This window comes from Pedobacter changchengzhani (assembly GCF_004354365.1).
GTDB classification, from domain to species: domain Bacteria; phylum Bacteroidota; class Bacteroidia; order Sphingobacteriales; family Sphingobacteriaceae; genus Pedobacter; species Pedobacter changchengzhani.
Genome location: NZ_SJCY01000007.1, coordinates 115343 through 173013, shown reverse-complemented (window position 1 = coordinate 173013; position 57671 = coordinate 115343). Strand labels below are relative to the sequence as shown.

The window sequence follows — 57671 nt, the reverse complement described above, 5'->3', positions numbered from 1 at the left end:
TGAATTGGTTAATATTTTTTTAGCAACCGATGTTGCTGATATTATGAAGAATTTTGGCAAAAGCACTAAACAGGAAGATCCAGTAGTGCATTTTTACGAAACTTTTTTGGCAAGCTATAATCCCGCTTTGCGGAAAGCCAGAGGGGTTTGGTACACACCGCAACCCGTAGTAAATTTTATTGTGCGTGCGGTTGATGATATACTTAAAACGGAGTTTAATTTACCACAAGGTTTAGCCGATACCAGTAAAATAAAGGTTAAAACTAAAACCGTTACAAAAGCCACAACCGACCAACGCAGTAAGCTTAAAGAAGTTGAAGTAGAACACGAAGTGCATAAAGTGCAAATTTTGGATCCTGCAACCGGAACAGGTACATTTTTGGCAGAAGTGGTAAAACATATTCATAAAAAATTTGAAGGCCAACAAGGCATTTGGAGCAATTATGTAAACCAACATTTAATACCACGTTTAAATGGTTTCGAATTGTTAATGGCGAGTTATGCCATGGCACATTTAAAAATGGATATGCTGTTAACCGAAACGGGATATAAAGCAACAAGCGACCAACGTTTTCGGATATTTTTAACCAACTCGTTAGAAGAAGCGCACCCCGATACAGGTACACTTTTTAGTACTTGGTTAAGTGACGAAGCCGACCAAGCGAACGCCATTAAACGTGAAACACCGGTGATGGTTATAATGGGTAATCCGCCTTACAGCGTAAGTAGTTCAAATAAAAGTGAATGGATTGAAAGATTAACAGCTGATTATAAAAAAGATTTAAATGAAAAAAATATTCAGCCACTCTCTGATGATTATATAAAATTTATAAGGTTTGGACAGCATTTTATTGATAAAAATGGAGAAGGAATTTTAGCTTATATTTCAAATAATTCATTCATCGATGGATTAATACATCGCCAAATGAGAAAACACTTATTAGAAAGTTTTGATAAAATCTATATTTTGGATTTGCATGGCAATGCAAAGAAAAAAGAAGTTGCGCCGAGTGGAGGAAAAGATGAAAATGTTTTCGATATCATGCAAGGGGTAAGCATCCAGTTTTTGATAAAAAAGAGCTCGAAAGTAAAAGGGAAGTTTGGCGAGGTTTTCCATTACGATATGTTTGGCAAACGAAAGTATAAATATGAAGAACTACATTCTAAAACCATCAGCTCATTGAATTGGGGAGTTTTGAAAAAAAATTCGCCCAATTACTTTTTTATACCAAAAGATTTCTCAGAGCAAAGCTCTTATAATGAAGGTTTCAAAATCTCGGAATTATTTAAAATTTCTGCTTGTGGTATTGTGACTGCTAGAGACTTTTTAACAGTTCATCGTACGAAAAAGGAATTACTAAATCTAATGTCCGATTTCTCATCTTTGCCAGAAAATGATTTTAGAACAAAATACAGCGAGAAAGTAGACAGTAGAGATTGGACTTATGAGCGTGCAAAATCAGATTTAGCTAAAAAACAGGGACGTTACATTAAAATTCACTATAGACCTTTTGACTTTAGATTTAGCTACTACACAGGAAACACAAAGGGTTTCATGTCTTATCCGAGGAAGGAAATAACAAATAATTTGATTGGCGGAGATAACGTGGCGCTTATTGCACCGAGGCAACTCCAGGATGATTTCCATCACACTTTCGTTTCAAACTTAGCTTGTGATGGAAACATTACTTCAAGCGCTAGACTATTTGGAGCGGGCTACGTTTTTCCTCTCTATCTCTACCGCGAAACCAACGCGCAATTAAACATCGGCGAAACCCAAACCCGTGTTCCAAACCTCAACATGGAAATCGTTAACAAAATTGCAGAAGGTTTGGGTTTAAAATTTACCGCAGAAAAGGCTATAGAAAGTCAGGCTCCCTCTCCTTCGGAGAGGGCGGGGGGGTGAGGCTTTTAGTCCCCTAGATTTATTAGATTACATCTATGCTGTTTTACACAGTCCATCTTACAGAGAAAAATACAAAGAGTTTTTAAAAATAGATTTCCCACGTGTGCCTTATCCAAAACACGCAAAAGAATTTTATGATTTGGTAGCTTTAGGTAGTCAATTACGCAAACTTCATTTATTAGAAAGCGAAGAAACAGAAAATTACATTACGCAATACCCAATAGATGGAGATAATTTGGTTGTTAAACCCGTATTCGTTCCTGCCGTCATTTCGAACGAGGAACAGCCTGTTCCGATACATCGGGAAGGAGAAATCTCTCTCGAGGAGCAGATTGCCACGCCTGCTGAAAAACAGGCTCGCAATGACGAGAACGTAATGGGCAAAGTTTATATTAACGAAACGCAATATTTTGATCATGTGCCACAAGTTGCTTGGAACTTTTACATAGGCGGTTATCAACCTGCCCAAAAATGGCTAAAAGATCGTAAAGGCAGAACGTTAGAATTTGATGATATTCTGCATTATCAAAAAATAATTAAGGCTTTAAGTAGGACAGGGGAGATAATGGCAGAGATTGATAAGGTGATGGAGGTATAAGTAGATGGTATTCGAAATATAGAAAAAAATTGAACTAAATGGAAATATTGAGTGATTTAACTAAAATTAATATTATTACTTGGACAAGAGAACTTTGGATATTTATCATATCGCCGAAAAAATTCATAAATTTAGTCGTTAGAAAATCAAACAGAGAGATTTTTAGTCAATATTTATTTTATCTAATCGTTTTTACATTTTCTTATTTAATAAATTCGAGGACCGCAGATTTCAAAGAATTAGTTAAGCCCTCTCTATCCGACATTTCGTTGTTTTTACCAATATCGATCTTATTAACATTCTTTTTGTGGATTGCGACTGGCAAAAATTTGGTTAAAAAGGTAATACTTTTTACTTTAACTATTTATATAATATATTGTCCTGTAAGCTTGTTTCTTTACTTTTCCTACTATGAAACCAACAATTTTATTTACTTTTTTTTTGCTGCTGTCCTTAAGGTATCATTAGCCATATACCTTTTTTATGGAGTTTCGTTTGTCGTTTTGGATGGGGTTTTTACGAAAATTTGGGGGATGACCGTTATCGTTTGTTCAATCGGTTTGGTATATCATGGCATGAGCAAAATAGTAGAAAAATTTAATGTTGAAGATATATCAATTAGCATAAACAATCCTGTATTTGATGAATATGCAATTTTATCAAGAAAATTTAAACACTATCAATTAATGCCTTTCCAAGTTGTTAGTTATAAAAAAAATACCATTCTCGATACAGTTGATATAATTCAGATTGAAGAAGGAAAAGAAAATAGAATCATGTTGTCAAAAGATAGTTTGATGAAATACAAAGATATAATCGATGAAAATACCGGCATTTTAGAGGCTGAAGCGACAAAGATAAATTTCCCCGTTAATAAAAATATTACTGATGCATACCTTTCATATTATCAACTTATTCAAAAAAAGGTAAATGAAAGTTCATTTGCAGGGAATGAAGAAATAAATATCCGTCTTTATAACTTACATTTATCTGATCCAAGTACTAGAGGTAATATATTATTAGATCCAGGAATAATCTCAAGTCTTTTATATGTAAAAAATGGTAATAATCAGATTATCAAAATCGAGAAGATTAAGAATAGTATCGAAAATTTTGGAAATGCGTCAATTTTTATTTTTGGCAGACTGTTATCTTATTGGTTCGAAAACGATAAAACTATTATCCCAAATGAGAAATTTCTCGATATCAATTCTGCCAACGAGTGAGGAATGTATGCTAAGGAAAAATTTTTTACGGAAGCTGACAGTAATGTTGAAAGTAAACGAAATTGAATATTTCGTTGCATTTAAGAATAATTACATTGAATATATAACCACTCACAATGAAAAAAAGAAATTGTTGGTTTAATTTAGCCCATTTTAAACTACCACAATCACTCAAATAAAATTTAAAAATACAATACAATTTACATGATTAAATTTTTAGACGGCGATGCGATAAGCGCTAAAATAATACAAACCATAAGAGAAGCCGATGATTATTTGTTGTTAATCTCTCCTTTTATAAAACTGAATGACAAAATAAAAAAAGAACTTAAATATTTAGTTGGTCAAAAGCCAGACGTAGAAATTGAAGTGGTATTCGGTAAAAATGATAGGAACCCTGTAAAAAGTTTGAGCGAAGAAGATTTAGAATTTTTAAAAACCTTACCAAATATTAGGATTGGCTACGTTAAAGAGTTACATGCTAAAATTTATTGTTCGGAAGATAGGTTAATGTTATCATCGATGAACTTGCACGAATTTTCGCAGGCGTATAATTATGAAGCTGCATTTGTAATAGAAGGTAGGAAAACTTTAATTGGTTCTTTTGTGCCGATAAGTGGCGATAATGCATGGGAGAAAGCATTAGAATTTGTTAATCAAATTATTGAGCATTCGGATACGATTTTTAAAAGGGGCAAAGTGTATAAATCTACCTGGCTTGGCTTTTCAACAGAGGTTGTTGAGTTGATAAATGAAGATAACTCGACAGCATTTTTCAAAAAACCTGAGGTTAAAAAGATTGTTACGCCAATTTATGCCACAAAGGTGGGTTATTGCATAAGAACAGGTGTTGAGATTCCTTTTAACTTAGAAAAACCATTTTCTTTACCGGCATTCAAATCTTGGGAAACTTTTAAAAATCTTGATTATAAAGAAAAATATTGCCATTTCTCTGGTGAAAAAAGCGATGGACAAACATCTTTTAAAGCGCCAATATTGCGAAAAAACTGGAAAAACGCGAAAATTAAATTCGGGTTTTGATTCCATCACTTTTACGGTGTAGTTTTTTAAAAGTTTGATTGCCTCAATTCGGGTAATTTACAATGGCAAAAGAAACTGCAACTTTTAAGCTGGTTTTAAATCTTTATTATCTGTTTCTAAAGTACGACTAATTTGTTCTTTGTGTGTTAGCGTGAAGGCGAGCGCTTTTTTAACAAACTCGTTTAGGGTTATATCATAGAATGCAGCAAATAACGAAGCTTCTTTATGGAGGTTAGACGAAACCCGAACATTGAATGTGCCTTTGTAGGTTTTGTCAGGAACTTTCCCTATCGCCTCACAGGTTTGCAAATAATCGTCTACTGCTTCTTCAAAAGCCACTTTTAGCTCTTTCACTGAATAGCCTTCAAAGCTGATCAAATCATTAACAGCTAAAAGCTTTCCGTAGAAAATCTCATCAACTGCGCTAAAATGTACAGTTGCATAATAATTTTTGTATTGTAGGATGTCATTCATCTTTTATGTGCCCGTGGGTCTTTAAGTATTCAATCACATCGCGGATCGCATAGCCTTTCATTACATTTGAAGGATGTGGCTCGTGAAGCGAGATGATATTCTTTTTCGCATCAGCAAATTTTCTCCTAGAACCGCCTGTTTTACCGCTTTTAATTTTTTTGTAATCGTAATAAGCCAAAAGGCTTATGAGTTCGTCCCAAGTAAAATCTTTGGGCACAGATAATAGTCTGCTGAGTAATTTTTCGTTACGTGACATAAGCGTCTTTTGTTTGTTTTTTCCGATCTCATAATATATTCCCCTGTTAATTCTCTTATAACGATTAATTCTTCTGTTGGGCCGAACTAGTAGCAATTGCTACTGAATAACATAAAGGTAAAGCTAATATTTTTATTTTGCAACTAAATTTTAGTTGCTTTTTTAAATCTTTGTTGATGGTTATAAAAAAAGTTTCCTTTCTAATCCCGCTAAGCTTTACGGATGAAGGATGAGTATCTTACTTCTCATTTCCTCAAGAGGCTCCTATGGAGAAGGTTTTTTTGCTGCGCAAAAAAAAGAGGTTGTTTCAAAACAACAAATTGAGAACGCATAATGGAATTAAATTTGGCGTTATCGTGATTGCTCAGCTTGTTCCGATAGCTATCCGAAGGGCATCCTAATACTTCAGCAGGAAGCTATTTCGTAGCCTTTCCATAGCATTGCAATTCCCGTTTCCACCTGCTTGCAGCAGGCAAGCGGGAATGACGGTTTCTCAAAATATTATTCTGCGAATGAGATTCCAAAATTGATTATGAGACAGCCTCTTTATGATCACTTTGTGATCCCGCTGGGATTTTTCGCTCGCGTTATACATAATACGAACCCGCTCAAGACAAAAGTACGAATACAGGTTCGAATCCCTGTTAAACGCCAAAAGCCCCACATTTCCGTGAGGCTTTTCGTGATCCCGCTGGGATTCGAACCCAGGACCACTACATTAAAAGTGTAATGCTCTACCAGCTGAGCTACGGAATCATTCCTGTTTAAGGAGGTGCAAATATAGAAATTTATGTTTATTTATCAATATTTTATTTAAAAATCTTTATCACCTTTATACAACGGTATGATTTTCATGTATTTAATTTTTAATTTACTCAAAATGAATTCGTATTTTATCCTTCGATTTTAATTAATTGTCGGTAAAATCACTGCATTTTATTTATTGTGATCTTAAATTTGAAAATTTACCAAAGCATTGCGCATTCCTCAAGAAGTAAATGTTTTAAAAGAAGAATCTCCATGTTATCAATAACTAAATTGTAATCCGTTTTACACCAAAATATCGTTGCGATAACATATTTTAACACTTAAAAAATGTAACATTTGTGTTTGATTGCGTATTTTTTTTTTGATGTGTTTACGTGCACATTAGGGTTAATTACGAAATTGATAATGCCAAAATTAAGTTGCATTAATGTGCTTTAAACTAATTAATTAGCGTTTTTTCATTTTGGCTGTTTGATTTGTATTTCTCTAGGCTTGCATCAATTCGTACACACCGCTCCTATAATATCAGTGTAAAGAGGATTGTATTTTCGCTTTATTTTCGTAATTTTCTAAATTCAAAAAAACACACATAACCAAATATTACACAAATGGATCGTAGAACGTTTATTAAAAATGGATCAATTGCAGCGGCAGGAATTACAATTTTACCTACCGGTACATTATTCGCATCAACCGATGGTAAAGTTAGATTGGCTTTTATCGGCGTTGGTGCCCGTGGGATGAACCACATAGCAGAAGCATTATTGAGAGATGATGTGGTAATTGTTGGCGTTTGTGATACGCAGGAAAGATCGTTGGCCATTTGCCGAAAAGCAATTGCCAGCAAAAATAGGCCTTCGGCGGTTGAATACACCGGAGGTAAAGAGGCTTATAAAAAGCTTTTAGACCGTAATGATATTGATGGCGTAATTATTTCCACACCGTGGGAATTTCACAAAGACCAAGCAATTTACGCAATGAAAGCCGGCAAATATGTGGGTTGTGAGGTAATTGCTGGTTTAACCGTTAAAGATCATTGGGATATTGTAGAAACATCCGAAAAAACTGGCATGCCTTACATGACTTTAGAAAATGTTTGCTACCGTAGAGATGTAATGGCTGCGTTAAACATGGTTAGGCAAGGTGTTTTTGGAGAGCTTTTACATTTAGAAGGTGGCTACCAACATGATTTACGTGCTGTTTTATTTAACGACGGTAAACAAGAATATGGTGGTGGTGTGGAGTATGGCCCAAACGCTTTGAGCGAAGCACAATGGCGCACACAGTATAATATTGATGTAGATGGCGATATTTATCCAACCCATGGTGCTGGTCCGATTATGCAATATACCAATATTAATAGAGGTAACCGTTTTACAAATTTGGTTTCTTTCAGTTCTAAGGCTAAAGGTTTAGCTGCTTATGTAGAAGATTTGTCGCCAGGCCATCCAAATGCAAAACTGAATTATAAAAATGGCGATGTAACTACCACAATGATCAATTGTGCCAATGGCGAAACGGTACTTTTATCTCACGATACGCATTTACCTCGCCCATATTCTTTAGGTTTTAGAGTGCAGGGAACCAACGGGATTTGGATGGATGTGAATAAATCTGTTTATATAGAAAAGAAATCTAAAAATTACGATGCTTGGGATCCAGCATCCGAATGGTTTAAAAAATACGATCATCCACTTTGGAAAAAATACGAAGCCGATGCAGAAGGAGCTGGGCACGGCGGTATGGATTGGTTTGTTTTTAATGGCTTTGTGCAAGCGGTTAAACAGAAAAAACAAACACCTATCGATGTTTATGATTCGGTAACGATGAGTGTAATTACGCCATTATCAACCAAATCGCTTAAAGAGGGGAACGCACCGCAAGCTTTCCCTGATTTTACGAAAGGAAAATGGAAAGATCGCAAAAATACGTTTGCACTTGATGATAGCGGATTTTAAAATATGGTGAATCAATAGTGATTTGTAGGTGTGTTTATCCTACATTTAATATGGATTGATAAATAAAAAATTCCCTTCATTAATTTGGAGGGATTTTTTTTTGTTTTTTTTTCTTCAAAACACAAACGAAAGTTTTTTTTCGTCCGTTTAGCATTAACTGTACAATAGTAGTTGTCCGACTTCTTTTCGACAATTATTTATTTTTTAAATTGAAAAAATAGTGTACTGATGTTGAATTAGTTAGCCCTATGTAGCAAAATAATCACTTTTTTTAGACAAAAAATAGCTGTAATAATTTTACTTACTAAATATTTTAGTATAGATTTGTGCTACGCCTCCCTTAAATGGGTAGCGTAAAACACAAATTGAATAGATTAATTTAGATAAACTTTATAAAATGACAGTAACCGTTTTGCCGATATACGAAACCGATTTTCGACCTGAAGCTTCTTTGGCAAAAGTGATGAATGAGCGTTTGCGTAAGTTGGCAGAGGAGCTACAGAACGAACACCTCAGGGCATTAACCATGGCTGGCGAACCTGCTGACGATGTAGTGGTTTATCTGAGTTACAATCCAAAATATACCGTTCGTTGGCGCATTGTAAACGATGTACCCGCGCAGGTAGATGAATACGTATCTATGAAATGTGCTAAAATGGGCTTTATTAAATGGAAAACCGTTGTGGTAAATATTTTTAAAGGCAACGAATAGTATTTTTAATTAAATATTATCCAGTCGTATTATTCATATTTTCTTTAGAATAGGTTTTTAAATGCTTTTTAAGCATTTCCCTTGCCATGTGGATACGGGTTTTTACTGTACCGATCGGCATATTCTATCTTCGGCAATTTCGTGGTATTTTTAACCCTCAAAAATAGCGCACAAATGGACCTCTGTAATGCGCGGGCAATTGCTTCAACGCGTTGTTAATGTCGGTTAAAATAAACCACCAACGGCTTGATTTACGGTTGTAGTGAAAGTTAAATTCTCTGATGAAATTTCTTCTCTCTTAATAAATTTTTAAAGGGTAAATTTTACGATTAAATATTATCCCGTCGTATTATTCATATTTTCTTTAGAATAGGTTTTTAAATGCTTTTTTAGCATTTCCCTTGCCATGTGGATACGGGTTTTTACTGTGCCAATCGGCATATTCTATCTTCGGCAATTTCGTGGTATTTGTAACCATCAAAATAGCGCACAAATAGATCTCTGTAATGCTCCGGCAATTGCTTCAACGCGTTCTTAATGTCGGTTAAAATAAACGCACCAACGGCTTGATTTACAGTTGCACTGAAAGTTAAATTTTTAGATGGAACGAGTAATTTTTTGACTAATTTTTATCCATTTATATTATTCATATTTTCTTTAGAATAGGTTTTTAAATGCTTTTTAAGCATTTCCCTTGCCATGTGGATACGGGTTTTTACCGTACCGATTGGCATATTCTATCTTCGGCAATTTCGTGGTATTTGTAACCCTCAAAATAGCGCACAAATAGATCTCTGTAATGCTCCGGCAATTGCTTCAACGCGTTCTTAATGTCGGTTAAAATAAACCCACCAACGGCTTGATTTACAGTTGCACTGAAAGTTAAATTTTTAGATGGAACGATTAATTTTCTGACTAATTTCTATCCATTTATATTATTCATATTTTCTTTAGAATAGGTTTTTAAATGCTTTTTAAGCATTTCCCTTGCCATGTGGATACGGGTTTTTACTGTACCGATTGGCATATTCTATCTTCGGCAATTTCGTGGTATTTGTAACCCTCAAAATAGCGCACAAATGGATCTCTGTAATGCGCGGGCAATTGCTTCAACGCGTTGTTAATGTCGGTTAAAATAAACCACCAACGGCTTGATTTACGGTTGTAGTGAAAGTTAAATTCTCTGATGAAATTTCTTCTCTCTTAATAAATTTTTAAAGGGTAAATTTTACGATTAAATATTTTATCCAGTCGTATTGGTCATATTTTCTTTAGAATAGGTTTTTAAATGCTTTTTAAGCATTTCCCTTGTCATGTGGATACGGGTTTTTACCGTACCGATTGGCATATTCTATCTTCGGCAATTTCGTGGTATTTGTAACCCTCAAAATTGCGCACAAATAGATCTCTGTAATGCTCGGGCAATTGCTTCAACGCGTTGTTAATGTCGGTTAAAATAAACCCACCAACGGCTTGATTCAATGTTGCACTGAAAGTTAAATTCTCTGATGAAATTTCTTCTCCCTTAATAAATTTTTAAAGGGTAAATTTTACGATTAAATATTATCTCCAGTCGTATTGTTCATATTTTCTTTAGAATAGGTTTTTAAATGCTTTTTAAGCATTTCCCTTGCCATGTGGATACGGGTTTTTACCGTACCGATTGGCATATTCTATCTTCGGCAATTTCATGGTATTTGTAGCCTTCAAAATAGCGCACAAATGGATCTCTGTAATGCTCCGGCAATTGCTTCAACGCGTTGTTAATGTCGGCTAAAATAAACCCGCCAACGGCTTGATTTACAGTTGCACTGAAAGTTAAATTTTTAGATGGAACGATTAGTTTTTTGACTAATTTCTATCCATTTATATTATTCATATTTTCTTTAGAATAGGTTTTTAAATGCTTTTTTAGCATTTCCCTTGCCATGTGGATACGGGTTTTTACTGTACCAATCGGCATTTCTAAATCTTCGGCAATTTCATGGTATTTATAGCCTTCAAAATAGCGCACAAATGGATCTCTGTAATGCTCGGGCAATTGCTTCAACGCGTTGTTAATGTCGGTTAAAATAAACCCGCCAACGGCTTGATTTACAGTTGCACTGAAAGTTAAATTCTCTGATGAAATTTCTTCTCTCTTGATAATTAAGGTATTTGTTTTTGTATTGTGGCGATAATTATTAATAAAAGTGTTGCGCATGATGGTAAAAAGCCAACCTTTCAAATTCGTGCCATCTTGGTATTTTTCTCTATACCTAATGGCTTTAAATAATGTATCCTGAACAAGATCATTCGCATCCTCTACATCGTTTGTAAATTTCATCGCATGTCTTTTTAACTCACCCGAGTGACTTTTTACCATCTCGTTAAATTCAATTTCAGTCATTATTATCGCTCTTTTAAATTAAGAATGTGGTTTAATAACGAATAGCTAACAGAAATGTTTAACAAATTGTGAAAAATATATTTATGTTTTACTTAAGTTCTTCTTTGTGTCGAAAAGTACAGGCCCAAGAGCAGTAAATAGTCCATTTAACCTAGCGAAACGATTAATTGGCTATCCGTTTCATAAAATCAATATTTAAGTGATCTTTCAAGTCGGAGTAAGGAATAAAAACTACAATTTGGCCTTGTGCGTAACTTGCAACCTCGTAAGGATTGTATAAAAAAGTAATTCCGTTCTCGTTGAAATAGAAATTTTTGTTTGCCTTTAAATAATTTTCGAACAATACTGTGGTAAGTTTTTCGGTCGGTTTTATATTGTAGCTTTTTCGAAGATTTTTTTCTAGAATCTTTTGCAGTAAATTTGAATCGATTTTTAATAGGTCGTTAAGTTCCAATTTCTTTTGATTTTTTACATCGAAGCGATAAAAACTGCTGTTGTAATTTCCATGTGCACCACCGCTATAATTATCATTAAAGTTGCTTATAATTACGAAGCCTTTATCGTTAAATTGAATGTTTTGATTGTTGTAGTCGGTATAATTCATCCAGTTCATTTCATTATCTGCGGTAGCGTTAGCGTCTTTTATTTCTTCTCGATAACCGTTTAGGTAGGTTTTAGCCTGTTTCTGCAAAGCCTTCAATACATCTTCATCAGGCTTTATTTCATTAATTTTTCTGAGTTGATTATTTAACCATTTTGCACTTTCGTTTGTTTGATTAGCCAACAGGTAGTAGAAACTAATCTCTGCGGTGGGCGATTTTGCTTTTGCAGGATACGCTTTGATCGAATCTTTATAATTGTTAAATGTAAACGGATAACTGCCTTCGGGGTATTTATTTTCTAATTTTACCGTCAAGGTTTTATCTTTTTTTCCACTGATCCATTCGCCAGTAAAACCACTGCCAAATCGTTTTAAATGCAATCGTGGCTGTTGTAAATCTTTGTCAAAATAGTAATCCGGACTATTATTAATAAATAAGATAAATTCATTCTCGTTCAGTATTGTATCTGTTAATAATTCGTACGAAGAACCATCTGCATAATAACTTCCATTGTAATCATTTCCATTTTTATGCAATTGAACCACTACGCTTTTGTCGCCAATTGTTCCTTGTAAGCGTTTGTAAAATAAGCCACTAACATTTGTGGTGTCTTGCGTAACCGAATCTGTTACTGGAGTTTTAACATTGATTTTTTTATTTTTTTGGGTACATGCCGAAAAAGTAATCAACATGCATAAAAGCAGATAAATGATAGATTTCATATAGAGCGGAGTTTTGTTCATTGGAACTGAAAATGTTATTTTTTCGGTTTGTTAAAGCTTTTGTTTATGCTGTAATATAAGTTTTTTGCAGAATACCTACCGGGATCGATAATCCGCCTGATGGTGTAAAGTGGGTAATCTTCATCTTGTTTGGTAGAAAGAATAAACGCCGCTTTAAAGCCGTGTTCTTTAAGTTTATGTAATGATGATTTTTTGAAAACGCCATAAGGAAAAGCAAAATATTCAACTTTTTTACCGGTAATGTTTTCTAGTTTTTTTGTGGGTTCATCAATTTGGGTTTTCCAATCTTCTTCTTTAAACTGAGCGAAGTTTTTATGGTCGTAAGTATGGCTGGCAATTGTATTTCCATCATCCGATAACTGCTTAATCTGCGCTGCGGTCATATAATTAATCCGCCCTTTTTTGCCAATAGCAACCGTCATGATAAAATAAACACCTTTAAAACCATACTTCTTCAACGTTGTTGCACCAACCGTAAATTGATCTTGATCGGTATCGTCAAAAGTAATCATTATCGGCTTTTTGGGTAATTTGGCACCATAAACCAAGTAATTATAGAGTTGATCGGGCAATATGGACTTATAACCACTATCTGCTAGCATTTTGATGTGTTCGCGAAATTTATCTGGCGGAATAATATCGTCATGCGCCCGCTTGCTATCGCTAGCAATATTGTTTCTAATTTGATGATAGCAAAGTACAGGGACTTCAACTTTGGCTAAAATAGTTTTGCTATCAGCAGGTTTAACTTGCACAGTATCTTGCTGAACGTTCTCCTCAGGTTTTTGTACAATATTTGGTTTGCCCTTTGCAGGTGCAGAATTACAGGATGAAAAAATTAGGGGGATGATAACGGCTAAATGCAGCAATCGTTTCATTAGGATTAAAAAGGGCTAGGTTAATGTTAGATTTGGTTATTTGTGAAAAAAAGCTTGTCGAGAAACTTAATTTTAAAAATCCTCGACAAGCTAAATGTACTGTATTTATACTTAAAAACTATTTTTAATGCTATTACTTAAAGTTTTTGGCGACCAATAACCGCTTGCAATAATTCTACGAATGGTGTAAAGTGGATCTTTTTGGTCGCGTTTATCGGCCAATGAAAATGCCATTCTGAAATTACGTTTTTTCAATTCAGGGAAACCTTCAGCATTCCACAAACCAAAAGGATATGCAAATTCGGTCATTTTTTTGCCCGTAATATCTTCTAATCTCTTTGTTGGCTTGTCCAATTGTTCTTCCCAATCTTTACCAGTATATTTTTTAAAGTTTTTATGGTCATAAGTATGGCTTCCGATTACGTTTCCTTCATCAGAAAGTTGTTTAATATTGTCAGACGACATATAATCCACAAACTTTCCTTTTCTACCGATAGAAACGGTCATTACAAAATAAACAGCTTTGTAGCCAAGTTTTTTAAGGGTTGGGTTTACTACTGTAAATTGATCTAAATCTGTATCATCAAAAGTTAGCATAATTGGCTTGCTTGGCAACTTTGCACCGGTATTCAAATACGCATAAAGTTGATCGGGCAAAATGGTGTGGTAACCACTATCTGCCAACATTTTCATTTGGTCTTTAAAATTCTGAATTTCCACAATGTAATCCTTACCAACTTTTCCATCTGTAGGTTTCCAATTGCGAACTTGGTGGTAACATAGAATTGGCACTTGTTTACGCGCCAAAATAGTCGCTGCATCGGCAACTTTTATTTTAGATACATCAACAGGTGTACCTGTATTTTCATCTGCCTTTACTTTACCCGAAACAGTATCTTTCGATCCAGTTGATTTTTCAGTTTGCGATTTAGATTGGCAACCAGCAAAAAGCAATATTCCTGCTGTTAATACCGTTAAAAAATTTAATTTCATTATATAATATATTTACACAAAACTATACAATACATTAATCATTTAGCTATAAAATTTTCTGCTGTTGATAAATATTTTTTACGCCTGTTTTCGGCAATCCTATCAATTTTATTACGTGTTAAATAATCTTTATTTAATACTTTAGCACACTAACTTTTAGTCATGAATATTATTACTAAACTCACCATTTGCATCCAATTTTTTACCGTAACTGCATTGGCTCAGAATAAAACATTTACAATTACCGAAAATGTTGTCGATCAGCAAAAAGCAAACTATCAATTGGCATCGCGTTTTTCGCCAAATAAACTTAAAAAAATGGTGTACTCCATTTCTGTAGATCCACATTGGCTAAAATTGAGCAATCGTTTTTGGTACACCTTCGAAACGCCGAAAGGTAAATTCTGGTATCTTGTAGATCCTGCAGCAAAAAGCAAGAAACTACTTTTTGATAACGCAAAAGTTGCTGCAGATGTTACCTTAATTGTGCGCGATGCTTTTGATGCCGAACATTTACCTTTGGAAAACCTAAAATTTGCCAGTGATGAAAAGAGTATCACATTCGAATTGAAAAGTTCTATTGATGAACTAAAGCTCGACAGAAAAGATAAAAAGACTGCAGATTCAATGCAAAAGAAAATATTTTCTTTTAAGTATGAGCTTGCCTCTGCAAAACTGACTCAAATTCCGAAATTTAGCAAACCTAAAGCCAAACCAACTTGGGGTTCAGTTGCACCAGATTCATCGGCAATTATATTTTCTCGTAATTATAATTTGTATTGGATGGACAAAGAAAATTACAAGAAAGCAGTAAAAAATGATGAGGATAGCACGATTGTGGAGCATCAACTAACTAAAGATGGTGTTAAATTTTATTCGTACGGCAGTGATGGTGATGGAGAAAATAACGTCGAAAACGAAAAAAATAATAAAAAGCGGAGAGGTGCTTACGTACTTTGGTCGCCAAATGCGCGCTATTTTACTTTAGAGCGAACAGATTCGAGAAAAGTTAAAGATTTATGGGTAATTAATAGTGTTACCGCCGGCAGGCCAACTTTAGAAACTTACAAATATCAAATGCCCGGAGAGGCCGAGGCACCAATTGATGAAGTTTTATTATTCGATTTTCCTGCTAAAACCTACAAAAAAATAAATGTTGCGGCTTTTAAAGATCAGAGCGTTTCATTATGGAGTAAGCCAGAATTGGTAAAAGACCGTGACAATGAATTTAGACCTTCAATTTGGTTGGGTAACAATGCTAGATTTTATTTTTCTCGCAGCAGTAGAGATTTAAAGCGCATTGATGTTTGCACGGTTGATATCACAAGTGATGTGGTAACGCCATTAATTGATGAGCGTTTTAACACATATATAGAGGTGAACAGACCGGGATTAGTAAATGATGGTAAAGAATTAATTCATTGGAGCGAGCGCGATGGTTGGGCGCATTTTTACTTGTACGATGGCACCGGCAGACTAAAAAACCAAATTACCAAAGGTGCTTTCCACTGCGAAAGTATCGTCAACATCGACGAAAAAAATAGGGTGCTTTATTTTACCGCCAATGGTAAACAAAATAGCGAAGATCCTTATTATTTGCATTTATACAGCATTAATTTCGATGGTTCGAATATGAAACTGTTAAATGTAGGCAATTTTGATCATGCATCAAGCATGAATGATAATTCGACATATTTTGTAGACAATTATTCGAAAGTGAACACCGTTCCTAAATCTGCATTGTACAATAATAAGGGACTAAAAGTGATGGATTTAGAAACCACAGATTTATCGCTTTTGATGAATGCCGGCTATAAATTCCCTGAGCCTTTTATGGTTAAAGCTGATGATGGCATTACCGATTTATACGGTGTAATGTATAAACCGTTTGATTTTGATCCAAATAAGAAATACCCCATTATTGAATATGTGTATCCTGGCCCACAAACGGAGGTTGTAAATAAATCATTCAACAAAAGTATGGATCGTGTAGATCGTTTAGCGCAGTTCGGTTATATTGTAATAACAGTTGGTAACCGAGGCGGAAATCCGTCGCGCTCTAAATGGTACCATACTTTTGGTTACGGTAACTTACGCGATTATGGTTTGGCAGATAAAAAAGCAGCAGTGGAGCAGTTGGCTGCCAGATTTCCTTTTATTGATGATCAAAAAGTGGGTATAACTGGGCATTCTGGTGGTGGATTTATGTCAACTGCCGCGATGTTAGTTTATCCAGATTTCTTCAAAGTAGCGGTTTCTAACGCTGGCAATCACGATAATAGTATTTATAACCGTTGGTGGAGCGAAAAGCATCATGGTGTAAAGGAAATTATAGCTGCAAAAGGCGATACAACTTTTAAATACGATATTGATAAAAATCCAGCTATAGCTAAAAACTTAAAAGGGCATTTGTTATTGATGCACGGCGATGTTGATAATAATGTACACCCTGCAAATACCATTCGGGTGGCAAACGCACTGATGAAAGCTGGGAAGCGATTTGATATGTTGATTATTCCTGGGCAACGACATGCTTTTGGCGATATGACAGAATATGCTTTTTGGAAACTTGCAGATCATTTTAACAAATACCTAATCGGCGATTTTTCTCATGCCAATGATGTAGATATTTTGGAGATGGATAGGGAAGTGGAGCAAAATGGAAAGTAGTTGATTGGTAACTCATCCAAAATTTAGTCATCAGATAAGTGTATTAAGGTAGTAAATGTTCATCCGATGACTTAAACGACGGACTTCCACATCCCATGACTTGAAACATTAATGTATCGCAACTTGATAATTTGGATCTTCGATAATATTTACTTCAATAACATCACTTGCATTTTTAAGCAACAAGCTACAATCTTCACTTAAATGCCTTAAGTGTAGTTTTTTGCCAGCAATTTTATATTTTTCGGTCAGTTTGTTTAGCGCCTCAATGCCCGACATATCTGCCACGCGACTATCTTTAAAATCAATGATAACTTCATCGGGATCAGTTTCAATCTCGAATTTATCATTAAAAGCAACTACCGATCCGAAAAATAGTGGACCGTAAATTTCATAATGTTTTATGCCATTTACATCAATGTATTTTTTGGCCCTAATCCTTTTAGCGCTTTCCCAAGCAAATACTAAAGCGGAAATAATTACACCGATTAGTACGGCTAAAGCAAGGTTATGCAACCAAATGGTAATAACAGCAACTAAAATCCCAACAAAAACATCCTGTTTGGGCATTTTATTTACAATTTTAAAACTCATCCATTCAAAAGTTCCAATCGCGACCATAATCATTACGCCTGTAAGCGCAGCCATAGGGACTTTTTCTATTAAAGGTGCGCCAAATAAAATAATCGCCAAGATGGTAAGTGACGCAATAATACCCGATAACCTTGCTCGAGAACCCGCCGAAAGATTAACCAAAGTTTGGGCAATCATCGGGCAACCGCCCATTCCGAAAAAGAAACCATTTAGAATGTTTGCGCTGCCTTGAGCTAAACATTCTCGGTTGCTGTTTCCTTTCGTCGCAGTTATTTCATCAACCAAATTTAACGTAAGTAAGCCCTCGGTTAAGCCAACACCTGCCATAATAAGCGCATAAGGAAAAATAATCTTCAACGCATCAAAAGTAAAAGGAATTGCAGGAATATGAAAAGGAGGGAAGTGCCCACTTACCGAAGCAATATCTTTAACGGTCTTGGTATCAATATTAAAAACTAAAACCAATAAAAAAACAACAATTATGGCTACCAAAGATGATGGGATAACTTTTGTAAGTTTCGGTAACAAAACAACTATCGAAATGGTTAAAACCACTAAACCTAGCATTATAAATAACGGATTGCCAGAAAGCCACTGTACTTGTCCGTTTACTACTGTTTTAAACTGTTGTAACTGCGCCATAAATATGATGACAGCTAAGCCATTTACAAAGCCAAACATAACGGGTTGAGGCACTAATCGTATAAATTTACCGAGTTTAAACAAGCCAACTAAAATTTGAATTACGCCTGCCAAAGCAACTGCAGCAAAAACATATTCTATCCCGTTTGATTTCATTAGAGCAATTAAAACTACAACTGTTGCACCAGCTCCTCCAGAAATTAAACCTGGTCGGCCACCAAATATAGAAGTTACAATGCCCATTATAAAGGCGGCGTACAGTCCGGTTAAAGGATGAAAACCGCCAAGAATGGCAAAGGAAAGCGATTCTGGCATCATCGTCATCGCTACGGTTAAACCAGCTAAAATTTCAGTTTTGTAATTTATCTTTTGTTTAAAATCGAATAGGTTTAAATAGGCCTTCATTAAGGTTTTTTAAGTATTTTTATTGTGAAAATTGAAATTGAGCGGTGCTGGTAATTTGCCGATTATTGGCGCAAAGATATTTAAAATGCTTTTAATTGGGTATAATCATTCAATTTAAGTTTTAAAAAGCTTTATAATTGCTAGGATTTAAAATTTTGATTTATCTTTAAAAATGGAAGATTCATTGAGTGAAGAAAGGCTTAAAGTTTTACAACAATCACTTGGAAAAGTACTCCATGCAACGCCCTCGCCATTTATGAACTGGCTTGCGCCTATATTACTAAAAGCCGAAAATGGCATAATGGTTTGTAAATATACAATTCGGAAAGAAATGACTAACCCTTTTGGAATTTTACACGGTGGCGTTACGGCAGGAATTATAGATGATTTAATAGGTGCAACGGTTTTTACGATGGGTTTAAATGAGCGTTACACCACCATAAATAATTACATCGATTATTTTGCAACAGCAAGCGAAGGCGATGAAGTTATTGCAGAAACATCAATTGTTAAGAAAGGAAGAACGATTTTAAATTTACAATGTGAAATTTCTCTGCCCAGCAAAAAAAGGTTAATTGCTAAAGGATATTCGAATATGTTAAACTTAGGGTAATTGTGTTTTCTATTTAAAATTCTACAAAACATTTCGATGAAGATGGTTGTTTTACTTATAACCAAATCATTGAACCATGTTGAGCACTTATTCCCCACTTCAAATTATTGTTAAAGGCAAAATTTTTAATGGATTTTGCATGCGCATTCAAGACGATTTCCATGAAACTTATGCAGTTGTTTTAGATGGTTACCATTCCTTTTGTATTTGGTTAGATCAAAAATCGGCTACTTGGCGCACTTCCAAACACGCCCTAATTGATGCTGATGCTTTGGATCAAATTATTGGCAAAATATCGTTAATCGAACCATCAGTTTAAGAACTATTTTACGTTACCAAAAAATAGATAGGCCATTGATATGGCTGTAATTACGCCAATTAAATCTGCCAGTAACATCGAACCGATGGCATACCTTGTGTTTTTAATGCCAACTGCGCCAAAGTAAACGGCAACTACGTAAAAAGTTGTATCTGACGCGCCTTGAAATATGCCTGATAAATTACTTGCAAACGAATCTTTCCCACTCGTAATCATCGTGCTTACCATCATGCCTCGCGCGGCACCGCCACTTAAAGGCCTAATTAAGGCTGTTGGTAGTGCGTCAACGAATCTTGTATCTGCACCAAAAAACATAAATATATTTTTGATTCCCAACATCACTACGTCAAACGTGCCACTGGTACGCAACATGGAAACAGCAACCAAAATACCAACTAAATAAGGAATAATCTTTAGCGCGGTTTCAAATCCACCCTTTGCACCATCGACAAAAGCATCAAAAATATCAATTTTTTTATACAGTGCCCCGAGTACAATTATTAAAAAGATTAATAATATAATCCCACCACTTAAAAAGCCAGAAAAAGATTTGATTCCTATGGTATCTAAATTGTGTACATGCCAAACTAAAAGTGCAACTATAGCAGATATGCCCAAAATCCATAAAAGAATAACGGGCTGAAGTAAATTAATTTTTTGTTTGAAAGAAACAATCAGCATGGCGGCCATAGTGCCAGCAAAAGTTACAATTAAGCAAGGAATAAAGATATTGGTTGGGTCTGATGCTTTTTGAGCAGACCTAATGGCGATTACACTTACGGGGATTAAACACAAGCCTGCAGCATGCAAACACAAAAACATGATTTGCGAATTGCTTGCTGTATCTTTATTTGGGTTTAGTTCTTGTAAGCTTTCCATGGCCTTAATTCCAAAAGGTGTTGCCGCATTATCAAGCCCTAAAAGATTGGCAGAAAAGTTCATAATCATGTGTCCCATTGATGGATGACCTTTCGGGATATCGGGAAAAAGCTTAGCGAAAAAAGGGCCTACAATTTTGGATAGTAAACGAATTCCACCAGCTTTTTCGGCTATACTCATCAAACCCATAAATAGCGCAAGTGTACCAACAAGTTTAATACAAAGATCAACCGCTATCCAACAAGTTTCAATAATTCCATCCAATTTAAGTGGATTTGCAGGGTCATCGGCTTTGCCAATAACCATCCAGTTAAAAAGATCGGTTTGGCCGAAAAAAAAGCATTTAACACAGGCTACAACAATGGCTACAATAATAAAGCCCGACCAAATTCTACTTAACGCCATTGAGTTTTTAATTTTGAAAATTGAAAGTAGTATTTTTTTAAATCAATTTTCTGCTTTTTATGGATAAAATTGTTTTTACATTTAAAAAGCGATTAATAATCGCTTTTTAAATAGTGTTTTTCGTTAACTAAGAAATTGGCCAAAGGCATCCCTTTGAGAATCGCCGTAAACTGATAACTGCCTAGGGTTTCTCATCTGTTAATTCGAATCCCCACGATTTTCCTTTCTCTGTTGCGGGTATACCCTCAGTCATCCAAATCGGAGCTTTTGCCCCTTTCAAATAGTAATCAAAAAATTGTTGTTCTCTAATTTGAATGTCTTTGCGGTTTTGACGCTTCATTAAATTATGTCCATCTCCATTATAATTTAGCAACCAAACTGGCTTTCCAAGTCGGCGTAAACCCGTAAACATCTCTATACCTTGGTACCACGGCACGGCTCCATCGCCATCGTTAGCCATAATTACAACAGGCGTATTTACTTTAGGCAACATAAATAACGGTGAGTTTTGGATGTACAACTCTGGCTTTTCCCAAAGTGTTGCACCAATTCTACTTTGTGTTTTTTCATACTGAAACTGTCGATTCATACCGCTTTCCCAGCGAATTCCGCCATAAGCAGAAGTCATATTTACCACTGGTGCACCTGTCCATGCGGCTGCATACATATTATTTTGCGTAATTAAATAAGCCACTTGGTAGCCACCCCAACTTTGGCCCTGAATGCCGATTTTCTTTGCATCTACCCAAGTATTTTTCTTTAAGCTTTCTACACCAGAATTTATAAATTCTACAGCCGATTGACCCGGATAACCCGTTGTGTACGAAATATCGGGTACAAAAACCAGGTAGCCATTACTTACAAAATATGAAATGTTAAGCCTTGATGGTGTAGGTGCAGGCGCTTGATAGGTGTATAATCCATCCGAAAGTTTTTCATAGAAATAAACAATCATCGGGTATTTTTTATTCGGATCGAAGTTTTCTGGCTTATATAAAATACCTTCTGATGGGTATCCCTTCGGCGTATTCCATTTTACAAGGTCTGCCGTGCCCCAATTATAATTTTCTTGCTGAGGATTGGTATTTGTTAACTTGTTTTCAATTTTGAAATCGATGGTAGCATAAACGTTTGGAGATTCTGCATAATTTCCCTTATCGTAAACATAAACTTCAGCATCTTTAGCTTTAACCAAATTAGAAAATTTATATTTTGCCATTACAGCTAATTCTGGGCTTTTGTTACTGCTTATGTTTTTCCGATAGAATCCGTTTTCTTTAGTTAAATTATTAAAAGCATCTAACCAAATTACCGCGTTTGGCTTAATAAGACGACTTTCAGGATCGGTTTTTTCATATCTAAACGTTATTTTATTTTCCCTGCCAAAACCGTTTGTTAAGTTTTTCGGTTCGCCTTTTCCATCAGGAGAGAAAGACCAAATATCGTAACGATCGTAAATTAAAACGGCTTTATCGCCTTCCGTCCATGCGCCAATGCCATAAGCTTTTGCGAAATCTGGCACATCATTTAACTCATCGGCAAATTTTACATCGCCTGAGTTTAACTGTGTAACTTTAGTAGTTTGTACGTTATAGGTGTAATAAATTCCTTTTGCTTCATCGAAATAGATAATGTAATTTCCTGCTGGTGAAGCTGATGCATAACCATTAAGTTTTTCGATAATTTTTTTACGAACGCCTGTTTTGGTATTCACCAGATAATAATCCTTTAAAGTGCTACCGCTCCATTGCGAAGAAATTCTATTGCCAAAATCGGTTGATGATAAAACAAAATCGGCATCGCCTTCGTTTACCAACCATGAATCGGGCACTTTAACATCTGCCAAGGGAATAACTTTTGGGTCGCTGCTGTATATGTCGATAACGGACAAATAACTCCTTTTACTTTCCCTGTCAGCATTTTTTAGTTGCATTGGTTGCAAATAATCATCTTTATAATTCCATACATCTACTTTAGCCACTTCAAAATCGACAATTGTAGTGTCTTTTGCTGTTTTAATTGGTGCAATGCCGAAGAAAAGCTTCTTTCCGTCTTTGCTAAAGTTCACCTTACCATCGCCACTTACCGACCATTTTGCCGGCAATCCTGGCATGTCATAATCTACAATAGTTTGAGCGGTATCTAACGTTAAAGCATTGTAATAAACATTGTAGTCTTTGATTTCTTTCTTTTCAGCATCCTGCTCGCCTACAAACGCTACATGTTCACTTTCCTCATCAAATACAAAGTTTTTAAATGAACCTCTTCCTTTTACGAGTGTTTTTAAAGTTCCTTTTTCGGTGTTTAATAGAAATACACCTTGTGGTGCAGCTTTGTCTTTTTTAGAGCCAGAGGCACTAAAAACCAATAATTTTCCATCTTTGCTAAAAAGATAATCGGTAACGAATTTGTATGTTTTATCGGCGCCGGTTAATAAATTTTTTACCACTAAATCTGTTCCTTCTACTTTTTTAGATGCAGCAGATTCTTTTTCATCGTCAGCGAAATCTCCATCTTTTTTTGGTGATGGATTATTTGTTTTTGAGGTATCGGGTTTATCCATTAAATAGGCCATGTATCCAAAACCATTTTCAGGAAACTTGAACGATTTAACTCGGGCAACTTTGGTGATGTTGGCATTGGTAAGGTTAATTAAGCCTAAAGTATCTTTCGGTAAATCGTCTGCTTTTTTCTTTTTTATTTTTGCCTCCCTTAATGTTGCATAAAAAGGGCGAATGATAAATGCTGCAAACTTTGAGTCGTTTGTAAATTGATTTTTAATCGCTCTAGGCACAATAATTTTATTACCACTTTTAAGGTTGGCAAGGTATAATGTCGAATCGCCTTGTTGTACATTTATATTGTACGCTGCCCATAAACCGTTGTTAGCTAATTGTTTACTGCTTACACTTTGCCATGCATCATAAACCGTATGATCTAGCGGTTTTTTCTGTGCGAAAGTTATTCGTACCGTAAATAATAAAAGAATGAAAAGTCCTTTCTGCATTTTGTGAATATTTAAATTAATTGGATAGTTCCAACATCTAAAAATTGAAAAAAAATTGCGCATTTAAAAACTTGTATGCCAAATATTACAAATGCGAGCAAAATTAATCTCTAATATTTTTTAAAATAGAACGGATTTAATTTTTACTTTTACGATTGTTTAAGCCCGTAACTAATCGTTTATTGATAACTCAATTTGAGGCATATAGTTAGTTTGAAACCACATATAGGTGGAAATAATTTATTAAATAATTAACTTTTTTGACCAAACGCGCCGAGGCTACAAAAATATTTCAACTTTTATATGCATAAAGCCACATCTTTTTTATCAAAGTTAGTTTACAACAAATTTTTCTGGCAATTCTTTTTGGCGATTTTCATGTTGGGAATGGTTTTGTTTTTCGTACACGAAGAACATTTAGAAGTTTTGCAAATTAAGCAGCAACTGTCATCAACCATACCCATATACATTTTTATAGGCATAATTTTAACTATACTTTACGTTTTAGCACAAGCGCAAATGTATGTGCATAGTTTTAAAGCTTTGGGTGTTAAGTTAAGCCTGCGTGTGGCCACGAACTTATTCTTAAAGCGAAATTTGATTAGTATATTTTTGCCTGCCGGCGGTTTTTCTTCTCTCGCTTTTTTTAATGGCGATATCGATAAAGGTGTATCGAAATCCAAAATCCATTTGGCATCTACCTTATTTGGTTTTTGTGGCATTTTATCAGTTGTTTTAGTTGCCGTACCTGTTTTAGGCATAGCCTTATTATTCACAAGTTTGGGAATAACAGAGATTGTAAGCTTTGCTTTTTTAATCGTGTTAACTATTTTTTTTATTGCCTTAATTTATTCGATATCCAAAAAAGGTTGGGCATATAAATGGTTATCTAAAATTAAACCGTCGCTTACGGCAGTTCTGGATGATATGATTGAAGAAAAAATCAGCAGAAAACAATTTTGGCTTACGTTGTTGGTGTCAATGGGTATCGAACTTATAGGTATTATACATTTATATATCTGCATGTTGGCACTTGGTTTTAATGCCAGCTGGCCCGCAGCCATTATTGGGTATATTGTAATGGTTATTCTATTGATTGCTTCGCCTTTTCTTCGCGGTTTAGGTACCATAGAAGTATCACTAACATTTATTTTGCAACAGTTTGGTTTTCCAATAATTGCAGCAGCAACCATAACATTGTTGTTTAGGTTTTTTGAGTTTTGGTTGCCTTTAATTGGAGGCGTTATTAGTTTTATTGCGAAGAAAGATAATCTTTTACTAAGAGTTTTACCAGCTTTCATCATACTAATTTTAGGGGTAGTAAATATGGTTTCCTCCTTAACACCAAAAATACCAACTAAATTAAGGCTCATTAAGGATATAATCCCCGAAGATTTAGTGGTAACCAGCAATGCTTTAGTGTTGATATTTGGACTGCTAATGGTGCTTATTAGTATTTTTTTACTTCAGGGATCAAAAAGAGCGTGGTACATTGCTTTGTTTCTCAGCTTGTTCTCAATTGTAGGTCACATTATAAAATCTGCTGATTTTGAAGATGCTTTGTTTGCTTTTTTAGCTGCATCAACACTATATTATACCCGATCTAATTATAAATTGAAACCACACCCAAAGTATATTCAATTTAATTATTTGGTATGGATTTATGCTATTGTTGCCGTTTTTGCATATGGGGTAATTGGTTTCTATTTTATCGATAAAAAACATTTTGGGTTAGATTTTACTTTAATCGAATCAATAAAGGCAGTACTGAAGGTTATTTTTTTTATAGATGACAAAGCGTTAAAACCTTTAACAAGCTTTGGGAATAATTTCGAAAAATCAATTTACATATCCAGCGGAACTATTATTGTTTTTATTGTAATTAGCTGGTTAAAACCCTATTTCTCTAAATCCATCAACGAAGGTTCTGATTTCGACGAAGCTGCGTCTTTAGTGGATACTTTTGGTCATTCTGCTTTGGATTATTTTAAAACATACCCCGATAAAATTCTTTATTTCAATGAAAAACGTACGGCATTTATCAGTTTTAAAATTACGAGACACTTTGCCATCGTTTTAGAAGATCCTGTTGGCGAAACCGACGAAGAGAAAAGAGATATTGTAGAAAAGTTTGAGGCAAACTGTGCTGAAAATGGCTTTGTAACTGCTTATTACCGGGTTGCGGAAACTTCGTTAGATTTTTATAAATCATTAAGTAAAAAATGGATTCCGATAGGTGAGGAAGCTGTTCTGGATTTAACGTCGTTTACTTTAGATGGTGGAAAAATGAAGACAACCAGAAGTGCTGTAAACAGATTAACTTCAGAAGGTTTTCAATTAAAAGTTTATAATGCGCCAATAAAAGAGGGATTGTTGCAAAAACTAGAGCGCGTATCTGATAATTGGTTGAGAGATCTTGATCAAAAAGAGGTAGCGTTTACACAGGGCATTTTTGATAAAACCATCTTAAAAAATCAAACCGTACTAACCATTGAGGATGATGAAGAAAAGGTATATGCATTTTTAAATTTAGTGCCAGACTATGCGCCAGGAGAAGCAACGTACGATTTGATTAGGAAAGAAACGGATGCACCAAATGGTGTTTTGGATATGTTACTTGCAAAAACTTTTCTCTATTTAAAAGAGCAAGGTTTTACAAGTGTAAATATGGGATTGGCGCCATTATCTGGAATTGATGGCGTTAACATCACTCAAAAAACAATTAAGTATGCTTACGAAAATTTGAAGGTTTTTGCTCAATTTAAAGGATTAAGAAAATATAAAGAGAAGTTTAATCCTGGTTGGCAAAAGAAATATTTAATTTACAACCACAATTACCATTTACTACAAGTGCCACAAGCTTTGAAAAGGGTTTCAGAAGGAAGTTAGTTTTTTTTTTTTCGTGAGTATAATGGAGTTAACTCAATTCAATATTGGGCATAAAGAGCGAACAAAGTTATAGCATGGTTTCTGTTAATTCTCGAAAGATGTAAGTCCGAGAGTCGAAGCGAAATATCCGTTTATCATTTCACAGAACCAGATACAAAAAACAAACAAATCTTTTTTTGATGCAACTATTTTAATAATTGTCTCAATTTTAAAGTGCTGTTGCAATAATTCTTGGTTCAAAATAAGCATGAGTTAATAAGTTTTTTTGGCATATCGATATTACAATCCCATAGAAACAGTTTGTACAACTTTTTTCACCTCGTTATCAAACTTATGCGAACCTGGTAAAAAGATTTTTTTTAAACCTGCATCTCCTTTAATTTGTGTTGCTAAACTGTTCTCGTCATCCTTTGCGAAAATACAAAGCACTGGTGGTTGTATTTTATTAATTTCAGCGAGAATTTTGTATTTGCCATCATCTGTGCCAAAACCAAACATATCGCTAACCTTTACCTCTAAATTGGTAGTTGGCGAAGGAATGAGCAGGACATTCGATTTTAATTTATTTTGAAGATATTTTGAAATTCTATTGGGTAAAAATGCAACAGCATCTGCACCGAAAGAATACCCAACAATAGAAAATGCGTCTTTATTCCATAATTTAAGATAATAGCCTAAAATCTCCGAAGCATCTTGGGCAAATTTTTCTGGAGTTTTCTGTTCCCAAAAATATTTTTTTGCATCTAAGCAAACCACTGCATAACCTTTTTGTGAAAGCTCTTCGCACAATTTTTGCGAAAAACTATTCCAACCACCATCGCCACTAACATAAAATAAAAGTTGTAATGATGAATTCTTGTTCATCGTATGTAAAGGAAATTTTAACAAATCACCCTTATCTTGCGCATTGGTTTGGGTAAAAATTCCAAGCAAAAATAAACTCAAACTAATTTTAAATACCATGTATTAATTCTTCAAAACGTGAAAAACATTTATAATTTTGTCAAAACCCGATTCGTCGTAATGGTGGTCTCCATCCAAAAGGCCTAAAAAAAAGTTTGCCTGTTGGAAAGTTGCCAACGGTTTCTGCTCTTCTTCCTTACCGTAAAAACAATAGATTGGAATTTTAATTTTTGTAATTTCTGAATCTACGTTATACTGATAACGATCGTTCGATTTGTTTATCAAATCTGCAAAGTGAACCATAAAATCGGTAGTACAATAAGGCGAAAGCATTTCGAGTGCCACAACTTTCTTTTTAACTAATGGGCTAAGCCGGTTATATACAAACGGCAACACATCGGCGCCAAATGAATAGCCACATAGGTAAACCTTAGTTATTCTATACTTTAGGCTATATTTTTTAATTATTGAACTTATATCTTCCGAAGTTTCATCGGGTGTTTTCTTTTTCCAAAAATAGCTTCTAGAATTGAAACCAATGGTTATAAAACCTTTTTTCGTAAACTTTGTCGCCAAATCGTCTTCAAACTTAATCCAACCTCCATCTCCTGCTAAAAAAATTACCAATTTTTTCGATCGCTTTACGGATGGTTTCTTCTTTACCGGATATAAAAATATAGGGAGGTCATAATCATCTTTTTCAATTCCGTTATGTTCTGCCACGCGGTTTCGCTTCAACAATGCACAACTGTTTAAGGTGGTGATACAAACGAGAAGCAACCAACCTATTTTCTTCATATAACTGTTTACATAAAGCTAAAGCCCGCCTGAAAAGATAATCCATGCGGATTGATGTCTAAATCATTCGTAGTAATTCTGTATGCTTTAAAACCTACGCCAATAAATGAGTTAACCTTTTTTGTTATCGTATATTTCAATCCAAAACCCCCGTAAATGTACAACCCATTTTCTTTTACTTGCGATTTATTATTAGGCGTAAGGTCATCGGCAATGTCGTATTTTATAAAAGAATAGCCAATAGAACTTTCTGCGTAAGGTCTAAATTTTTTAGTGTTGTTAAAATTATATTTCAAGTTACCATAAATGGGCAAATATCTAAGTTTATATAGTACATAACCATTATCGTGATGTATTGGCGTAGACGAACGCTCGATACCAAAACCAGGCTCGAAACCATTTTTAAATAAGAAATTTCCTTTTACAGATGGCGCGTAGAATAAGTTGGAATGGGTAGATCTCATCAACTCGAAAGCAGGGGAGATAGAAAATTGCGTGTTGCGTTTTATCGGTTGCTCTTGTGCCCGAAGCACGAAATTAGTTGTCAATAACGAAAGCGCAATAAATAGAAACTTCATGGTAAAGGTTTAGTAATCTCAAACATAATGATTTGTTGGCAACATTTGTTTGAAATTTTATTTTCCTTAAAAAAAAGAGCACCATTTCTGATGCTCTTTATATTATTTTTTTGCTTGTTGCTGCTGACGCATATAATCATCCAGCCTTTGCTGAAATTTAGATTTCTGCTTCTTTTCGGCTGCTGGTCTAGCTTTATTTTGCTGTATCAACGCGTGAATTTTATCATCATCAACCATTCTTCTAATTAAAATCTGCTGACCGAATGTCATCAAGTTGGCTAAAAAGTAGTAATAGTTTAATCCGGCAGGGTAACTGTTTAACACACCTAAGAAAATTACTGGCATAATGTAGCCAATGTATTTCATTTGGCCTGTTGCGCCAGATACCTGATTGTTAAAATAAGTCATAATTAGGGTAGAGATGGTCATCAATACACACATTAAACTTAAGTGATCACCAATAAATGGAATTTTTACACCGAACTTAATAAACTCATCATAAGTAGATAAATCTTTCATCCAAAGGAAACTTTGCCCTCTTAACTCGAATAAGTTAGGAAAGAAAAAGAAGAACGCCATAACCAAAGGCAATTGTAAAACCATTGGCAAACAACCACCAAGCGGATTTACCCCGGCCTTTTTGTAAAGCTTTAAATATTCTTGTTGCACTAGGGTAGGGTTATCATCACCAACTTTAGCTTTAATTTCATCCATTTCTGGCTTTAAAACCCTCATTTTAGCCATCGATAAATATGACTTGTAAGTTAATGGCGATAAAGCAACCTTTAATAAAATGGTTAAAACCAAAATAATTAATCCAAAATTCCAACCGAAATTGTTTAAGAAATTAAATACAGGTAGTACAATAAAACGGTTAATATATTTTAAAGGCCAGTAACCCATATCAACCTGTTGTTCTAAATCGTAACCTTGGGCTTTAAGCGTAGAGAATTTATTCGTTCCAAAATAAAACTCCATTGCATAGCTTTGAGTGGCCAAATGCGTATATGGTAACTGCATATTCGCAGTGTAGTTTTTCACTACGCCAGAATCTAACGGTACTTTAACTTCCAAATTTCCTTTTTCGAAACCTGGCTTATAAATTAAGGTTGATGAGAAAAAGTGTTGTTTAAAAGAGAACCATTGAACTTTTCCCTTTGTTAAATCTTCTTTTTCATCTTTAGTAACACTTAAATGATCTACATTGCCATCTACATATTTGTAATATGGTGCAGAGTAACGGTGCTCGCTTTCTATCGATTTTTCTTGTTGCAGTAAAGTTGTTTCCCAATTTAAGCCAATGGTATTGCCAGCAATTGCTTGTTGTAAGCCGTTTACATTAATGTTAAACTCCACTTTATTGCTTGTGGGTTTTAAATCATAAACATACGCTACATATTGGTTTGCGCCATAATCGGCACGCATGGTTACTACGTTTCCAGTTTTGGTTGCGGTAAAGAATAAATCGTTGGTGCTGTAAACTTTGCCCGCTACATTTAAGGTTAACCCAAACTTAGTATCTTTTGCATTAAACAAAATAACAGGTTTGCCATTGTAGGTTTTATTGTTTTTAACTTCTACCGATGTAATCTTACCACCTTTATTACTCAAAGTGATTTTTAACTTATCGTTTTCTAAAGTAGTGTTTTGTTCAGTGCCTAACAATACGTTTCCAAAAGGACCTTTTAAGGATACAGAATCTAATACCGGCTTAGCTGTTGCTATTTTAGTCGTATCTTTTTGAGCAATTGTTACTCCAGCCTTTTTCAATGAGTCAGCATGCTCAATTTGTTTGGCTTTTTTCATTTCTACGTCATTCGGCTTAAAAAAGTAGAATGAACCAGCAAAAATGATCATAATCAGGAATAATCCTGTAAAGGTATTTTTATCCATTATAGTATATATACTTGCTTTTTAATTGGTTTTCTTTTTCGCATACTCCATTGCAGCGGCCACAAATTTAACAAAAAGTGGGTGAGGATTTGCTACTGTTGATTTTAATTCTGGGTGAAATTGCCCTCCAATAAAAAAAGGATGGTTTTTAAGCTCTACAATTTCTACCAAATTGGTTTGTGGGTTAATGCCCGAAGCAATCATTCCGGCTTCGTCGTATTTTTTTAAATAATCGTTGTTAAACTCATAACGATGGCGATGGCGCTCGTTTATGTGTGCTTTACCGTAAACGCTAAATGCCTTGGTGCCTTTTTTAATATCGCAAGGAAAAGAACCTAATCGCATTGTACCGCCCATATTTACAATGTTTTTCTGCTCTTCCATCATATTAATTACTGGATTTTTCGTCTCAGCATCAATTTCAACAGTATGTGCATCTTTTAAGCCTAAAACATTCCGGCCAAACTCAATTACCGCACATTGCATCCCCAAACAAATACCAAAGAAAGGGATATTATTCTCGCGTACGTATTTAATTGTATCTATTTTGCCTTCAATACCACGACTTCCAAAACCTGGAGCAACCAAAACACCATGTAAATGGCTTAGTTTTTCTTTTACATTATCAGGGAAAATACCTTCAGATTGTATGTATTCTACCCTAACCTTGCACTCGTTTTTAGAACCTGCGTGTATAAAAGATTCGATTATTGATTTATAAGCATCAGGCAGTTCTACATATTTACCTACCAAGCCAATTCTAACTTCTGCAGTAGGGTTTTTTAACCGACCAAGAAAATCTTTCCAGCTTTCCAAATCTGGTTCGTTTTTAGTAGGTAATTTTAATTTTGCTAAAACAGTTTTGTCTAATTGCTCTTTCAGCATCAACAAAGGCACATCGTAAATGGTTTTTGCATCCATCGATTCGATTACGGCGTTGATATTTACGTTACAAAATAAAGCGATTTTTTTTCTTAAATCTTGTCCTAAATGGTGTTCCGTTCTACAAACTAAAATATCTGGCTGTATGCCATATTCCAACAACATTTTTACCGAGTGCTGTGTAGGTTTCGTTTTTAATTCGCCTGCAGCAGCTAAATACGGCACTAAAGTTAAATGTATAACAATTGCATTTGTACTGCCTTCTTCCCATTTAAACTGGCGAACAGCTTCTATAAAAGGTAGCGATTCTATATCTCCAACTGTGCCGCCAAGCTCGGTAATTACAATATCGTAATTGCCGGTTTCGCCCAAAATACGCATGTTGCGTTTTATTTCGTCGGTAATATGTGGCACAACCTGCACCGTTTTCCCCAAGTATTCGCCCTTACGTTCTTTACTAATTACGTTTTGGTAAATGCGGCCTGTTGTAATATTATTTGCCTGTGAGGTAGGAATGTTTAAAAAACGCTCATAATGGCCAAGATCTAAATCTGTTTCTGCACCATCTTCGGTAACAAAACACTCGCCATGTTCATAAGGATTTAAAGTTCCTGGATCGATATTAATGTAAGGATCGAATTTTTGGATGGTTACACGATAGCCTCGTGCTTGTAAAAGTTTAGCTAAAGATGCGGAAATGATGCCCTTACCCAACGAGGAAGTAACACCGCCCGTAACAAAAATATACTTAGTCATGTTTCTGAATTTATGCAACAAAGGCAAATAATTGTTGCTTTTCGTACGGGGTACAAAGGTAGCAAAATTACTCGTTCGTGTAGAAATAATTAGTGGTAAATTTAAAAATGATAAAGCTGTGTTTCTTAATCATTTATAGGTGTAATTGGGGGGAGTTGTTTTTTTTGGAAAAGGCAGTTCAGTGCATAAAACTAAAATCAGTCCCGTTTTTTGCTAAATCTTTTTTGATGATTTGCACAAATAATAACTAAACGTTTAAGATGATTTCTCTTTAAACCAAAAAAGGATATCGCTGCAACCGGGTTTAAAAAACTTGGGCTTGCAAATCAAAAAATTGAAACTGTTTAAGGTTTCTAATTTCGAGTTCAACAACTATAGCTTTTGCAAATTCTTACATCGTTAGAGAAAATAATTGTTTATACTACAACAAAAGATTATAAATCTCTTTTTTTACCGTTTCTAATTTTCTTGGTTTTTTCTTGTCATCATATTTTGTATATGATTCTATCATTTTATTAAAGTCTTTTTCGTTTTCGGTTTTTTTACCTTTTGTTGGTGGCTCCACCGTAAAAACAGCCGCATTTTTAGCTTCGATTTTGGTGGCAAACCAAGTTTTATTAAATCTCGGTATGGCCAAACCAAGTATCATTCCTGGTAAGCCCGTAAATCCTTCTGGCCCACCTTTTACTAATATTTCATCCGTATAAAACGCCACTACTGTAACTGTATCATCTATTACTGCTGTTGCTTTTCGGCATTCATAGCCAATAATTTTACGTGTATCATTTACAATTTTCCATTTTAACTGGGGGATTGTGTCTTTTAAAATGTAATCATCGCCATTTATATTTTTCCTTAAAATGCGACTCTTTTTTTTAAAATCTGTGTATATCTCACTTGTATTATCGCCACTGCCAAAAAAGAAGTCATTTCCTGATGGTACTTCTTTCGGTTTTGCCTTATAAACAGATGTACTATCGATAAAATAGTAATCCCAATTAGAAATTCTGTAAGTACCCATTTTATCTTTTGCATCATCAGATATCCAAGTATTTTCAGCCAACTCTTGCTTTATGTTTACTTTTTTTTCATAAGTTATTTTGGCACTTTTAATAAAAACAGTTTGCGCTTTTGCAATAGTTAATGAGAAAAGAAATAAAACTATGCTGTTTAAATATTTCATTTGATTTTATTTTTTTTCTGATTTTATAAAACTTCCGGTTAAATTATAAGTTAAACCGATTAAAAAATATCGAGGGATAAAGCCTACTGTATATTCGCTAATGTCGTTTCCGTTTACATACCTGGTGTAACCGTTTTTCTCCGCAAGTATATCCGAAACAGATACTTTTAATTGTAAATCCTGCTCCTTCATTAATTTCTTGGAGATATAGGCATTCCACAATGCAATATTTACTGGGTTTTTAAAAGTGGCTGTTGCAGGCTGATAACTTAAATATACTGATGTGCTGAATTCTGTATTATATGGCAACTTTAAGGTACCCGAAATTTCATGTTTATGACTAAATGTTTTTCCATCATTTATTGTACCAATGGATGAATTACTATTTGTAAAACTTATGGATGGGTTATATTCAAATTGAACAACATCTGTATAATATGAAAGGTGAAGAGAAGAATTAAAGCTGCTTCTTTTGGTTTTATTCAAATTATCGTTTAAAATATTTAATGAATTTGAGATATTATAATTAAAGTCGATAGAGGTATTAAAGTTAATTTTGGAAAAGGTTTTATAAATTCCACTACCAAGGAAAACATTGTTTGTACCGTTCACATTTGTATAACCGGTAATGCTTTTATTAAATTCATCAACGGTTCGTGTACTCACAATTGCGTTTTGCACAAAACTGTAATAGCAGTAAAATTGCATAAATAACTCTGAACTTTGTTGATAGCTTGAATATGTAATATTTATGTTATTACTAAATTCTGGTTTTAGTTCGGGATTGCCGGTAACTTGGTACAATGGACTATTTATTTTTCTAATGGGTTGTAATTTCTCTAAACTAGGTTGTTTACTATCTCCGTAGTAATCTAATGATAAGTTGGAATTTTTATCAATCTTGTAACTAATTGCACTTTGCGGTGCCCAATTTACGTACGAGCGGTTAAATTTTGTATTTCTGTCTAAATCATTTAGCTCGAATGTAGTTTGAATGGCTTGTGTACCAGCGGATAATGTAATTTTCTTCGATCGGTATTGAAGTACAACCTTGCCAATATTTGAAAAGTTATTAAAATCGAAATTATTACTTAAAGAATCAATTAAACTATTGTTTAAAAATTTATCGAAAACTTTAATGCGACTGTTAGAATTAACTGCTTTGAAACTGTAAGCAGTTTGTAAAGAGAAAACTTTGCTCAGTGGTTCTGTGTATGAAATTCTAGTGCCTATCGAACTTTCACTTCCAGAATTATCATTTAAAAAATTTTGATTAATCGTTCTATTTACTACACCATTTGCATCGAATAAATTTGTATTACTTAAGCTATTGCCCAAACTTTTACTGCGTTTAGTTTCAGGTTGCAAATCTATAGAAAGTGTTCTGCCAACTTTTTTAAACTTTTTCGAATAGTTAATATTGCCGTTAAATAAATTATCGTCGCCATTTACATTATTGGTCGAATTATTATTATTTACAAAAAAACCACTTCCATTTTTTGTTTCGCTAATATTTATGTTTGATGTGGTGTTTTTATTTTCACTTCCTGCAAAAGATACTTTTAAGTTTGATAAGGAATCTAATTTAATTTCTAACCCACCTCGTAAACTTTGACCCATTGCTCTGGTTTCGTAGTTTGTTCTACCCGCACTTAAAAAATTAGTTCCATTGGGTAATAACGATTGACTATTTGAAGTTATTAAGTTAGTGTTTTCGACATCATTTCCTTTATAGTTCAATTTAAAAGCAACTTTATTTTCGTTCCATTTATCTGAGAAATGTGCACCGTAACTTTTTACATTTGGTCGGCCATCGGTTTTAGAAAAAGCATCCTCATCATTATTTCCATAACTTATCATGGATGTACTTCCATCATCGCCAACAATAATTTCATCGTACTCGTTGCCTTTTAGTTTGTTCAATTGTGCACTTGCTTTTGAATCTTCGTTGGTATTTGAGTTAAAGCCAAACACAGCCACTTTTAATTTCTTTTTATAAATACCCGCCATACCGCCAATATTTCTAAAATGATTTAAGTCGCTATTTGCATCCAAAGTACTGAGATACCCGTTTTTCGCATTATCTTTCAGCTTAATATTTATAATCTTCTCTTTGGATTCTCCCTCTTTTATACCCGATAATTCTTCTGATTTAGTTTTTTTATCGTAAACCTGCACTTCACTAACTGCATTCGCTTTTAAATATTTTTGAGCTAGGAGTGGGTCATCACCAAAAAATTCTTCTCCATCAACCAAAAGTGTTTTTACATCCTTTCCGCCAGCTTTAATGTTGCCGTTTTTATCAACAACAATTCCTGGTAAACGACGCAACAAATCTTGTACTACTGCTTGAGGTTTAACAGCAAAACTATCTGCTTGATAAGTAATGGTATCGCCCTTCATACTAATTGCCTGCTTCTGTACTTTAATCGTAATTTCTTGTAAGAGCGTTGCCTTGCTATCCATAGATATATGACCCAAGTTTAACTTAGTGCTATCCGTTAGCTTAACATCTTTAATAAAATCGGCCATTTTTGGGAAAGTTATAATTAACGTATAATTTCCCTTTTTTAAATTTAAGAATTCAAATTCGCCATTTGCTTTCGCTCGGGTATCTTTTAGTAAAATAGAATCTTTAATGTTGATGAGCAGTATCGAACTGTTTTGCAATTTGGTTTGTTCAACACTATCAACCACTGTGCCTTTTATACTAGCATTTTGAGCCAACCCAGAAAAACACAATAACAATAGGATAGAAAACGAGAAGAGTTTTTTGAGCATTTAAGAGTAGTTAATTTGTGTTATTTTTGATTGCTAAAAGTAAAATTATTTATTTAAATGTTAATATGCTATTCGGCGCATTTAATCACACTAACACTAGTCAGTTTATTATCTTTATCGTAAGCGTAGGTTTTAATAGATCTATCGGGGTTGGTAACAGAAATAGATTTAAAAGTTTGTTCACCCGATCCGTTTTTGCCAACGAATGTATTTTTATTCTTCTCTCTTATTACTTCGTTATTCAGTTCCAGCTTTCTGGGGTTTAAAGAATATGATTTAAAGGAAGAATATAACTTATCAGCATCCTTATTATAGGTATAAATGACTTCACTATCCGATTTCCCTTCCCTAACTACACGCCCAAACTTGTCGTAAACATAATTAATGTCTGAAACAATAGATTGATCTGATCTTATCGATAATTGGCGAACACATTGCATTTGATCGTTTAAGAAATAAGTATCATAACTGAAAGGCCGGCCCTTAGAAAAATTTATGGTGTAGTATTTATCTTTGTCGTAAATAAATTTCGTTGTATCTGGGTTTTTCAAATATCCACTAATAATAAGCATAATCAATCCATCGCCATTTCTAACGTATTTAGTAAATGTCGTTTCTTTACCGTTGATGATGTTGGTTATGTTTTGAGGCTGGTTTTTGTTGTTGTAAACATACTTACTGCTGTAAGCTATTTTTGTTGTTAGCGAACTATCTGTGTACATTTCAAAAATTCGCTCGTTGCAATGCATTTTAAAATTAGCATCGCCATAAGTTTTTGGATAGTGGCTGGAGTTGACATTTGCAATTAATTTTTCAGCATAAGTTTTAGTTGCTACAAAATTGATTTTTAAAATTTGTTGTATTTCCTGTAGTGCATTTTTTTGGTTCCCTTCATTAAATGTTTTAGGCACTAAATAATCTGCATTACCAATATTTAAATAAGTTTTAATCGTTTTTAAATACTCATTCGGATTGGTTACAAGGATGGGATTATCTTTTCCATTCGAAATAATCATTCCAAAAGCTTTTTTTGTATTTGGTCTGTAGAAAATAAATTTATCACTAGAATTATTAAATTCTACAACGTTTTCTTTTCCAATATCAAATATTGGAAAGTTGGTGTAAACGCCACCAAAGTATGAATTAACAGCTTTTGATTTTAATTTATGTTTTTTGAAATCGTCAGAATTATTTGGTGCGCCGAAAAAGATTACACTAGGTTTTGCTTCAGTAAAAGTTAAAGCAGCTTTTTCATTTATTGGTTTTTGTTTGATGAAAAAACTTTGTGAGAATACATTTTCGGAAATTATGGCAAGTAAAAAAAGAAAAGCTACTTTTTTCATAATGGATTTATTTATTGGCAAAGAATTTAGAAGGATAATCTGGTAGATTCGGTCTTCAGCCCTTGGTTTATATTATCGCTACCAATTTGTGCTGTAAAGTGTCGAGCATTTTAATGGTTTGGTTATTAATTCCGGCCAAATATTGCTTTAACAACAATTATAATAAATCTTAACTTTTTGCTCTTTTTCACTCCAAGCAATGTAAATGTTGTTTTCTTTACCTAAACGATATTTAAAGCCGTTTAACCCCGATTTTTTCAGTGCTTCATAAAATGCTTTATCGGGTACGTAGTTATCTGCTTTATCTTCGGGCATTACAGCAGGTTCTAAAAAATCATCCTCGCCAAAAAATTCCGAAGCAATGGTTTTAATAAAAATAATTTGATCTTTTTCTTTCCGTAAATCTACATTGGGGTCGGTACTTCCTAAAAGTTCTGTGCCCTTTATTTTGGTGTTGTAAATTTCTAAACCTTTATCTGTTGTGATGGTGAAAGTAAGTACCATATCTTCAGGCTTTCTACCTGTGAGCTCAATTTTAAAAGTATCTAAAGTTTTTAAATTAGAGAACGATTGCGTAATGCTTGAATTTACGTTTTTAAATTCAACAGATTCACCTTTCTTTTTATCAGTTTGACAAGCAGTGAATAGAACAGCAGCAGTAAATAAAAGAAATATGGTTTTTCTCATGCTTCTAAATTACAAATTTGATTTAAGTAAAATTGATATTAAAACTAAAATTTTAATCCGATTTTAAAGCATCTAAAAATTTATTCAGTTTAAGTAAATCTTCAGGACTATCAATTGCAATCGTTTCTAAGTCTGTTATTTTAGTCTGTATGTAAAATCCATTTTCAATCCAGCGCAATTGTTCTAAACTTTCGGCAATTTCTAAAGAGGAGGGAGGTAATTTAGTGATGGCTTTTAAGGCTTCTGTTCTATACCCGTAAATACCAATATGCTTATAAAATTGGTGTTTTTCTGCCCAAACACCCGGCTCGCCATTTCTGATAAACGGAATCGGACTGCGGCTAAAATACATTGCCCTACCATTTACATCGACAACTACTTTAGGGCTGTTTGGGTTGTAAATACTTTCTTGATCTGCAATAACTTTAATTAAAGTTGCTAATTGAACTTTTTTTTCGGCAAAACAGGTGGTTAATAAATCGATTTGAGTTGGTTCAATAAAGGGCTCATCACCTTGAATATTTATTACAATATCAAAACCAGGCAGTTGTTCGATAACTTCTGCACATCGATCGGTGCCACTTTGGTGGTGGGGTGATGTAATTACAAATTCGCCACCAAATCTTTTTACTTCATCAGCTATACGTTCATCATCAGTTGCTACAACTATTTTTGATAAACTTTTTGATTTTGAAGCTTGCTCATAAACCCGCTGAATCATGCTCTTGCCAGCAATATCAACCAAAGGTTTCCCCGGAAAGCGGGTAGATGCAAAACGAGCTGGTATAATACCTAACCCCAACCCCTGAAGGGGCTTTTCCTTTCCAACGTTCATGTATATCGTTATAATTTAAATATCTTGGCTTTTATCTTCGCCTGGCGCTCCCCCTTTAGGGCCTGCCAGCCGGACAGGCAGGGGTTGGGGGGAAAAGCCCGTTAATCTCTGCTTCTATCGATTGTATAACCGTTCCTAAATCTTCTGGGTTATTGGTAAAGTCTAATTTATCTTTATCAAGAATTAGCAATTTACCGAGGCTGTAATCTTTAATCCAAGCCTCATACTTTTCATTCAGTTTCGATAAATAATCAATGCGGATACCTGCTTCATACTCGCGACCTCGGCGTTGAATATTATTTACCAATGTGGGTACCGAAGCACGTAAATACACCAATAAATCTGGCGGTTTAATAAAAGACGTTATGTTATCAAAAATTGCACGGTAGTTGTCATGGTCTCGGGTCGTCATTAAAGCCATGTCGTGCAGGTTGTCGGCAAAAATGTGCGCATCTTCATAAATGGTTCTATCCTGTATTACGTTTCGCTTATTTACTTCAATATCAGTAATTTGCTTAAATCTACTATTTAAGAAATAAATTTGAAGGTTAAAACTCCAACGTTTCATATCACTATAAAAATCCTCTAAATATGGATTGTTGTCAACAGCTTCATACAAAGCCTCCCAACCATAATTTTTAGCCAATAAACCTGTTAAAGTGGTTTTTCCGGCGCCTATATTGCCTACTATTGCTATGTGCATTCTTTTGAGATATGAGATATGAGATGTGAGATATGAGATGTGAGATATGAGATGTGAGATTGAGCGTTTAACTCATGTCTCATATCTAACCGCTAAAATCTATAAAATTAATTAAAAACTTTTAAAACCGATTAAACTTCTAACTTCTTTAATGGTTTTTTGAGCACTTTCTCTCGCCTTAATCGCGCCATGTTTAGCCACTTGCCTTAAGTAAGTATCATTTTTGGCTACGTCCATAATGCGCTCGCGCATGGGTGCCGTCGCAATAATCATATCTTCGGCAAGCTGTTTTTTAAAATCGCCATATCTAATTTGCATCTTGTTATACAAATCAGAAAAGTGTTCGTGCGTATCTGCAGAGGAAACTACCTTCATTAAATCGAAAAGATTTTGAATCGCTTCTGGTTTTTCTTGGTTTTCTTCGGTTGGTCCACCATCACTAACCGCACGCATTACTTTTTTACGGATTGTTTCTGGGTCATCAGATAAGTAAACTGCATTGCCTTCGCCCTCCGATTTTCCCATTTTGCCTTTTCCATCTAAACCCGGAACTTTAACTAATTTTTCTGAATAGTTGAAAGCATACGGTTCAGGGAAATAGGGTGTATCGTATAATCTGTTAAAACGATTTCCAAAAGTACGGGCCATTTCTAAATGTTGCTCTTGGTCTTTACCAACGGGTACTTTTGTTGCTTTGTGTATTAAAATATCAGCAGCCATTAAAACGGGATAAGTAAGCAAGCCAGCATTTACATTATCAGGATTGGAACGAACTTTATCTTTAAATGAAGTGCTTCTTTCTAACTCGCCCATGTAAGCATTCATATTTAAATACAAATACAGTTCGGCAATTTCGGGCACATCACTTTGAATATAAATAGTGCTCGTTTCAGGGTCAATTCCACTTGCTAAATACTCTACCAATACATGCTTAATGTTTCCGTGCAAATCTGCAGGGGTTGGGTGAGTTGTTAATGAATGTAAATCGGCAATAAAAAAGTAGCAGTTGAAATCATTTTGCATTTGCACAAAGTTTTTTACTGCACCGTAGTAATTACCTAAATGTAATTTTCCTGTAGAGCGAATACCGCTCACCACTGTTTCTTTCATCATGCCACGAAATTAAAAATAAAAAGGCATCAAACTAACGATATATTCAATTTACGGCAAAATCTTCAAATTAATTTAAAATATTGCGCTTAATTTATAATTTTGATCGCTATGGCGAAATTTTTTAGGCGAATACATTACTTTTGGTTTCTATTTTGGATTGTATTTTTCTTCATCATATTTTATCCTTTCTATTATTTTCTGGCTCAAAAACCCAAATATTATAGGCTTTTAAATTTATTTCGAAAAGCGCATAGTTTTTTGTGCAGTTTTCTATCTGGCGTGTTTTTTTCTTTTAAATCAGAGGCCAAATTTGATCCCGATGAAACTTATATCTACTGCGCCAACCATACCTCGAATTTAGATATAATGGTGCTCTGTATTATGGCGAAAGGCCGATTTCATTTTATGGGTAAGGATGAATTGTTAAATAATCCGGTTTTAGGGATTTTCTTTCGTACTATTGATATATCTGTAAATAGAGACAGTAAAATGTCGGGCTTTAGGGCATTTAAAAAGGCTGCAGAAAATTTAGATAAGGGCATGAGTTTAATTATCTTCCCGGAAGGTAAAATTGATGATGAATATCCACCACATCTTGGCGAATTTAGAAATGGTCCATTTAGGCTGGCGATTGAGAAAAATATTTCGTTAATACCGGTAAGTATTATTAATGGATGGAAAATTATGTGGGATGATGGATCAAAATATGGAAGTAAGCCGGGAATTTGCGATATTTACATCCATAAACCGATTGATACAACTGGTTTAATTGCCGATGACGCCGATTTATTGAAAGAAAAGGTTCATCATTTAATCGATAGTAAATTAATTTAAAAATGATTTTAGACGCCAAAGCCATATATAAAATTGCCGATCTTGCTCGGATTCACATCGAAGAAAAGGATGTAGATACGTTGATTCCAGAAATGAATAAAATTTTATCCTTTATGGAAAAGTTAAATGAGTTGGATACAGCAAATGTAGCACCTTTGGTTTACATGAATGAAACGACAAATATTTGGCGCCAAGATGTGGTTAAACAAGAGATAGCAACCGTAGATGGATTGAAAAATGCAGCGAAGCATGACGAACAATTCTTTATGGTCCCAAAAATCATCGAGAAGTAAGATATTATCAAAATGATGGCTAAAGGTAATAATTTCTGCCTCCTTGTAACATCTTAGTATTTCTACCTGTCTAAAAAATAAAAAAATGCAACAATCACTCATCATCGTAAAAGACCTCGGGCGTAAATACGTTATCGGCTCTGAAGTTATTCATGCCTTAAAATCGGTTTCTTTAGAAATTAATAAGGGAGAATTTGTTGCGTTAATGGGTCCTTCGGGTTCAGGAAAATCCACATTGATGAATATTTTGGGCTGTTTAGATACACCCACAAAAGGGCTATATATTTTAAATGGTACGGATGTAAGTCACATGACGGATAATGCACTGGCCGAAGTTCGGAACCAAGAAATTGGCTTTGTGTTTCAAACCTTTAATCTTTTACCACGATCCACTTCGTTGGATAATGTTGCTTTGCCGTTGATTTATGCCGGTGTAAATAAAAAAGATCGCGATTTGAGAGCTAAAACAGCTTTAGAAAATGTAGGTTTAGGCAACAGGATGGATCATAAGCCGAACGAACTTTCGGGTGGTCAGCGCCAGCGTGTTGCCGTAGCAAGGGCTTTAATAAATAATCCTTCAATAATTCTTGCCGATGAACCTACAGGTAATTTAGATACAAAAACATCGGTTGAAATTATGGGTCTGCTAGAAGAGATTCATAAAAAAGGGAATACCATAATTTTAGTTACCCACGAGGAAGACATTGCTTTACATGCGCATCGTATTGTTAGAATGAGAGATGGTTTGATCGAAAGTGATCAGCCAAATGAAAACATTAAATCTGTTTCGCCACGGTTAGCCGCTTTAAATGATAGTGGTAAAGATTGGGAGAAAATTAATTAAACCCCTAAATCCCCTAAAGGGGACTTTTGGGATAAACGAAACTAATTTGCCCTTTTAGGGGGCTAGGAGGTATGAAAATCTACACAAAAACAGGCGATAAAGGCCAAACGTCGTTAATTGGTGGTGCCAGAGTGCCAAAATACCATTTGCGCATCGAAACTTATGGAACCGTTGATGAATTAAACTCGTATATAGGCTTAATATCTTGTCAGGATATTGATGAATCTTATAAATTGTTGCTCAAAGAAATTCAAGACCGTTTATTTACGATAGGTGCGTCGTTAGCCGCCGATCCGGAAAAATCTAAGATGAAGATTCCAGATTTGCACGAAAGCGATGTTGTTTTGCTTGAGGATAAAATAGACGCTATGAACGAAGAATTGCCACCTTTAAAGCATTTTATCCTTCCCGGCGGGAATACAGTTGTGTCTTATTGCCACTTGGCACGTTGTGTTTGCAGGCGAGCAGAGCGATTAACCGTGCAACTTGCAGAAAGCAGTTTTGTAGATGAGCGGGTTACGGTTTATCTGAACAGATTGAGCGACTTTTTATTTGTTTTGGCACGGAAACTGAATATGGATTTTAAAGCTGAGGAAAACATTTGGATTCCTCGTATATAATAGTTGAAAAATAAGTTTGTTTTGCTCAAAAATTTTGATATACTTTGCGCAATATTAAAAAGGTAAGAATTTAATTGAATTGAATTTATGTATTGGACATTAGAATTGGCATCGCACTTGGAAGACGCACCATGGCCTGCAACTAAAGATGAATTGATTGACTACGGAATTCGCTCTGGCGCACCGGTAGAAGTTATAGAAAACTTACAAGCATTGGAAGATGATGGTGAGCCTTACGAAACTATTGAAGAAATTTGGCCAGATTATCCAACTAAGGAAGATTTTTTCTTCAACGAAGATGAGTACTAAAACATCATTTAAACCCTTTCAGATAACGAAAGGGTTTTTTTATTGATTTTTTTCTGACAATTTTTAAACAAAACTTTACTCATTGTGTTAATACCATAACAACAATTTAAAAAACTAAAAAAATTAGAGTTATGGGAAATTTATTGTATTTAGTCGCGGTAGTATTAGTAATACTATGGATTATAGGTTTTGTATTTCACGGTTTCGGCGATGTTGGTAACATTATTCACGTACTTTTAGTAATTGCAGTTATTGCTATTTTATTAAAAGTTATTGGAAGAGCAACCTAATTATATTTAGAACCTTAAGCTAACATATTTTTAATATGCATTGCAAACGGAAATGGGAGATGATAAAATCATTTCCCATTTTTGTTCACTGAAAAATTTAGCTAAAAATTTTTTCGACTCGGTACATCAGTTAAGGCACTTCAAGGTTAAGTTAAGTCGTTTTTGCATTTTAGTTTTTGGTGACGATATCGACTAATAGGTAGAAATATATTTACAATTTATAAATATGTTTCGTAAATTTTTTTTACATTTAAATTATTTTGGTATGATAACATTTACGAGCACACTTCCTGATGATTTGATGAAAATGCTTTCTGATAAAGCAAAGTTGTTAAAGCTCCCGAAAAATAAGCTCATAGAAAAAGCTTTAGAAATTTATTTAGATCAACTCAATAAAGCTGAATATATTAAATCGTATAAAAATGCCGCAAACGATGAGGATTTATTAATGATGGCAGAAGAAGGTATGGTAGATTACTTTAAGCAAATAAGAGATTGAAGCAAGGAGAAATTTGGTACGCCGGTTTAGATCCTACAAAAGCTGGCGAAAAAGCTGGTTATCGCCCTGTTGTAATTTTGAGCGGAAATATGCTTAACGAGCATTTGCAGATTGTAATCACTGCGCCATTAACTACCAAAATAAAAAATTATCGTGGCAACCCAATCTTGATGCCCAATGAAACCAATGGTTTGCCAGAAATTTCTGAATTGATGATTTTTCATATTCGATCAATCTCAAAAGCAAGAATGCAAAAATGTATCGGAAAAATTGATAAAGCAGCGCTCGACTTAGCGCTCAGGACTTTGAACGATATTTTGAGGTATTAACTTCTTGTTTTCAAAATCGTTTCAGCCAATATTAAATCTTCTTTGTAAGTTATTTTGAAGTTAAATTCATCACCAGCCACTAAATTTATTTGATAACCAGCTTTTTCAACTACTGATGCATCGTCGGTAAAAAACGCATCATATTCTTGTTGGTAGGCTTTTCGTAACTGTGCAATTTGGAAAGTTTGTGGCGTTTGTACCAAGTAAATTTCTTTTCTGTCTAAAGCCGCTGATTTTCCATTTAATAGCCTTCTAATAGAATCTTTAGCGCCAACTGACGCAATTGCGTTACCGCTACTTGTTGCAGTTTCGAAACAAAGGTTAATTGTTTTTTGCGATGTTAAAGGTCTTACCGCATCGTGTATGGCTACAACTGCATTTTTATCATCTATAAGGCTTAATCCATTTTTTACAGAGTAAAACCGTTCTGAACCACCTTCAATAATTTGATGGGGAATTTGGAATTGATGATCGATAATAAGTTGTTGCCACAATGCCAAATGATCTTGCGCAAGCACTAATATAATTTTTGGGCAATATTGGTTTTGGTGGAAAGCTTTAATGGTGTGCATTAAAACCGGGAGGTTATTCAGCAATAAAAATTGTTTTGGCTTTTCGGTTTGCATCCGGGTTCCCGAACCGCCTGCTACAATTATAGCGTAATATTTCATGCTCTAAGGTATGAGATATGAGATATGAGATATGAGATATAAGACTCAATCACTCAAATCTCATATCTCATCATTCATAACTATATAATCAGCATGGCATCGCCATAACTGTAAAATTTATATTTTTCTTTAACGGCAACCTCATAAGCATTCATTACGTTTTCATAGCCACCAAATGCACTTACCATCATCAATAAAGTAGATTCTGGCGTATGGAAGTTGGTAATCATTGAATTTGCAATATTGAATTCGAAAGGCGGGAATATAAATTTACTTGTCCAATCGTTCGCAGGCTTTAAAGTTCTGTTAGCAGATACTGCTGATTCTATTGCGCGCATAGAAGTTGTACCCACAGCACAAATTCTTCTTTTTTCTTCTAACGCTTTATTTACCAAAGTTGCTGCTTTTTGTTCGATGATAAACTGCTCAGAATCCATTTTATGTTTGGTTAAATCTTCAACCTCAACAGTTCTAAAAGTACCTAAACCAACATGCAAAGTAACTTCTGCAAATTCAATACCTTTAAGTTCAAGGCGTTTCATTAACTCGCGACTAAAATGCAAACCCGCGGTAGGTGCAGCAACAGCACCTTCATGCTTAGCAAAAATAGTTTGATAACGTTCCTTATCTTCTGCAGTAGCTTTACGTTTAATATATTTTGGAAGTGGCGTTTCGCCTAAAATTTCTACATTTTTTCTAAATTCTTCATCGGTACCTTCGAATAAGAAACGAATTGTACGTCCGCGAGATGTTGTATTGTCAACTACTTCTGCAACTAACAAGTCGTCATCACCAAAGTATAATTTATTTCCAACACGGATTTTACGAGCAGGATCTACCAAAACATCCCATAAACGTAATTCTTTATTTAATTCGCGAAGTAAAAAAACCTCGATTGTTGCACCTGTTTTCTCTTTATTGCCGTATAAACGCGCCGGAAAAACTTTAGTGTTATTCAATATCATTACGTCTTTGTCATCGAAATAACCTAAAACGTCTTTAAAAATTTTATGCTCAATTTTACCGCTGTCTTTGTGTAAAACCATTAAACGTGCTTCGTCGCGTTGATCGGCCGGATTTTCGGCAATTAATGCTTCTGGTAAGTTAAATTTGAATTGTGATAATTTCATTCTTGATGAATTTTTTGAGGTGCAAAAATACGAATTAATTTTCTTTTTTCGTATTTTAATAAACGTAATGTACCTATTAAATGTTTTTATATTTACTTTAGTAGATTATTGGTGGTTTACAATCTTTTTTTAAATTTCTTGTAACCTTTATCTCCCGTATGTATCTAAACCTTATATTATGATTATTTTTAGACTAATAGGTGAGAGTTTCCGTTTTGCTTTTGATGCTTTGCGCCAAAACAGAATGCGTACGGTTTTGTCTTTATTAGCCATAACAATTGGAATATTTACCATTATTGGTGTGTTTTCTGGCGTGGATACATTTAGGAATAAATTGCAATCTAGCGTAGATAAATTAGGGTCTAAAACTATTTTCGTTGATAAATTCCCTTGGATTTTTGGCGATTATCCGTGGTGGAAATACATTAATCGTCCGCAACCATCTATAAGAGACTATACCTCATTAAACGAGCGTATGGGAAATGCTACTGGGATTGTATTTAAAGCGAGAAGCAGTAACCGAACAATTAAGTACAGGAGCAATTCTGTTGAAGGGGCAACCTTACTCGCCGTTACTCAAGATTTTAATAAAACATCAAACTTTGAGTTAGTGGATGGCAGATATTATACCGAGAGCGAAAGTAAATCTGGCTCGCCGGTATGTTTAATAGGCTCGGAAATTGCCGATGGTTTATTTAACGACGAAACAGCAGTAGGCAAACAAGTGCAAGTAATGGGTCGAAAAGTTACCGTTATTGGCGTGTTTACTAAAGAAGGTGAGGATATGTTAGGTACATCTTTAGATAATAACATTGTTATTCCATTAAATTTTGCAAAAGGGCTGTTTAATGTAGAAGATCAACAATACAACCCTCAAATAATTGTGAGCGGTTCAGATAATGTGTCGTTAGAGGAAAGCGAGAGCGAGGTGCGCGGTTTAATGCGCGCTATACACCGTTTAAAACCCGGCCAGGAAGACGATTTTGCGTTGAATAAAACCACCATGCTTTCTAACCAACTAGATACCATGTTTGATGCTGTAAATATTGGTGGATGGGTAATCGGCTTGTTTTCTATTTTAGTTGGTGGTTTTAGTATTGCCAACATTATGTTCGTTTCGGTTAAAGAGCGTACAAACATTATAGGTATCCAAAAATCGTTAGGCGCAAAGCGGTATTTTATTTTACTACAGTTTATTTTCGAATCTATAACCCTTTGCGTAATGGGTGGATTATTGGGTTTGCTTTTAGTTTATTTAAGTACGGTTATCATCGATTATTTTTTCGATTTCAAAATTGTATTGTACCTCAAAAATATAAATTTAGGCTTATGGATTTCTGTAGCCATCGGAGTGATTTCTGGTTTCTGGCCTGCTTACTCGGCATCTAAGTTAGACCCGGTGGAAGCTATACGGTCTTAATGCGTTTTTTGCAGTGTACAGCGTTTAATAAACCTTATTGAAGTGGAAAGCCGGAAACCCGGTTACTTACCGTATTTTGTTCTATTTAACGACATTGAATTCACGCAGAGGCCTTTTCGGGGCGGACTTGCAACGAAAAGAAGGACTGTACTAAGCGATGAAATACTAACTTACGTTTTCAAATAACATAAAAATAAAAAGAGTTAAGTATAAAATTGTTTTTCTTAGTTCCTCATAAAACTCTAGTATTTGTCGCATGCCCATCCGGCCAAGGTCAGAAATTTAAGGAAATTTAAAAAAAATGGTTTTGAAAAGTTAAGATAATTATATGGGCGTTTTAACACGCTTTACGCTATATCTCTTTTTCTGAAAAAGAAAAAAAGGATGTCGCTCCAATCGTTAACGCAAGAAAAAACCAAGCGGGAATGGCAAACGCTTTATACGATATTAAAAAACAAAACCCTCAGCTAAATTTAATTAACTAAGGGTTTTTTGCTTCTGCTTGAATATTGATTAACTCAATTTACCCAACGCTTCTTTAATTCTTCGTAATGCTTCTACCAAACTCTCGTCTGATGCTGCGTAAGACAAGCGGATATAATTATCGTTTCCAAAAGAATCGCCACCTACAGTTGCAACATGACCAACATTTAATAAATAAAGCGCTAAATCTGAAGAGTCTTTTATTACATTTCCATCGGCATCTTTTTTGCCAAAAAATGAACTAATTTCTGGGAAGAAATAGAATGCACCATCAGGAAGGTTGGTTTTAACACCCGGAATTTCATTTAATAAATTATAAACCAATTCTCTGCGGCGTAAAAAAGCTTTTTTCATTTCTAAAACACTTTCTAAACCTTGCTCGTAAGCCACAATACCAGCACGTTGCGAAATGGAACAGGTTCCAGAAGTGGTTTGCCCTTGTAACTTATCGTTAGCTGCAGCAATTTCTTTATTTGCAGCAATGTAACCCAATCTCCAACCTGTCATTGCGAAGGCTTTAGAAAATCCATTTACAATAATTACGCGATCTTTAACGCTATCGAACTGAGCGATAGATTCATGCTGATCTACGAAATTGATGTGCTCGTAAATTTCATCAGAAAGGATAAATATATTTGGATGTTTTTCGAAAACCTTAACTAAAGCTGCCAATTCATCTTTACTGTAAACCGATCCTGTTGGGTTACATGGTGATGAAAACATGAATAATTTTGATTTCGGTGTGATGGCGGCTTCTAACTGCGCCGGTGTGATTTTAAAATTGCTTTCAAGATCGGTGTCGATATAAACAGATTTACCTTCGGCCAAAACCACCATTTCTGAATAAGAAACCCAGTAAGGTGTAGGAATTATAACTTCGTCGCCTGGATTAATAAGCGTTAGAATAACATTCGATAGAGATTGTTTGGCACCTGTAGAAACTACAATCTGCGAAATATCGTAATCAAGATTGTTTTCAGTTTTAAGCTTGTTTACAATGGCTTGGCGCAATTCTGGATAGCCGGGAACTGGCGAGTAACGCGTGTAATTGTCGTCTAATGCTTTTTTAGCTGCATTTTTAACGTGATCTGGTGTGTTAAAGTCAGGTTCGCCAACACTTAAACTAATTACATTAATGCCCTTTGCGCTTAACTCGCGACCAAGTTTGGTCATTTTTAAAGTCGCAGATTCTGATAGGTTGTTGATTCTGGTTGATAAGATGCTCATGGTTAAATACTTTGAATGCAAATATATAAACCAAATATTATTCTGCACTAAAAAAGACTTAGTTTTTCACATTTAATTTAATTGATAACCGTATTTTTGCAGAAAATCATTAATGTGTCGGTAAAAAAGAGAGCTGTAATCATTTCGTTGTTGGTAAGCCTTATGTTAATGTTGGCTAAATTTTTAGCCTACTTTATTACAGGATCTAACGCCATTTTAACCGATGCTGCGGAAAGCATTGTGAATATAATTGCCAGTAGCTTTGCCTTCTACAGCATTTATTTAAGTACGCAACCGAAAGATGAGAACCATCCTTATGGGCACGGTAAAGTAGAATTTTTTTCGGCATTTGTAGAAGGTGTTTTAATTCTGATTGCTGGGGTTATTATTATTCTCAAGTCTTCATACAATCTAATTTATCCTTCGAAAGTGAGCGAGCTTTTAGTGGGTACTTTAATTATTGGTGTTACCGGGTTAATAAATATGATAGTAGGTCTGTACCTCTTAAATGTAGGTAAAAACGAGCATTCTGTAACGTTGCAGGCCGATGGAAGACATTTATTAACAGATACTTATACTAGTTTTGGTATTGTTATCGGTTTGATATTAATACAGTTGACAAATATTATTTGGTTAGATAGCCTTATTTCAATAATCGTTGGCTTTTATATCATTTATACGGGTTATAAACTCACAAGAAAATCCGTTGGAGGACTGATGGATGAAAGTGATTTGACCTTAGTGGAGGAAGTGGTTGATATTTTGCAGAAAAACCGCCACATTCCGTGGATAGATGTACACAATTTACGTACACAACAGTACGGACCAGAATTTCATATTGATTGCCATGTAACTTTGCCTTATTATTTTGATTTAAATAAAGTTCATAAAGAAATTTCTCAGATAGATGAATTGGTAAATAGTGGATTTAGGAAGTCTGAATTATTTATTCATGCCGATCCATGTTTGCCAAAATGTTGCAATTACTGCAAAATGATTGATTGCCCGGTTAGGTTCGAGCCTTTTAAAGCGGAAATTGTTTGGACATCAGAACTCGTAATCAAAAATCAAAAACACTTTGCAAATGACTTATTTTAACGTTAGGGTTTACGGATTGTTAATTAACGAAAAGCACGAGATTTTAGTTAGTGATGAACAAGAATATGGCGTAAAATTTAGCAAGTTTCCAGGTGGAGGCTTAGAGTTTGGAGAAGGATTGATTGACGGATTAAAGCGTGAGTTTATGGAAGAATGTAATGCCGAAATTGAAGTAATTTCTCACTTTTACACCACAGATTTCTACGAAAAGTCATCATTTAATGAAAGCCAACTGATTAGTATTTACTATCTCGTAAAAGAAATTGCGCCACTGAAATTAAACTTTAAAAGTAAAATTTTCGATTTTGATGGTGAAGGAGAAATTCTTCAAGCATTTCGATGGGTGAATATCGCCTTGCTGGATATTGACGAAATTACGTTTAAAACAGATAAAACTGTAGTGAAGCTACTAAAAGAGCTTTATTAGGAAGTAAAATTCGTATCCCTTTTTATTAAAGACGTGTTACGGTTTGAGATAAGTTCCATCAAAACCTACTCCTTATATAACTATCTGAAACAAAATATTGCATCACTTGTTCCATAAGTACATCAAAGTTAAAATATTATGGAAACAAATAAAGAAGAAGGTAAAGTTGTTAAGAACGACTTGCTTGATGAAAATGTAGAAGATGTAAAAGGAAACAGAACCTTGGATGAGAATAAATCATCAAAAATTACAACAAATTTATTCTCTAAAAATACCGAGCGGAAAAATAACTCCTTCGGGCCAGGCCACGAACCAGGAACTACCCCAGGAGCGGGAATTTAATTTTGTACGTTAATTTTTTACAAAAACTTAAATTTTAATAGTTAAATTTAAACCACGGCACCCGCTGTGGTTTTTACGTTAAATTAAATATGGAAAGAAGAAATTTTATTAAAAATTCTGCCTTAGCGATGGCGTTGCTGTCGATTTATAAAACCGATGTTTTTGCTCAGAAAAACTTGTTAAGTACTTATAACTTTAAGCCACTTCGTAATGGCGTTGGTGTTTTTGTAGAACAAGGTGGAACCATTGGTTGGTTAAATTCATCTAATGGTTTTGTAGTTGTGGATGCGCAGTTTCCTACAACTGCACCACACGTAATTGCAGAATTGAAAAAACTTGGTGATAAACCTTTCAAATATTTGATCAACACGCACCATCATGGCGATCATACCGCAGGAAATATCTCGTTTAAAGGTTTAACCGATACTATTATTGCGCATAAAAACTCGCTTATTAATCAAACTAACGCTGCAATTAAAGCAAATAACCTGGATCAACAATTGTTGCCAAACAGTACTTTTGGCAAAAGCTGGAATGCCAAAGTAGGAGAGGAGCACATTAAGGGCTATTATTACGGATCAGGCCATACCAATGGTGATGCGGTTTACCATTTCGAAAATGCAAATATTGTGCATGTTGGCGATTTAGTATTTAATAGGAGATTTCCGTATATCGACAGAGAAAATGGCGCTCATATTGGCAACTGGATTTTGGTTTTAGACAAAATAATGAGCCAATTTGATAAGGATACCCTGTTTATTTGGGGTCATAGTTTAGATCCTGAAAAAATTACCGGTACAAAAGAAGACATTAGGGCATTTCAAAATTATTTACAAAGTTTGCTGGCTTTTGTAGGTGGTGAAATTAAAGCTGGTAAAACTAAGGCAGAAATTTTAAACGCTACAACGATACCTAATGCATCAGAATGGCAGGGCGAAGGGATTCAGCGGAGTTTGATTGCTGCTTACGAGGAGTTAAAAGGCTTGTAGTTTTTACTGAATTTTGCATAAAAAAGGGGCATGTCTCAAAATTAATTGTGGAATTTTGTAGTAAGAGTTAAGTCCTCAAAGGCCGTCATTCCCGCGCAGGCGGGAATCTTAATGCTTTAGAAAGGCTACGAAACTACTCCTTTCTAAAGCATTAAGATGCCCTTCCGATAGCTATCGGAACGAGTTGAGCATGACGATAGCGCCAAATTTAATTCTTTTACAATTTCTTAACTTATTTTTTTGAGACAGGCCCCTTTTTTATGACGATTAAAAACCTTAAATCCCACCCTTTCTAATAACCTTTCTTTGTTCTGGCCATGCCATCGGCTTTCCTGTTTCCTCGTTTATAGGTAAATCGATTGATTTTTCGTTTGATGTTCTTTCTGGATCTTCGCACGCCATATAAACCATAATTGCGGCTAAAATAACATTACTTCTAATCTCATCAAAAACAAGTTTATCATAACTATCGCGGTTGGTATGCCACGTGTAAACCCCGTAATCCCAACTTGTTGAGCTTAATGAGTAACCTAAAGCACCTGCAGCTACAAAGGAAGCAAAATCAGAACCGCCCGAACTTGGTGCTCCTGGAAAAGTTGTGGTAATTTGATTTTTAATCGTATCGGGAACAGCAGAAAGCCAACGTGTGATATAATCTTTAGACTTTGCAAAACCCTGACCGTTGATGTTGTTTACTCTTCCTGTACCATTATCTTGATTGAAAAGCGCTTGCAAGTTTTTCACAACTTCTGGATGATCTGCTACAAAAGCACCCGAACCATTTAAACCCTGTTCCTCACTTCCCCAATGGCCAACTAAAATGGTTCTTTTTGGATTTGGATAAAATTTCTTCAAAATACGCATAGCTTCCATCATCATAATAGTTCCCGAACCGTTATCCGTTGCGCCACTCGAGCCATCCCACGAATCGAAATGCGCCGATAACATAACGTACTCATTCGGCTTTTCCTTTCCTTTTATTTCGGCAATGGTATTAAAAGTTGGCACCATTCCAAGTTTTTTAGATTCAGATTGGATTTTTAACATCGGTTTATTGCCGTTTAACGCTAACCTGTAAACCAAGCCATAATCTTCTAACGATAAATTTAGGGTTGGTACTTTCGTTGTATTTGCACCAAAAATTTTATCTACGCCAAAGCCTTCCGACCAATTGTTGATGATGATGGCAGATGCACCAGCGTTTTCTAAAGCAATAGACAAAGTTTTTCCGTTAAAACCACTTTTTCTCATTGCAATTGACCATGATTTATGAAATTGTTCTTTTTCTGTTTTATATTTATTAAACAAATCTTTGGTCGCATATTCCTCCCAATTTTTCTCTGGTCGGCCAGAAAGTTGATTCATCGATATTAAAACGATTTTCCCTTTTACACTTGGCAACCATTTGCTAAAGGCTATAGAGTCAGTTATTTCTGGTAAGATAATAGCCTCGGCATTTATCGTTTTGCCATTGGTTGAAGGGCTCCACGCAAGTTGTGTTCCTTCTAAAGTGCGCAGTCTTGGGCTGGTTAAATCAATGTGGGTAATACCTCTTTCCCAACCTGCCCATTCGCCCCATTTCTCATTTTTTGCAACAATACCCCAATCTGCATATTTTCTTACTGCCCAATCATTTGCTTGCTTCATTTGTGGTGAACCAACTAAACGCGGCCCAACAACATCCAAAAGTTCATGAGCCAAATTTTCTAATTGTGAGTTTTGATTTGCTTCTTTAACAATGCTACCGGTTATTTTATCGCTTTGCGCAAATAACATGGAGGTTGTAAAAAGCAACAACGTTGCAAATGGAATACGTTTATTCATAAGATTTAAGTTAGCATTGATTTTGCAAATTAAGAAATAAGCTTTTGTAAAACGCAGGGTATTAGAAATGTTGCAATATTTGTAATGCGTTTTTGTGAGAAATACAACCACTTAGCAATAAGGGAAATTTTAAAGCAACTTCGGTTTTTTGGCGCGAAATAGAAGCAAATTGCTTTATATCAGTTATTTAGGTGGTATTTTGAGAGCGTTGCTGGTAATGTGCACCGTTAAAATTGGGATTTCGAATAAACGGCTGAAGAGCAAGCAGTGCTTTTGAAAGATGGCTAAAATTAACGATTGCTATTCCAAGCTTTGGCCAAAAGCACTGCTTTGTAGATTATTGTAAGTATTAATTATTTTTTTGAACAAAAAAACACTTTAGTTATTCATCATTTTTAAAAAAGATCCAAGTTTAGCTTTCATTGCTCTTCTGTCAACAATAAAGTCGAGAAAACCGTGCTCTAAAACAAATTCAGAAGTTTGGAATCCCTTGGGTAAATCTTTTTTGATGGTTTCTTTAATTACTCTTGGTCCGGCAAAGCCGATTAAAGCTTCTGGTTCAGCAATATTGATATCGCCGAGCATGGCATACGAAGCCGTTACACCACCAGTTGTAGGATCTGTTAATAACGATATGTAAGGAATTTTAGCTTGACTTAACAAAGCGAGCTTTGCGGATGTTTTTGCCATTTGCATTAAAGAAAATGCCGCTTCCATCATTCTTGCGCCACCTGATTTGGAAATCATCAAGAATGGAATTTTATGTTTGATAGAATAATCGATAGAACGCGCAATTTTTTCGCCAACTACCGAGCCCATAGAACCGCCGATAAAAGCAAAATCCATACAAGCGATTACTAAATCTTGCCCTTCAATTTTACCCACACCAGCGCGAATTGCATCTTTTAAGCCAGTTTTAGCTTGACTTTCGATAATTCTTTGCGTGTATGGTTTATTGTCGTTAAAGTTAAGTGGATCGCCTGAAGTTAAATTGGCAAACAGTTCGGTAAACTCGTTATTGTCGAATAAAACTTCGAAATATTCTTTAGAACCAACACGAAGATGAAAGTTGCAGTAATGGCAAACGTATTTGTTTTCCTGAAGTTCTGCCTGATGTAATGGTTTTTTACAATTTGGACATTTGTTCCACAACCCATCAGGTGCCTCTTTTTTCTCTTCGGTTGTGGTAATGATACCTTTATTTTCTCTTTTAAACCAAGCCATATTATTTTTTAAAGAATCGGATTGCAAAGAAACGAAAAATATAATCAAATTTATGAATAACCAATCATCAAATTTTAAATATCAAAATAGCCTAGGTTTAAAAGAAATCAGAATTAAATTAATAACGCAATTTGTTAATTAAATTGATTTTTGAGATTTGATCATTTTAACTAGTGTGTGTTTTTTACACTAACTAAGGGGGTTTTTCGTACTAAAATTGCCTTCATTTACTTGATAAGCAAATAAATGTATAATTTAAAATGATAAAAATGTTATTTTTTTTTTATAACTTCGGACTAAATAAAATTTACAAGAAATGAGTTTAAAAGGCTATAAAGGCGTAATTTACGGAGATGCCGTTCAAGAATTATTTGAGCAGGCTAAAAAGCACCAGTTTGCACTACCTGCAGTAAACATTACTGGTACAAATACAGTTAATGCTGTTTTAGAAACTGCTAAGGCTGTAAATTCGCCTGTTATGATTCAATTATCAAATGGTGGTGCGCAGTTTTACGCTGGCAAATCATTGGATAACGAGAAGTTGCAAGCATGTATTTTAGGTGCTGTATCTGCTGCCAAGCATGTACACTTATTGGCAGAGCATTACGGTGTTGCTGTGGTTTTACATACCGACCATGCGGCTAAAAAGTTATTACCTTGGATTGATGGACTTTTGGATCACGGAGAGAAATTCTTCGCAGAAACAGGAAAACCTTTGTTTTCATCGCACATGTTGGATTTATCGGAAGAACCGATTGAAGAGAACATGGAAATATCTGCTAAATATTTAGCACGTATGGCTAAAATGAATATGACCATCGAAATTGAATTGGGCGTTACCGGTGGAGAAGAAGATGGTGTAGATAATAGCGATGTTGACAGTTCAAAATTATATACTCAACCAAGTGAAGTGGCGTATGCTTACGAAGAATTGAGCAAAGTTTCGCCACGTTTTACTGTTGCGGCGGCTTTTGGAAATGTACACGGTGTTTACAAGCCTGGAAACGTTAAACTTCAGCCTGTAATTTTGAAAAATTCTCAAGATTTTATTAAGGAGAAATTTAACTTAACCGCAGAGAAGCCAATTAACTTTGTGTTTCACGGTGGTTCTGGTTCCTCTCAAGAAGAAATTAGAGAAGCAATTTCTTATGGCGCAATTAAAATGAATATTGATACCGATATGCAATGGGCATTTTGGGAAGGTATTTTAGAATATTATAAAAAGAATGAAGCTTATCTTCAAGGTCAGATTGGTAATCCTGATGGCGATGATAAACCGAATAAAAAGTATTACGACCCACGTGTTTGGTTACGCAAAGCGGAAGAAACTTTTGTTAAACGTTTAACAGTTGCTTTTGAAGATTTGAATTGTATAAATGCAAATGATAAGTTATAA

The 57671-nt window shown here is 34.8% G+C and carries 54 protein-coding genes and 1 tRNA gene (1 of these 55 cut by a window edge); 24 read left to right on the top strand and 31 right to left on the bottom strand.

The genetic code is table 11. The annotated features are described in order from the left end of the window. The 4 genes from EZJ43_RS11415 to EZJ43_RS11405 form a co-directional block, all read left to right on the top strand. Window positions 1-1906, top strand: the 3' portion of a protein-coding gene (locus tag EZJ43_RS11415; protein WP_207924617.1) for a type ISP restriction/modification enzyme. 839 nt of this gene lie to the left of the window's left edge; only the last 1906 of its 2745 coding nucleotides appear in the window; its start codon lies beyond the left edge, outside the window; it ends in the stop codon at window positions 1904-1906. 31 nt (window positions 1907-1937) lie between these two features. Then, complete coding sequence (locus tag EZJ43_RS17360; RefSeq protein WP_207924620.1) at window positions 1938-2504, top strand: type ISP restriction/modification enzyme; 567 nt, start codon at window positions 1938-1940, stop codon at window positions 2502-2504. 533 nt (window positions 2505-3037) lie between these two features. Further along, the gene (locus EZJ43_RS11410) at window positions 3038-3730 is read left to right on the top strand and encodes a hypothetical protein (protein WP_165953151.1); all 693 of its coding nucleotides are present in this window, start codon (window positions 3038-3040) and stop codon (window positions 3728-3730) included. A 204-nt stretch (window positions 3731-3934) separates the two neighbouring features. After that, complete coding sequence (locus EZJ43_RS11405; protein ID WP_133262841.1) at window positions 3935-4771, top strand: phospholipase D-like domain-containing protein; 837 nt, start codon at window positions 3935-3937, stop codon at window positions 4769-4771. A gap of 84 nt (window positions 4772-4855) precedes the next feature. Here EZJ43_RS11405 and EZJ43_RS11400 read toward each other — a convergent pair whose 3' ends face one another. The 3 genes from EZJ43_RS11400 to EZJ43_RS11390 all read right to left on the bottom strand — a co-directional run bounded on the left by EZJ43_RS11400 (window position 4856) and on the right by EZJ43_RS11390 (window position 6257). After that, complete coding sequence (locus EZJ43_RS11400) at window positions 4856-5245, bottom strand: type II toxin-antitoxin system HicB family antitoxin (protein WP_133262840.1); 390 nt, start codon at window positions 5243-5245, stop codon at window positions 4856-4858. Beyond that, window positions 5238-5501 (bottom strand): type II toxin-antitoxin system HicA family toxin, encoded by a 264-nt coding sequence (locus tag EZJ43_RS11395; RefSeq protein WP_133262839.1) that lies wholly within the window; start codon window positions 5499-5501, stop codon window positions 5238-5240. Before EZJ43_RS11395 ends, EZJ43_RS11400 begins: the two co-directional genes overlap by 8 nt. A gap of 683 nt (window positions 5502-6184) precedes the next feature. Continuing rightward, window positions 6185-6257, bottom strand: a tRNA-Lys gene (locus EZJ43_RS11390). 620 nt (window positions 6258-6877) lie between these two features. Between EZJ43_RS11390 and EZJ43_RS11385 the strand changes: the two genes are divergently transcribed. Further along, a complete protein-coding gene (locus EZJ43_RS11385) occupies window positions 6878-8227 on the top strand; it encodes a Gfo/Idh/MocA family protein (protein WP_133262838.1) in 1350 nt (449 codons plus the stop codon). Window positions 8228-8624: 397 nt separating this feature from the next. Further along, window positions 8625-8939, top strand: a complete 315-nt coding sequence (locus EZJ43_RS11380) for a hypothetical protein (protein ID WP_133262837.1) — start codon at window positions 8625-8627, stop codon at window positions 8937-8939. A 422-nt stretch (window positions 8940-9361) separates the two neighbouring features. On the opposite strand, the gene EZJ43_RS17500 is transcribed toward EZJ43_RS11380, so the two are convergent. The 8 genes from EZJ43_RS17500 to EZJ43_RS11350 form a co-directional block, all read right to left on the bottom strand. Continuing rightward, entirely contained in the window at window positions 9362-9457 is a 96-nt protein-coding gene (locus tag EZJ43_RS17500; RefSeq protein WP_243718081.1) for a hypothetical protein, read from the bottom strand. A gap of 197 nt (window positions 9458-9654) precedes the next feature. Beyond that, a complete protein-coding gene (locus tag EZJ43_RS17580) occupies window positions 9655-9750 on the bottom strand; it encodes a hypothetical protein (RefSeq protein ID WP_317126397.1) in 96 nt (31 codons plus the stop codon). A gap of 518 nt (window positions 9751-10268) precedes the next feature. Then, on the bottom strand, window positions 10269-10421 hold the full coding sequence (locus EZJ43_RS17170) for a hypothetical protein (RefSeq protein ID WP_165953150.1): 153 nt from the start codon (window positions 10419-10421) through the stop codon (window positions 10269-10271). Window positions 10422-10590: 169 nt separating this feature from the next. After that, window positions 10591-10686, bottom strand: a complete 96-nt coding sequence (locus EZJ43_RS17615; RefSeq protein ID WP_394343224.1) for a hypothetical protein — start codon at window positions 10684-10686, stop codon at window positions 10591-10593. Between the two features lie 111 nt (window positions 10687-10797). Beyond that, window positions 10798-11328: an RNA polymerase sigma factor gene (locus EZJ43_RS11365; protein ID WP_133262836.1), complete on the bottom strand. Its 531-nt coding sequence runs from the start codon at window positions 11326-11328 to the stop codon at window positions 10798-10800. Between the two features lie 163 nt (window positions 11329-11491). Beyond that, on the bottom strand, window positions 11492-12652 hold the full coding sequence (locus tag EZJ43_RS11360) for a DUF3298 and DUF4163 domain-containing protein (RefSeq protein WP_165953149.1): 1161 nt from the start codon (window positions 12650-12652) through the stop codon (window positions 11492-11494). Between the two features lie 35 nt (window positions 12653-12687). Next, window positions 12688-13551, bottom strand: coding sequence for a polysaccharide deacetylase family protein (locus EZJ43_RS11355; protein ID WP_133262834.1), 864 nt, complete (start codon window positions 13549-13551; stop codon window positions 12688-12690). A 111-nt stretch (window positions 13552-13662) separates the two neighbouring features. Further along, window positions 13663-14544 carry a polysaccharide deacetylase family protein gene (locus tag EZJ43_RS11350; RefSeq protein ID WP_133262833.1) on the bottom strand — a complete coding sequence of 294 codons (882 nt, stop codon included), beginning with the start codon at window positions 14542-14544 and terminating at the stop codon, window positions 13663-13665. Window positions 14545-14706: 162 nt separating this feature from the next. On the opposite strand from EZJ43_RS11350, the gene EZJ43_RS11345 reads away from it, so the two are divergent. Then, window positions 14707-17214 carry a S9 family peptidase gene (locus EZJ43_RS11345; RefSeq protein ID WP_133262832.1) on the top strand — a complete coding sequence of 836 codons (2508 nt, stop codon included), beginning with the start codon at window positions 14707-14709 and terminating at the stop codon, window positions 17212-17214. Window positions 17215-17322: 108 nt separating this feature from the next. Here the strand turns inward: EZJ43_RS11345 and EZJ43_RS11340 are convergent, their stop codons facing one another. Continuing rightward, window positions 17323-18855 carry a SulP family inorganic anion transporter gene (locus EZJ43_RS11340; protein ID WP_133262831.1) on the bottom strand — a complete coding sequence of 511 codons (1533 nt, stop codon included), beginning with the start codon at window positions 18853-18855 and terminating at the stop codon, window positions 17323-17325. A 172-nt stretch (window positions 18856-19027) separates the two neighbouring features. Between EZJ43_RS11340 and EZJ43_RS11335 the strand changes: the two genes are divergently transcribed. Both EZJ43_RS11335 and EZJ43_RS11330 read left to right on the top strand, forming a co-directional pair. Next, window positions 19028-19468: a PaaI family thioesterase gene (locus EZJ43_RS11335; RefSeq protein ID WP_133262830.1), complete on the top strand. Its 441-nt coding sequence runs from the start codon at window positions 19028-19030 to the stop codon at window positions 19466-19468. Between the two features lie 76 nt (window positions 19469-19544). Next, on the top strand, window positions 19545-19787 hold the full coding sequence (locus EZJ43_RS11330) for a hypothetical protein (protein WP_165953148.1): 243 nt from the start codon (window positions 19545-19547) through the stop codon (window positions 19785-19787). 3 nt (window positions 19788-19790) lie between these two features. Here EZJ43_RS11330 and EZJ43_RS11325 read toward each other — a convergent pair whose 3' ends face one another. Beyond that, window positions 19791-21071: a nucleoside recognition domain-containing protein gene (locus EZJ43_RS11325; RefSeq protein ID WP_133262828.1), complete on the bottom strand. Its 1281-nt coding sequence runs from the start codon at window positions 21069-21071 to the stop codon at window positions 19791-19793. A gap of 181 nt (window positions 21072-21252) precedes the next feature. After that, entirely contained in the window at window positions 21253-24078 is a 2826-nt protein-coding gene (locus EZJ43_RS11320) for an alpha/beta hydrolase family protein (protein ID WP_133262827.1), read from the bottom strand. Window positions 24079-24381: 303 nt separating this feature from the next. Here EZJ43_RS11320 and EZJ43_RS11315 point away from each other — a divergent pair, with 303 nt between their 5' ends. Beyond that, window positions 24382-26967 (top strand): phosphatidylglycerol lysyltransferase domain-containing protein, encoded by a 2586-nt coding sequence (locus tag EZJ43_RS11315; RefSeq protein ID WP_133262826.1) that lies wholly within the window; start codon window positions 24382-24384, stop codon window positions 26965-26967. A 279-nt stretch (window positions 26968-27246) separates the two neighbouring features. Here EZJ43_RS11315 and EZJ43_RS11310 read toward each other — a convergent pair whose 3' ends face one another. The 12 genes from EZJ43_RS11310 to trpS all read right to left on the bottom strand — a co-directional run bounded on the left by EZJ43_RS11310 (window position 27247) and on the right by trpS (window position 41419). After that, a complete protein-coding gene (locus tag EZJ43_RS11310) occupies window positions 27247-27930 on the bottom strand; it encodes an AcvB/VirJ family lysyl-phosphatidylglycerol hydrolase (RefSeq protein ID WP_133262825.1) in 684 nt (227 codons plus the stop codon). Window positions 27931-27933: 3 nt separating this feature from the next. After that, window positions 27934-28668, bottom strand: coding sequence for an AcvB/VirJ family lysyl-phosphatidylglycerol hydrolase (locus tag EZJ43_RS11305; protein WP_133262824.1), 735 nt, complete (start codon window positions 28666-28668; stop codon window positions 27934-27936). A gap of 8 nt (window positions 28669-28676) precedes the next feature. Further along, a complete protein-coding gene (locus EZJ43_RS11300) occupies window positions 28677-29246 on the bottom strand; it encodes an outer membrane beta-barrel protein (RefSeq protein WP_133262823.1) in 570 nt (189 codons plus the stop codon). Window positions 29247-29348: 102 nt separating this feature from the next. Next, window positions 29349-31139: a membrane protein insertase YidC gene (gene yidC, locus EZJ43_RS11295; RefSeq protein WP_133262822.1), complete on the bottom strand. Its 1791-nt coding sequence runs from the start codon at window positions 31137-31139 to the stop codon at window positions 29349-29351. 21 nt (window positions 31140-31160) lie between these two features. Beyond that, window positions 31161-32777, bottom strand: a complete 1617-nt coding sequence (locus tag EZJ43_RS11290) for a CTP synthase (RefSeq protein ID WP_133262821.1) — start codon at window positions 32775-32777, stop codon at window positions 31161-31163. Window positions 32778-33198: 421 nt separating this feature from the next. Further along, window positions 33199-33960 carry a GLPGLI family protein gene (locus EZJ43_RS11285; RefSeq protein ID WP_133262820.1) on the bottom strand — a complete coding sequence of 254 codons (762 nt, stop codon included), beginning with the start codon at window positions 33958-33960 and terminating at the stop codon, window positions 33199-33201. 6 nt (window positions 33961-33966) lie between these two features. Next, window positions 33967-36741 (bottom strand): outer membrane beta-barrel protein, encoded by a 2775-nt coding sequence (locus EZJ43_RS11280; protein ID WP_133262819.1) that lies wholly within the window; start codon window positions 36739-36741, stop codon window positions 33967-33969. 68 nt (window positions 36742-36809) lie between these two features. Then, window positions 36810-38084, bottom strand: coding sequence for a hypothetical protein (locus EZJ43_RS11275; protein WP_133262818.1), 1275 nt, complete (start codon window positions 38082-38084; stop codon window positions 36810-36812). Window positions 38085-38231: 147 nt separating this feature from the next. After that, window positions 38232-38771 carry a hypothetical protein gene (locus EZJ43_RS11270; RefSeq protein ID WP_133262817.1) on the bottom strand — a complete coding sequence of 180 codons (540 nt, stop codon included), beginning with the start codon at window positions 38769-38771 and terminating at the stop codon, window positions 38232-38234. A gap of 52 nt (window positions 38772-38823) precedes the next feature. Continuing rightward, complete coding sequence (gene kdsB / locus EZJ43_RS11265) at window positions 38824-39606, bottom strand: 3-deoxy-manno-octulosonate cytidylyltransferase (RefSeq protein ID WP_133262816.1); 783 nt, start codon at window positions 39604-39606, stop codon at window positions 38824-38826. Between the two features lie 55 nt (window positions 39607-39661). Next, complete coding sequence (locus EZJ43_RS11260; RefSeq protein ID WP_133262815.1) at window positions 39662-40309, bottom strand: deoxynucleoside kinase; 648 nt, start codon at window positions 40307-40309, stop codon at window positions 39662-39664. A gap of 111 nt (window positions 40310-40420) precedes the next feature. Next, on the bottom strand, window positions 40421-41419 hold the full coding sequence (gene trpS, locus EZJ43_RS11255; RefSeq protein WP_133262867.1) for a tryptophan--tRNA ligase: 999 nt from the start codon (window positions 41417-41419) through the stop codon (window positions 40421-40423). A gap of 111 nt (window positions 41420-41530) precedes the next feature. On the opposite strand from trpS, the gene EZJ43_RS11250 reads away from it, so the two are divergent. The 8 genes from EZJ43_RS11250 to EZJ43_RS11215 all read left to right on the top strand — a co-directional run bounded on the left by EZJ43_RS11250 (window position 41531) and on the right by EZJ43_RS11215 (window position 45440). Then, a complete protein-coding gene (locus tag EZJ43_RS11250; RefSeq protein ID WP_133262814.1) occupies window positions 41531-42256 on the top strand; it encodes a lysophospholipid acyltransferase family protein in 726 nt (241 codons plus the stop codon). A 2-nt stretch (window positions 42257-42258) separates the two neighbouring features. Next, window positions 42259-42549 carry an Asp-tRNA(Asn)/Glu-tRNA(Gln) amidotransferase subunit GatC gene (gene gatC / locus EZJ43_RS11245; RefSeq protein WP_133262813.1) on the top strand — a complete coding sequence of 97 codons (291 nt, stop codon included), beginning with the start codon at window positions 42259-42261 and terminating at the stop codon, window positions 42547-42549. A gap of 85 nt (window positions 42550-42634) precedes the next feature. Further along, window positions 42635-43393: an ABC transporter ATP-binding protein gene (locus EZJ43_RS11240; protein WP_133262812.1), complete on the top strand. Its 759-nt coding sequence runs from the start codon at window positions 42635-42637 to the stop codon at window positions 43391-43393. A gap of 71 nt (window positions 43394-43464) precedes the next feature. Next, the gene (locus EZJ43_RS11235; RefSeq protein ID WP_133262811.1) at window positions 43465-44013 is read left to right on the top strand and encodes a cob(I)yrinic acid a,c-diamide adenosyltransferase; all 549 of its coding nucleotides are present in this window, start codon (window positions 43465-43467) and stop codon (window positions 44011-44013) included. A gap of 87 nt (window positions 44014-44100) precedes the next feature. Beyond that, window positions 44101-44322 carry a DUF2795 domain-containing protein gene (locus EZJ43_RS11230; protein ID WP_010603503.1) on the top strand — a complete coding sequence of 74 codons (222 nt, stop codon included), beginning with the start codon at window positions 44101-44103 and terminating at the stop codon, window positions 44320-44322. A 131-nt stretch (window positions 44323-44453) separates the two neighbouring features. Then, entirely contained in the window at window positions 44454-44612 is a 159-nt protein-coding gene (locus EZJ43_RS11225) for a lmo0937 family membrane protein (RefSeq protein WP_133262810.1), read from the top strand. Window positions 44613-44877: 265 nt separating this feature from the next. Beyond that, window positions 44878-45111, top strand: a complete 234-nt coding sequence (locus EZJ43_RS11220) for a CopG family transcriptional regulator (protein WP_133262809.1) — start codon at window positions 44878-44880, stop codon at window positions 45109-45111. Beyond that, window positions 45108-45440, top strand: coding sequence for a type II toxin-antitoxin system PemK/MazF family toxin (locus tag EZJ43_RS11215; protein WP_133262808.1), 333 nt, complete (start codon window positions 45108-45110; stop codon window positions 45438-45440). The genes EZJ43_RS11220 and EZJ43_RS11215 overlap by 4 nt, the downstream gene beginning before the upstream one ends. Here EZJ43_RS11215 and EZJ43_RS11210 read toward each other — a convergent pair. Continuing rightward, on the bottom strand, window positions 45437-46111 hold the full coding sequence (locus tag EZJ43_RS11210) for a 2-C-methyl-D-erythritol 4-phosphate cytidylyltransferase (RefSeq protein ID WP_133262807.1): 675 nt from the start codon (window positions 46109-46111) through the stop codon (window positions 45437-45439). The two genes, EZJ43_RS11215 and EZJ43_RS11210, sit on opposite strands and share 4 nt — an antisense overlap. An 80-nt stretch (window positions 46112-46191) precedes the next feature. Further along, entirely contained in the window at window positions 46192-47241 is a 1050-nt protein-coding gene (gene queA, locus EZJ43_RS11205) for a tRNA preQ1(34) S-adenosylmethionine ribosyltransferase-isomerase QueA (protein ID WP_133262806.1), read from the bottom strand. A 178-nt stretch (window positions 47242-47419) separates the two neighbouring features. Here queA and EZJ43_RS11200 point away from each other — a divergent pair, with 178 nt between their 5' ends. Beyond that, window positions 47420-48661 carry an ABC transporter permease gene (locus EZJ43_RS11200; RefSeq protein ID WP_133262805.1) on the top strand — a complete coding sequence of 414 codons (1242 nt, stop codon included), beginning with the start codon at window positions 47420-47422 and terminating at the stop codon, window positions 48659-48661. Window positions 48662-49174: 513 nt separating this feature from the next. Here EZJ43_RS11200 and EZJ43_RS11195 read toward each other — a convergent pair. Continuing rightward, window positions 49175-50371 (bottom strand): pyridoxal phosphate-dependent aminotransferase, encoded by a 1197-nt coding sequence (locus EZJ43_RS11195; protein ID WP_207924616.1) that lies wholly within the window; start codon window positions 50369-50371, stop codon window positions 49175-49177. A gap of 114 nt (window positions 50372-50485) precedes the next feature. Between EZJ43_RS11195 and EZJ43_RS11190 the strand changes: the two genes are divergently transcribed. The 4 genes from EZJ43_RS11190 to EZJ43_RS11175 all read left to right on the top strand — a co-directional run bounded on the left by EZJ43_RS11190 (window position 50486) and on the right by EZJ43_RS11175 (window position 53227). Further along, the gene (locus EZJ43_RS11190; protein WP_133262865.1) at window positions 50486-51469 is read left to right on the top strand and encodes a cation diffusion facilitator family transporter; all 984 of its coding nucleotides are present in this window, start codon (window positions 50486-50488) and stop codon (window positions 51467-51469) included. Further along, window positions 51456-51896 carry an NUDIX domain-containing protein gene (locus EZJ43_RS11185; protein WP_133262804.1) on the top strand — a complete coding sequence of 147 codons (441 nt, stop codon included), beginning with the start codon at window positions 51456-51458 and terminating at the stop codon, window positions 51894-51896. The genes EZJ43_RS11190 and EZJ43_RS11185 overlap by 14 nt, the downstream gene beginning before the upstream one ends. Window positions 51897-52034: 138 nt before the next feature. Then, window positions 52035-52238 carry a hypothetical protein gene (locus EZJ43_RS11180; protein ID WP_133262803.1) on the top strand — a complete coding sequence of 68 codons (204 nt, stop codon included), beginning with the start codon at window positions 52035-52037 and terminating at the stop codon, window positions 52236-52238. 89 nt (window positions 52239-52327) lie between these two features. Further along, window positions 52328-53227 (top strand): MBL fold metallo-hydrolase, encoded by a 900-nt coding sequence (locus EZJ43_RS11175; RefSeq protein ID WP_133262802.1) that lies wholly within the window; start codon window positions 52328-52330, stop codon window positions 53225-53227. A gap of 276 nt (window positions 53228-53503) precedes the next feature. Here the strand turns inward: EZJ43_RS11175 and EZJ43_RS11170 are convergent, their stop codons facing one another. Both EZJ43_RS11170 and accD read right to left on the bottom strand, forming a co-directional pair. Continuing rightward, complete coding sequence (locus EZJ43_RS11170) at window positions 53504-55051, bottom strand: M20/M25/M40 family metallo-hydrolase (protein ID WP_133262801.1); 1548 nt, start codon at window positions 55049-55051, stop codon at window positions 53504-53506. A gap of 378 nt (window positions 55052-55429) precedes the next feature. After that, window positions 55430-56275, bottom strand: a complete 846-nt coding sequence (gene accD / locus EZJ43_RS11165; RefSeq protein WP_133262800.1) for an acetyl-CoA carboxylase, carboxyltransferase subunit beta — start codon at window positions 56273-56275, stop codon at window positions 55430-55432. Between the two features lie 316 nt (window positions 56276-56591). On the opposite strand from accD, the gene fbaA reads away from it, so the two are divergent. Continuing rightward, a complete protein-coding gene (gene fbaA, locus EZJ43_RS11160; protein WP_133262799.1) occupies window positions 56592-57671 on the top strand; it encodes a class II fructose-bisphosphate aldolase in 1080 nt (359 codons plus the stop codon).

Bases quoted from the DNA above. Each gene is read 5' to 3' on its own strand.
- EZJ43_RS11410 (WP_165953151.1), top strand. From the start codon at position 3,038: ATGACCGTTATCGTTTGTTCAATCGGTTTGGTATATCATGGCATGAGC.
- EZJ43_RS11405 (WP_133262841.1), top strand. From the start codon at position 3,935: ATGATTAAATTTTTAGACGGCGATGCGATAAGCGCTAAAATAATACAA.
- EZJ43_RS11400 (WP_133262840.1), bottom strand. From the start codon at position 5,245: ATGAATGACATCCTACAATACAAAAATTATTATGCAACTGTACATTTT.
- EZJ43_RS11395 (WP_133262839.1), bottom strand. From the start codon at position 5,501: ATGTCACGTAACGAAAAATTACTCAGCAGACTATTATCTGTGCCCAAA.
- EZJ43_RS11385 (WP_133262838.1), top strand. From the start codon at position 6,878: ATGGATCGTAGAACGTTTATTAAAAATGGATCAATTGCAGCGGCAGGA.
- EZJ43_RS11380 (WP_133262837.1), top strand. From the start codon at position 8,625: ATGACAGTAACCGTTTTGCCGATATACGAAACCGATTTTCGACCTGAA.
- EZJ43_RS11365 (WP_133262836.1), bottom strand. From the start codon at position 11,328: ATGACTGAAATTGAATTTAACGAGATGGTAAAAAGTCACTCGGGTGAG.
- EZJ43_RS11360 (WP_165953149.1), bottom strand. From the start codon at position 12,652: ATGAAATCTATCATTTATCTGCTTTTATGCATGTTGATTACTTTTTCG.
- EZJ43_RS11355 (WP_133262834.1), bottom strand. From the start codon at position 13,551: ATGAAACGATTGCTGCATTTAGCCGTTATCATCCCCCTAATTTTTTCA.
- EZJ43_RS11350 (WP_133262833.1), bottom strand. From the start codon at position 14,544: ATGAAATTAAATTTTTTAACGGTATTAACAGCAGGAATATTGCTTTTT.
- EZJ43_RS11345 (WP_133262832.1), top strand. From the start codon at position 14,707: ATGAATATTATTACTAAACTCACCATTTGCATCCAATTTTTTACCGTA.
- EZJ43_RS11340 (WP_133262831.1), bottom strand. From the start codon at position 18,855: ATGAAGGCCTATTTAAACCTATTCGATTTTAAACAAAAGATAAATTAC.
- EZJ43_RS11335 (WP_133262830.1), top strand. From the start codon at position 19,028: ATGGAAGATTCATTGAGTGAAGAAAGGCTTAAAGTTTTACAACAATCA.
- EZJ43_RS11330 (WP_165953148.1), top strand. From the start codon at position 19,545: ATGTTGAGCACTTATTCCCCACTTCAAATTATTGTTAAAGGCAAAATT.
- EZJ43_RS11325 (WP_133262828.1), bottom strand. From the start codon at position 21,071: ATGGCGTTAAGTAGAATTTGGTCGGGCTTTATTATTGTAGCCATTGTT.
- EZJ43_RS11320 (WP_133262827.1), bottom strand. From the start codon at position 24,078: ATGCAGAAAGGACTTTTCATTCTTTTATTATTTACGGTACGAATAACT.
- EZJ43_RS11315 (WP_133262826.1), top strand. From the start codon at position 24,382: ATGCATAAAGCCACATCTTTTTTATCAAAGTTAGTTTACAACAAATTT.
- EZJ43_RS11310 (WP_133262825.1), bottom strand. From the start codon at position 27,930: ATGGTATTTAAAATTAGTTTGAGTTTATTTTTGCTTGGAATTTTTACC.
- EZJ43_RS11305 (WP_133262824.1), bottom strand. From the start codon at position 28,668: ATGAAGAAAATAGGTTGGTTGCTTCTCGTTTGTATCACCACCTTAAAC.
- EZJ43_RS11300 (WP_133262823.1), bottom strand. From the start codon at position 29,246: ATGAAGTTTCTATTTATTGCGCTTTCGTTATTGACAACTAATTTCGTG.
- yidC (WP_133262822.1), bottom strand. From the start codon at position 31,139: ATGGATAAAAATACCTTTACAGGATTATTCCTGATTATGATCATTTTT.
- EZJ43_RS11290 (WP_133262821.1), bottom strand. From the start codon at position 32,777: ATGACTAAGTATATTTTTGTTACGGGCGGTGTTACTTCCTCGTTGGGT.
- EZJ43_RS11285 (WP_133262820.1), bottom strand. From the start codon at position 33,960: ATGAAATATTTAAACAGCATAGTTTTATTTCTTTTCTCATTAACTATT.
- EZJ43_RS11280 (WP_133262819.1), bottom strand. From the start codon at position 36,741: ATGCTCAAAAAACTCTTCTCGTTTTCTATCCTATTGTTATTGTGTTTT.
- EZJ43_RS11275 (WP_133262818.1), bottom strand. From the start codon at position 38,084: ATGAAAAAAGTAGCTTTTCTTTTTTTACTTGCCATAATTTCCGAAAAT.
- EZJ43_RS11270 (WP_133262817.1), bottom strand. From the start codon at position 38,771: ATGAGAAAAACCATATTTCTTTTATTTACTGCTGCTGTTCTATTCACT.
- kdsB (WP_133262816.1), bottom strand. From the start codon at position 39,606: ATGAACGTTGGAAAGGAAAAGCCCCTTCAGGGGTTGGGGTTAGGTATT.
- EZJ43_RS11260 (WP_133262815.1), bottom strand. From the start codon at position 40,309: ATGCACATAGCAATAGTAGGCAATATAGGCGCCGGAAAAACCACTTTA.
- trpS (WP_133262867.1), bottom strand. From the start codon at position 41,419: ATGAAAGAAACAGTGGTGAGCGGTATTCGCTCTACAGGAAAATTACAT.
- EZJ43_RS11250 (WP_133262814.1), top strand. From the start codon at position 41,531: ATGGCGAAATTTTTTAGGCGAATACATTACTTTTGGTTTCTATTTTGG.
- gatC (WP_133262813.1), top strand. From the start codon at position 42,259: ATGATTTTAGACGCCAAAGCCATATATAAAATTGCCGATCTTGCTCGG.
- EZJ43_RS11240 (WP_133262812.1), top strand. From the start codon at position 42,635: ATGCAACAATCACTCATCATCGTAAAAGACCTCGGGCGTAAATACGTT.
- EZJ43_RS11235 (WP_133262811.1), top strand. From the start codon at position 43,465: ATGAAAATCTACACAAAAACAGGCGATAAAGGCCAAACGTCGTTAATT.
- EZJ43_RS11230 (WP_010603503.1), top strand. From the start codon at position 44,101: ATGTATTGGACATTAGAATTGGCATCGCACTTGGAAGACGCACCATGG.
- EZJ43_RS11225 (WP_133262810.1), top strand. From the start codon at position 44,454: ATGGGAAATTTATTGTATTTAGTCGCGGTAGTATTAGTAATACTATGG.
- EZJ43_RS11220 (WP_133262809.1), top strand. From the start codon at position 44,878: ATGATAACATTTACGAGCACACTTCCTGATGATTTGATGAAAATGCTT.
- EZJ43_RS11210 (WP_133262807.1), bottom strand. From the start codon at position 46,111: ATGAAATATTACGCTATAATTGTAGCAGGCGGTTCGGGAACCCGGATG.
- queA (WP_133262806.1), bottom strand. From the start codon at position 47,241: ATGAAATTATCACAATTCAAATTTAACTTACCAGAAGCATTAATTGCC.
- EZJ43_RS11200 (WP_133262805.1), top strand. From the start codon at position 47,420: ATGATTATTTTTAGACTAATAGGTGAGAGTTTCCGTTTTGCTTTTGAT.
- EZJ43_RS11195 (WP_207924616.1), bottom strand. From the start codon at position 50,371: ATGAGCATCTTATCAACCAGAATCAACAACCTATCAGAATCTGCGACT.
- EZJ43_RS11185 (WP_133262804.1), top strand. From the start codon at position 51,456: ATGACTTATTTTAACGTTAGGGTTTACGGATTGTTAATTAACGAAAAG.
- EZJ43_RS11180 (WP_133262803.1), top strand. From the start codon at position 52,035: ATGGAAACAAATAAAGAAGAAGGTAAAGTTGTTAAGAACGACTTGCTT.
- EZJ43_RS11175 (WP_133262802.1), top strand. From the start codon at position 52,328: ATGGAAAGAAGAAATTTTATTAAAAATTCTGCCTTAGCGATGGCGTTG.
- EZJ43_RS11170 (WP_133262801.1), bottom strand. From the start codon at position 55,051: ATGAATAAACGTATTCCATTTGCAACGTTGTTGCTTTTTACAACCTCC.
- accD (WP_133262800.1), bottom strand. From the start codon at position 56,275: ATGGCTTGGTTTAAAAGAGAAAATAAAGGTATCATTACCACAACCGAA.
- fbaA (WP_133262799.1), top strand. From the start codon at position 56,592: ATGAGTTTAAAAGGCTATAAAGGCGTAATTTACGGAGATGCCGTTCAA.